A 57,671-nucleotide genomic window follows, 5' to 3' on the forward strand; every position below is an offset into this window, starting at 1 on the left:
TATTAATGTGGCATATTTCTAACGAGTACGGCGGTGAATGTCATTGTGAAAAGTGTCAGCATGCTTTTAGAAGCTGGCTTAAAGAAAAATACGATAACGATCTTAAAGCACTGAATGATGCTTGGTGGGGGCCGTTTTGGAGTCATACCTTTACGGATTGGTCACAAATTGAATCGCCATCACCAATCGGAGAAAATATGGTTCACGGCTTAAACCTTGATTGGCGCCGGTTTGTTACGGACCAAACGATTTCATTCTTTGAAAATGAGATTGTTCCGATAAAAGAATTGACACCAGATATTCCGATTACCACAAACTTTATGGCAGATACGCATGAACTTATTCCATTCCAGGCCTTGGACTATAGCAAGTTTGCGAAACATCTCGATGTGATTAGCTGGGATGCCTACCCTGCATGGCACAATGACTGGGAAAGCACCGCTGATTTAGCGATGAAGGTTGGCTTTATCGATGACCTATACCGCAGTTTAAAACAACAGCCATTTTTATTAATGGAATCTACCCCAAGCGCTGTCAATTGGCATACTGTCAATAAAGCAAAACGCCCGGGAATGCACCTGCTTGCGTCAATGCAAATGGTTGCCCATGGATCTGATAGCGTGATGTATTTCCAATGGCGGAAATCGCGCGGATCGTCGGAAAAGTTCCATGGTGCGGTTGTTGACCATGACAATAGTTCGGAAAACCGTGTGTTTAAAGAAGTAGCGCTGGTTGGTCAAACATTAGAAAAGCTGTCTGATGTGGTTGGAACCAATCGTCCGGCTGATGTGGCAATCCTGTATGATTGGGAAAGCAACTGGGCTTTAAATGATGCCCAAGGGTTTGGATTGGAGACCAAGCGTTATCCACAAACATTACAACAGCATTATAAGACCTTCTGGGAAAAAGATATCCCTGTTGATGTGATTACGAAAGAACAAGATTTTTCTTCCTATAAACTTTTGATTGTTCCGATGCTTTATTTAGTAAGTGAAGAAACCATTGCCCGATTAAAGACATTTGTTGCAAATGGCGGCAGATTAGTTATGACCTATATCAGTGGACTTGTTAATGAACATGATCTAACGTATTTGGGCGGCTGGCACAAAGATTTGCAAGAGATGTTTGGGATGAAGCCGGTTGAAACCGATACATTATATCCAAGCGATAAAAACTATGTAAGCTATCGCAATCAGTCATATGAACTGAAAGACTATGCTACTGTTATTGAGCTAGCTGCTGCAAAGACAGAGGGTCAATATGAACAAGACTTTTATGCCAATACTCCAGCGGTAACGAGCCATGAATATGAAAAAGGAAAAACCTACTATATTGGCGGTCGGTTAGAAGATGCCTTCCATCGTGAATTTTACCAGGAATTAATCAATGAATTAGCACTTCAGCCAGTTGTTTCTGTAAAACATGAAATGGGTGTTTCGGTGCAAGTTAGACAAGCGCCTGAACAAGATTATATCTTTATCATGAATTTTACCGAAGAAAAGCAGCCGATCGTCATTGAGGATCATCTAAAAGATTTAGTTACCAGTGCTGAGCTGACGGGTGAGTTTACATTGGAAAAATATGAGGTTCGTATTTTAGAAAAAGCTAGAAATCATACTAGGTGATGATGAGCCGGGTTCTTCCCGCTCAGATTTATCCTAACTGTAGAAAACATCCATTCTGATCGTGTGAGTGGATGTCTTTTCTGTAGTTTGATAGTTTTACAATCTATTGGAACCGCTTCCTTGATGATTTAGCAATAGTGTTGCTATTTTCATAAAAACAAATGAGAGGGTGGGAGAATTTGAGAAGAACAGTCAAACCGTTTGTGATTCTATTAACTGTTGTGATGGTGTTTAGTACACTTCTGTTCAATAGTCACATTAGTTTTGCGGCAGATTCACAGACTCCAAACGTAAAGAATGGAGGATTTGAAAGCGATTTTTGGAGTGATGGTTCATGGAATATTGACACAACCAATTGGGAGAATTTCGATATTAGCCAATTTGCTTATACAAATGACCCTTGGATGACGAAAGATGAAGGAGATCATGCATTTAAATATTGGATCAAAGATACTGCAACAGGGAATCCATCCTTTACTATACAACAAACGATTCCAAATCTTCCAGCCGGAAGCTATGAGTTATCGGTAAAATCGATGGGTGGAGCAGCTTCTGAAGCAGGAAGTATTAAACTTTTTGCAGGCACAAATTCGATCAATGCTGTTGCGACAACAGGTTACAATAATTGGGGAAAAATTACCTTGAGATTCAATTTAAACGAAGACACGTCTAATTTAAAAATTGGTGCAGTAGTTTCCGGAGCACCAAAGGCATGGGGATATTTAGATAGCTTTAATTTAACCTCTCTCAATAGTGGAAATGTTCCCCAACCTGTTAATGCTGATATTTTTGTAAAAAAAGTAGATGGAATCAATAAGGATTTCATTAAAGGTGTCGACGTCTCTAGTGTTATTTCTTTAGAAGACAGCGGAGTTAAATTTTATAATACGGACGGAGAAGTGCAGGACATTTTTAAAACCTTGCACGATGCTGGAGTTAATTACATTCGGGTCCGTGTCTGGAATAATCCTTACGATTCACAAGGAAATGGCTATGGCGGCGGAAATAACGATTTAGCTAAGGCAGTTGAAATTGGCAAACGAGCAACTGCTAACGGAATGAAGCTGTTAGTAGACTTCCATTATTCCGATTTCTGGGCAGACCCAGCTAAACAACAGGTACCAAAAGCATGGGCAAACTTAAGTTTTGATGATAAGAAAACAGCTTTATATAACTATACTAAAAAAAGCCTGGAGACCATGAAGGCTGCGGGAATAAATATTGGTATGGTTCAAGTTGGCAATGAAACGAATGGAGGAGTTGCCGGTGAAAAGGATTGGACGAAAATTAGTTCTTTATTTAATGAAGGAAGTAAAGCGGTAAGAGCAGTTGATCCGAATATCTTAGTGGCTGTTCATTTTACGAATCCTGAAACAGCGGGAAGGTATGCTTCCTATGCTGAAACACTTGCTAAAAATAACGTAGATTATGATGTATTTGCCAGCTCATATTATCCATTCTGGCATGGTACATTAAGTAATTTGACATCAGTTTTAAAAAATGTTGCTGACACGTATGGCAAAAAGGTGATGGTGGCTGAAACATCTTATGCTTATACCGCAGCAGATGGAGATGGACACGGAAATACGGCACCAAAGGATGCTGGTCAAACGTTAAATTATCCAATTACAGTCCAAGGCCAAGCCAATTCTGTGAGGGATGTCATTCAAGCGGTTGCTAATGTTGGTGAAGCTGGGATCGGTGTATTTTATTGGGAACCAGCGTGGATACCGGTCGGGACTCCACAAGAGTTAACGCGAAATAAACAGCTTTGGGAACAATATGGATCCGGTTGGGCGGCTAGTTATTCTAAGGAATACGATCCAGCCGATGCTGGTGTTTGGTACGGCGGCAGTGCTGTTGACAATCAGGCTATGTTTGATTTTACTGGACATCCGCTTGCTTCTTTAAATGTCTTTAACTATGTTGATACTGGTGCGGTTGCCCCGTTGGCTATTGACGAAATTAAGGATATTTCCGTTAGTGCTGTACAAGGCGACACAATCACTTTACCAAAAACCGTTGTGGTTACTTATAATGATGGAAGCACTGGGACGGTTTCAGTTACATGGGATCACGACGCACTTACCGCTGCTATCAAAAGTGGAACAGGTAATTATCTGATTAATGGTATTGTTGAAGGTGGAGCCACGGTTAAGGCACATCTTCAAATCAAAGCAGAAAACTTTGTATTGAACCCAAGTTTTGAAAATAGTAATCGAACGATGTGGAAAATTATTTATCAAAATGGAACTGCAGCACACACCGATTATCAGCAAAAAGCTTCAGATGCCAAAACAGGCAATTATTCGTTGCACTTTTACTCGGCTGCTGGAGTCGATTTTAGAGTAGAACAGACGATTTCAGGCTTAAGGCCGGGATACTATAATCTTTCTATGTTTCTACAAGGTGGGGACGCCGTAAATCCAGTAATGAATCTCTATGCCAAAACGGGCGATAAAGAAATAAAAGTCAATACAGGTGTAAATGGCTGGGTAAATTGGAGTAATCCTGAAATCCCAAATATTCTTGTTAAAGATGGAACCATAACAATTGGAGCAAGTATAAAAGCTAATGGCGGTGCATGGGGAAGTTTAGATGATTTCTATTTATATCGGTCAAATGATCAAGATACGCAGGCTCCTGTAACTAATGCGAATCTTTCAGGCCAAGCTGTTAATGGCTGGTATAATCAGAATGTGAATGTGAGTTTAAATGGTACTGATGATCAATCGGGACTGGCAGCAACAGAATATAAAGTTAATGATGGTAATTGGCAAACGTATAGCGGACCATTTGATGTGACAACAGAAGGGGGAAATATTATTCAATACCGAAGCACAGATCAAGTGGGGAATGTCGAAAAGGCACAATCTGTAACAGTGAAAATTGATAAAACCGCTCCGACATTGAATGTTTCTTTTAACCCTAGCATTCTATTCGACCGAAACCATACGATGATTCCCATTAAGGCATCGGTTGTTGGTGATGATGTTCAATCTGGGCTTAACAGGATTGAATTAGTATCGATTAAAAGTAATCAGTTAGATAATGGAATTGGCGATGGAAATACAGTCAATGATATTCAGGAAGTGGATTTTGGAACCTTTGATACTGATTTTCTGCTGAGAGCAGAGAGAAGTGGAAATGTTGACAGAGTATATACGGTAACCTATAAGGTTTGGGATAATGCTGGAAATTCCGCCGCTCAATCCAATCTGATTATGGTAAAACATGATAATTCGAAAAAATGAGGTATTCTTCCAGTTTAAACGGATCGTATGTGGTTAAGAAACAACTTAACAAGTGAATAAATAAAAAAACGGCGCATGAAGGTAACGGTTCATGCGCCGTTTTTTTATTTTTAGTAATATTTTAGTAAAAATTATTGATTTATTTTACTTTGGTAAGTAAAATAAAAGGTAAGAATCGTAGTAAGTTTTAAGGAAATGAAAAGGATTACATGGATGGAGGAAGATAAAATGACAATCTCAACACTTGATTCTATATTCCAAACTATTTTTAATAAGGCACCGGAAAAATCATTCTTTGCACCAGGGCGGATTAATTTGATTGGTGAACATACCGACTATAATGGCGGCCATGTTTTTCCATGTGCGATTACGTACGGGACCTATGCGGTTGCCAAAAGGCGGGATGACCAGCTTGTTCGTTTCTATTCAGTTAACTTTCCAGACAAAGGTGTCATTGAATTTACGTTAGAACAACTCGAATACAATAAAGATCACAATTGGGCTAACTATCCAAAGGGAATGCTTCGGTACATTTCAGAGGCGGGATATCAAATTCCAACTGGCTTTGAGTGTGTGATTGAAGGAAATATCCCGAATGGTGCTGGTTTATCATCATCTGCTTCAATTGAGTTGTTAACAGGAGTTCTTGTCGCAGGACTGTTTGGTTTAGAGATTCCTCGTCTTGATCTGATTAAAATTGGCAAGCAGGTTGAAAATCAGTTTATTGGTGTTAATAGTGGAATTATGGACCAGTTTGCAATTGGTATGGGCAAGAAGGATGCAGGGATTTTACTTGATTGCCAGACCCTGAAATACGAATACGCACCGATTCAGTTAGAAAATCACAAAATTATCATTATGAATACCAACAAGCGCCGGGAGTTAGCAGACTCAAAATACAATGAGCGCCGAGGCGAATGTGAAGAAGCGTTAAAACAGTTGCAGCAAAAGCTTCCAATTGAAGCGCTTGGACAGCTTTCCGAAGCGGAATTTGATGAAAATCAGTTTTTAATTACCAATGAAATTGTTCGGAAACGGGCAAAGCATGCGGTCTATGAAAATATTAGAACCTTGCGTGCGCTCGAAGAACTAAAGGCTGGAAACTTAGAGACTTTCGGTCAATTGATTAACCAATCACATATCTCGTTGAGAGACGATTATGAAGTAACAGGGATTGAACTTGACAGTTTAGTAGAAGCAGCTTGGAAACAACCGGGTGTCCTCGGGGCACGGATGACTGGAGCAGGCTTTGGCGGCTGTGCGATTGCCATTGTTGAAAATGAACAGGTAGAAAGCTTTATTGCAAATGTGGGAGCGGCATATGCTGACAAGATTGGATATGATGCAGATTTTTATGTAGCTAGCATTGGTGATGGAGCAAAAGAACTATAATAGTAAAGGCTTGGAACGAGCAGGAGCATCAACCAAAAGTTATCAAATTTAGGTGGGGATCAATTATGATTTTTCAATTAGTCCAGCAATTAGTTGAACAGGCGCTTGCTACTCAATTAATTGAGCGTGAAGACGAAATATATGCAAGAAACCAAGTACTCGCACTGCTGCAATTAGAGGAGTATAAGGAAGTTGAACTGGAGGAAAATATCCTAGAGATTCCTGACTTACTTGAAAAGATCGTTGATTATGCAGTGGAGCAGGGAATCGTTGAAGATATCTTTGATCGTAAGGATATTTTTTCAAGTAACATGATGAATTGCTTTATCGCCCGGCCATCGAGTGTGAACACTCAGTTTTATGAAAAGTATCTAGAAAATCCCAAGCAGGCGACGGAATACTTTTATAAGTTAAGTAAAAACAGTAATTACATTCAGATGAAGCGAATCCGCCAAAATATTGAATACAAGGCTAAGACAGAATATGGTGAGTTAGACATTACCATTAATCTATCAAAGCCGGAGAAGGATCCAAAAAGTATTGCAGCCGAGAAGCTGGCGAAAAAGTCCAGCTATCCTAAATGTTTGCTTTGTATCGAAAACGAAGGGTATGCTGGAAGAATCGGCCACCCTGCTCGTTCGAACCATCGGATGATTCGAGTGAATTTAACGGATGAGAATTGGTATTTACAATACTCGCCATACGTCTATTATAATGAACATTGCATTGTGTTAGCGGAAAACCATACGGACATGAAGATCAGTCCTCTCACGTTTAAACGGCTTTTGGAGTTTGTTGAGCAATTCCCTCATTATTTCTTAGGATCTAATGCGGATCTTCCGATTGTTGGGGGCTCTATTTTATCTCATGAGCATTATCAAGGCGGAAACTATCAATTTGCGATGGCCAAGGCAGGTGTTGATTGGAGATTTACCATCGACGGATTTCCGAATGTGGAAGGTTCAATTGTTAAATGGCCAATGTCGGTGATCCGTTTACGGTCAGCAGATACCCGTTCATTGGTGGAAGCTGGAGCCCATATTTTTGAAAAATGGAAAGGCTACAGTGATGAAGCTCTTGATATTTTAGCCTGGACGGATGAAACACCGCATAATACAATTACCCCGATTGCCCGTAAAAATGGTGAGTTGTTTGAGCTAGATTTGGTTCTTCGTAATAACCGGACGAATGAAGAACATCCACTAGGCATTTTCCACCCGCATGCAGATGTTCATCATATCAAGAAGGAAAACATTGGGCTGATTGAAGTAATGGGATTGGCTGTCCTCCCTGCGCGCCTTAAGGGAGAACTGGAAGAGGTAGAAAACTTCCTGCTTGGTAAAACGGATACGGTGGCTGACTATCATCATGATTGGGCAATTGAATTAAAGGACCGTTATGGAACGTCTGTTGACGAAACCAATGTGGAAACGCTGGTAAGAATAGAAACAGGCAAAAAGTTTTTACGAGTATTAGAAGATGCGGGTGTGTTTAAGCGGAATGAAAAGGGAGAGGCAGGATTCCGCCGCTTTATCGATACATTATAATTTTTTCTATATTGAAAAAAAGGAAGTGGAATAGCAATGAAAATGAGTGAGCAGCTTTTTGGCAATTATGCTGGAGCGGATGTGGTAGAGTACACGTTAAGCAATGATTCCGGCATGACCATCGCTTGTTTGAATTATGGCTGTGTGATTACGAAAGTCCTTGTTCCTGACCGGAATGGGAACGTAGAAAATGTAGTCCTAGGTTTTGATAACTTTGAAGATTATCCAAAATGGTCACCGTTTTTCGGTGCTGTTTGCGGACGTGTGGCGGGAAGAATTAAAGGTGCAAGCTTTGAACTGGATGGAAACGAATATACGCTTGAACAAAATGATGGTCTGAATCATCTTCATGGTGGTGTAAAAGGATTTGACTCAGTCATTTGGAAAACGGAAAAAATTGAGGCTGATGACGCTGTTGGTTTGGCATTCTTTTATACTAGTCCAGATGGGGAAGAAGGCTACCCAGGAAATCTAGAAACAAAAGTAACCTACTTGTTAACAAATGAGAATGAACTGAAAGTAAGTTATGAAGCAAGAACAGACAAAAAAACCTTAGTTAACTTAACGAATCATTCCTATTTTAACTTAAGCGGAAATAATAAGCGGAATTGTTCGGAACATGTACTCCAATTGGATAGTGACCGATACGTAGAATTGGCTTCGGATCTTATGCCCACAGGGGAGATGCCGGTGTCAGTGAATACACCGTTTGATTTTACTAACGGAAGAAAATTAAAGGATGGCATCGAGTCTTCCTTTCCGCAAAATGTCTTGGTTGGAAAAGGGTACGACCACCCGCTTGTTTTCTCAAAAGAAGGGGAAAATCAGATTGTCCTAAGTGAGGAAGAGAGCGGACGGGTTCTTGAGATTACGACCGACCAGCCTTGCGTTGTTCTGTATACGTCCAATATGTTAGATGGGGATTTTGAGATTTCGGGTGTAAAGGCTGGAAACTATCTAGGTGTCTGCTTAGAGACCCAAGGGCTGCCAGATGCCATCCATCATTCGAACTTTCCATCCGTCACTTTAAATCCAGAGGATGTATACCGTGCGGCGACCACGTATCGTTTCTTCAACAAGATGTTAGGTGATTGATTTATGGCTACGATAAAAGATATTGCCCAGTTAGCGGGTGTTTCGATCGCAACGGTATCACGTGTGCTGAATTATGATACGACACTTTCTGTCAGCGATGAAACAAAAAAGAAAATTTTTGAGGCGGCTGAGGAACTCTCTTATAAGAAGAAACCGGCTCGGAAACAAGATTCTGGTAAAATTGCTGTCCTGCAGTGGTATACCGAAAAGGAAGAACTAGAAGATCTTTATTATATGTCGATACGGTTAGGCGTTGAAAATCGCTGTCGTCATCATGGTCTCCAGCTTGTTAAGTATTTTCAGGATAACTATGAAGAATTAAAAGAAGATGATGGACTACAAGGGCTGATCGCGATTGGTAAGTTTAGCCGTAAACAGGTGAGCGAATTGCGTTTGATTACTAAGAATATTGTGTTTGTCGACACCTCACCGGATGAAGAGCAGTATGATTCGATTGTCATCGATTTTGAGAAGGCAACGAAGAAGGTGCTTGATTACTTTATCGAAAAGGGCCATACACAAATTGGCTATATTGGCGGAAAAGAGGAATTTAAAGACAAGACTTCCGCGATTGAAGATGCAAGAGAAGAAACCTTTAAACGTTATTTAATGGAAAAAGGGATTTTTGATAAGAGCGTGATGTATAATGGCAAATTTTCAGCGGAAGATGGCCATGCTTTGATGAAACAGGCCATTCAGGAGCATGGTGACAACTTACCGACTGCCTTCTTCGCGGGGAATGACTCGATAGCGGTTGGTGCCTTAAGGGCTTTGCTAGAGGAAGGCATTGCTGTGCCGGAACGGGTTAACCTTATTGGGGTTAATGACATCAGCATTTCAAAATATGTATTTCCAACTTTGAGTACGGTCAAAGTTTATACGGAGCTGATGGGTGAGACAGCGGTCGATACGCTGCTGGAACGGATTGAAGGCAGAAAGACTGCCAAAAAGATTTTCATCGCAACGAAACTCATTATTCGCAACAGCAGCTTCTAATGAAGAATAAAATAGGGGGAATTGTCCATCAAAGATGGACGATTCCCCCTATTTGTCTTTTAATGGTGCCTGTCACCATTTAAACTGTTTACTTGGTGTTTACGTTGCTTTGGTTAGCCAGCCATTCCATGATGGTGGTTGTTTTTCCGTTGATCATGTCTGTTGGTGCATTATTGTATACATAAATCCAAGACCAGTGTCCATTGTATTCGTAGGGGGTACCATCCGCTTTGGTATATAAACCGGAGGTATCTAGTACCCTATCAAATAATGATAAGTGGACATTTTTTGCACCTGCATCGACTAGGCGTTGATACGTAGGTTCCACATATTGGGATGTGATCACTACTGGGTCTGTTTTAGCGGCAATGAACCAGATTGGAAGGTCTTTCAATTTATTAATTTGTGTATCTGTTATTAGCGTATCCTTTAATGCTTCACAAGTTGGGAATGCAGCGGCAAAATAGTTGGTATAGTCGCGAGCCATGAGCATGGTCATATACCCGCCGTTCGAGTCACCGCCGATGTAAATTCTGCTGGTATCAACGTCTTTGTGATTAGCCACATAATCCTTAATTAAAGACATTAAAGCATTCTCATATTTGGAGGTTCCATCTCCCCTGCCGGTAAAACCGTCCATCCAAAAGGTTGGAGTTTGAGGGGCCAGAACGTAGGCACCATTAAAGAAGGATTGCATATCCTTTGAAGCAAAGTTGGCTGCTTTATTGGCGGAGATTGGAATCGTAGGGTCTGTACCGCCTTCACCAGCTCCATGCAGCCAGATAATTAATGGATTCTTATGATTGTCAGTGGCTGGGGAAAAGTCCGCATAAGTTAAACTAACATTGTCATAGGTTCCCTTTCCTGTTGAAAAATCATCTACTAGTTCTCTTGTCTCCCCTGCGAATTGATCCACGACTAATCCTGAAATCGTTCCTGCACTTGTTACAATATCTTTTTGCTGTGTAATGGTATATTTCATATCAATCCAATCATTAAATCCAGTAGTTGCCCAATCATAGTTAAGAGGTGAACCAAGAGATACATCAGGACCAATTTTCATTTCTAAGACTACATATTTTCCTGTTTGGACCACAGGGTTACCATCTTTATCTGCTACATATACTTTAGTGATTGTCCGGTCGCCCTCCTCAAGAAACGGTGTTTTTAACCGTTTATCGCTTCTCGCAACATGGACTTTAAAGGTATCTGCTGTGATAGAGTCTTTTGGGATCGGTTTCCCAACATTGACAATGACTTTCGTTGTTGCTGCGCCCCAATCTTCAATCTCTGTAACCGTTTGGTAAGATGTTGGCTGTGTATTGATTTGTTTCGCGAAAACGTTCGTATTAAATGATAATGTCATCACTGCCGCCATCGCGCCCAACATGGCTCTTTTTTTCATTTTTTTAAGCATTTTCCTTTACCCCCACCACGTTATTTTGGTTGTCAAAAATTCCTATTGATTGTATTTTGATAGTGTTGCTAATTGCACATCAGGCCCATTGTCATTGTCTACTTCGGCAATGATATCTTTGTCCACTTTAAAATCCAGTGTCCCCCTGATATCGGAAGAAGAAGCTCCGATCTTGAATTTATAGGTTCCTTTTTCAACAATCCAAGAGGAGGTAGATGCATCAAAAGAAGCAATGTCCTTTGGATCGATAAAGAAGTTGAATGTCTCTTTTTGACCAGGCTTTAGCTCACGGGTTTTTCCGAAGGCTTTAAGCTCAATGGCTGGTTTTTCTAATTTTCCATCAGGCGCGCTTACATAAACTTGGGGAGCATCCTTCCCCGCAAATGAACCAGTATTAGTAACCTTAAACGAGACTTTGATTTTATTAGATAAGCTGTCTTTGTTTAATCTAAAGTCACCATAATCAAAAGTGGTATAGGAGAGACCGTAGCCAAACTCGTAAGCAGGCTTAACATTGAAGGTAGAATAGTAACGGTAACCAACATAAATATCTTCTGTATATTTTACTAAGTTGGGATTGCCATCAGAGCTTGGGAAGTTCGCATAGCTTGGAGCATCCTCCAAACGAATTGGGAATGTCTCAGGAAGTTTACCAGATGGATAGGCTTTTCCAGAAAGAACATCTGTAAGGGCGTTTCCAGCTTCCATTCCTGGCTGCCAGGATAATAAGATGGAGTCTACGTCATTTCTCCAAGTTACCGTGTTAAATGGTGCACCAACATTTAAGACTACTACTACCTTTTTATTTACTGCATGGAAAGCAGTAGATACCTTTTTAATTAGTTCTAATTCTTTTGCAGTTGGTTCAAAGGTTGTAGCATTTCCATCTGCCCCCTCGCCAGAACCTCGAGCAATCACCACCACGCCAATATCTGAATTCTGAGCCATATAGGCTGCATCCTCAGTGGTAAGATTTTCATTAATTTCAGCATCACTAGCATTAGTAGTAATAGGTGTATATCCTGCGTTAGTTAGTCCATCTGGAAGCTGTACGGAATGTGTTGGAGTAACATAGGCACTGCCGGTACCCATTAGGAACATTTTTGTAGCGGCATTATCAGTTGTACAGGCAGATAAAGGAGTTCCAAAGCCGCAGCTAGGCATTGAATAGGAGTTACCTACTATACCAACCTTTTTCACTTTATTATCAAACGGAAGAGCTTTATTTTCATTTTTCAATAAGACCATTCCTTCTGGAGCGGCTTCTCGTGAGATCTGTGCATCAGAAGCAGCTAGATCGGGACTAACGCTTAGTTTCGAATTATCAACGGTACTTAACTTTTTGAAAGTAGGGGATTTAACCACTAAGGCAAGAATATTTTCGATGGCGGTATCAAGTTTTTCCTCTGATAATGAACCATCTAAAATCGCCGCTTTTACTGCCGCCTTACCCACAGCATTTAAACTTGGCATGGACAAGTCATTTCCACCGTTCAACATAGCAATACCATTATTTTTAGATCCGCCCCAGTCTGTCATGACCATGCCATTAAAGCCCCAGTCACTTCTTAATACATCATTTAAGAGCCAGGAATTATGGGCAGAGAAAGGTCCATTAATAGAGTTATAGGAACTCATTACAGTCCATGGTTGAGCTTCTTTAACCACCCGTTCGAAACCTGCTAGGTATATTTCTCTTAAGGCGCGTTCAGAAATAATTTCATTCACTGACTGTCTGTTGGTTTCCTGATTATTGGCGGCAAAATGCTTCATGCTGACACCAACGCCTTGATCCTGAACCCCTTTAGTAAACTGAGCTGCCATTTCACCGCTTAGAAGTGGATCCTCGGAGTAATATTCGAAGTTCCGTCCGCCGCGGGGATCCCTATGTATATTCAAGGCAGGTCCTAAAATCACATCCACACCATAATCAAGAGTTTCTTTTCCCATAGCTGCCGCCACATTATACATGAGGTCTTTATTGAAGCTTGAAGAGAGGGCTGTTGGAATAGGGAAACCTGTTGTAGATTTATTTACAGTCGATCCAAAGCGAAGCCCAGCTGGGCCGTCCGCAAAGTTGAGCTTCGGAATGCCAAGCCGTGGAATGGCAAAAGTACCGCCTGCAGCCCCTGAAATGGAAGCTCCTGCTCCGCCAATTAAATCAATTTTTTCATCCAGTGTCATAGCTCTAATAACGGCTGGAATGGAAGCTTGGTCAACTAAAATTGGCGTTTGTCCCTCGGTTGGCCCAGTTTGAACACTACTGTTATCTGATGAAATAGCTGTAGTATTTACCTGTTCAGCCGGCTGTTCCTCAGCAAACGCACTTGTATAACCTGATGATAATAACATAAGACTAAACATGGATGTACTTAGAACTTTGTAATAACCCTTCACACGTAACAACCCCTTTTTTATTTGAAAACCCTTACAATAAAAAGGGTAGCATGTAAATGATAATTCGATAATTACAAGAAGTAGCACTAACTTGCGATTTACTAGATTAATTTGTTATTATCTGAAAATTCAAATAAAAATAAAGAAAACAAGGGTATTTATTCATATTCCATAGACAATATCCGACATGACTTTAGTAACAGGAGTAGTAATCGCTAAAAGATTGGATGGAGTTTAGTACTTGTTGTTTTCTATTGTCTATCTATAAAAAAACAAAATAGTGAAGAATTTCGCAATATAATCCAGAATATTTTCAAAACTCGGAATATTTAATGCGGTTAGACTGATTTTGAAAGCGTTTTTAAGTGCGATATTCTAACCAAATGAAATGAAGGGGGTATTCAATTATGTTAAAAAAACTCAAGAAAAAGAAAAAATCAAATCTACTAACCATCACTCTTACATCATCGTTAATTCTCTCAGGAATCACCTTTGACATTGCGTCCGCTCAGAGTCCAGATTCATCAACCGTACAACAAAACCAAACTTCTATTGTACAAACAACACCATCATTCTTAACCGATGCTGCTTCTATTGAGAGTGTTATTCAAGCGATGAGCCTCGAGGAAAAGGCTAAATTCGTTGTAGGTGTAGGAATGCCTGGATTCGGGGGGACACCTCCATTTGAAGTAACTGGAGCTGTAGGCGGTACATTTGGAATTCCTCGCTTAGGTATCCCTGAACTGCGTTTAGCTGACGGGCCGGCAGGTCTTAGGATCAGACCGACAAGACCAGGTCAAACCCAAACTTATTATGCAACCGCTTTCCCAATTGCAACGGCTCTAGCCTCAACTTGGGATCCTGCAACAGCAGAAGCAGTAGGACAAGCTCAGGGAAATGAAGTGAAAGAATACGGTGTTGACCTTTTACTAGCACCGGCACTCAATATCCACCGTAATCCATTAAACGGACGAAACTTCGAATACTATTCAGAAGACCCTTTAATTGCAGGGAAAATGGCTGCGGCGATGGTAAATGGGGTACAATCCAATGGTGTTGGTGCAACAATCAAACACTTTGCTGCCAATAACCAGGAAACTAACAGGAATAGCATTGATACGATAGTTTCAGAACGTGCTTTAAGAGAAATTTATCTTAAAGGCTTCGAAATTGCTGTAAAAGAATCCCACCCTTGGTCGGTCATGAGTTCCTATAACAAACTTAATGGAACCTACACATCCCAAAATGCGGACTTGCTTACAACTATTTTACGTAAGGACTGGGGCTACACAGGCTTTGTAATGACAGACTGGTTTGGCGGGGATAATCCGGTAGAACAAATGAAAGCTGGCAATGACATGATTATGCCAGGTATGTCGTATCAATCCGAATTAATTAAGGCAGCTGTTGAAGGTGGGAATATGGATGAATCGGTCCTTGACCGTAATATTAAAAACATTCTCCAGATCGTCATCCAAACCCCTGAGTTTAAAAAGTATCAAAACACAGACAAGCCAGATTTGACGGCTCATGCTCAAACAGCTCGAAATGCAGCGGCAGAAGGGATGGTTCTATTAAAGAACGACAAGATGCCGCTTCCTATCAGCAAGGACCAGAAGATTGCTATATTTGGCAATACACAAATTGAAACAGTTAAAGGAGGTACAGGAAGCGGCGATGTCAATGCGGCTTACACTACTTCTATTGTTGATGGACTAAAGACTGGTGGATACCAAATAAATCAACGTCTACTTCAAGAATATAAGACATATATTGATACATTACGCTCGCAGGATCAGTATAAAATTAAACAAAGTCCATGGGGTGAGGATTTTGGCAAGTTAATCCCAGCCATTCCTGAAAAGCCTTTGGCAGATAGCGAAATTGCTTCTTCTTCCAAAGAATCGGATATCGGAATCATTGTAATTGGCCGTATTTCTGGAGAAGGTGCGGACCGTAAAGTTGTAAAAGGGGATTATTTGTTAAGCGATGCAGAACAAGAAATGATTTCGAAGGTATCAGCAGAGTACCATAAGCAAGGAAAAAAGGTGGCAGTTATTTTGAATATTGGCGGGCCCATCGAAGTGGCAAGTTGGCGGGATAAAGTCGACTCAATCCTATTAGCATGGCAGCCAGGTCAAGAAGCAGGTTATGCTGTTGCGGATGTTATTTCCGGTAAAGTCAATCCCTCTGGGAAACTAGCAACTACTTTCCCAGTAAAATACAGTGATGTGGCATCGGCGAATAGCTTTCCAGGTACACCTGTTGGTAACCCAAAACAGGTGGTCTATAACGAAGACATTTATGTTGGCTACCGCTACAATACCACGTTTAATGTAAAGCCTGCTTATGAATTCGGTTATGGATTGTCATATACTAGCTTTGATATTAATCATTTAAATATTAACGAGGGCAAGAAATTTAAAGACAAGCTTAAGGTATCTGCTATGGTTGAGAATACAGGTAACCTCTCTGGAAGAGAGGTTGTCCAAGTGTATGTTTCCGCACCAGATGGAAAACTTGAGAAACCTGCAGTTGAATTAAAAGCCTTTGGTAAAACAAAGGATCTTAAACCTCATCAGCGTGAGCTTCTTCAATTCGAGCTTAATGCCAAAGACCTTGCCTCCTACGATGAAGGGGAAAATGCATGGGTTCTTGAAAAGGGCACATATACCGTAAAAGTTGGGGCGTCCTCAGAAGATATTAAAGAGTCTGCTACATTTACAGTAGATCATGATATGGTCGTTGAAAAAGTTAACGAGGCATTGGCACCGAAAGTTGAATTTGAGAGACTTACTAAATAAAGAAAAAATGATCAAAGCCAGCCATCTCGTAGTCTCTGAAGGCTGGTTTTTTATAGTTTTACACAGAATTATTAAACGGTATAATTCTGACACATGCTGCATTTTAAATGAGATTGTCGACATTTGGAAATTTACGTATAATAGGTTTATCTATGCTGAGGGATCGGAGTTGTGATATGAGCAGATTATCCATCATCGCGTATTCTGTTGGAAGTTTGTTTTTCTTAATTAGTTGCTCATTTTCATTCTATTATGGCTACAAGGTAATCACGCATGATTTACCTAAGGAACAGAAAACAGTAGAAAAGTATAACTATCATTTTGTGCTAGTTCCAGAAGAGCTAGACAATGAATATTGGAAGCTTGTCGAAAAAGGAGCAGAAGATGCGGCCAATAAATATGGAGTGCTTCTGGAATATGCTGGTCCAAAGCAGGCAAACATTGATGATCATGTGAAGACGATTGAAATGTCAGCTGCCTCCAAGGTAGACGGAATCATGACTCAAGGATTAAGTGATGAGCAATTTACACCGCTGATCGACCGGGTCGTAGCCAGCGGGATTCCTGTTGTAACTGTTGATACCGATGCTGCTAACAGTAGAAGAATGGCCTATATTGGAACCGATAATTATTATGCGGGTTATTTGGCAGGAAAAGCTTTGATAGCGGATACATTCGGGAAGGTAAATGTTGCCATCATTACAGGCAGTTTTTACGCGAACCATATGCAGCAGCGGGTCAAGGGGTTTGAAGATGCCGTTAAACCGGAACCAAGAATTAACATCATTGCAGTGGAAGAATCCGAGATTAGCAGGGTAAAGGCAGCAGAAAAGGCCAATCAAATTTTGCAGGATCATCCGGAGGTTACAGCCTTTTTTGGTACAAGCGCCCTTGATGGAATTGAAATAGCCCATGTGGTAAAAAAATATCATAAACAAAAGCAGATCTATATCATTGGCTTTGACACGCTCCCTGAAACAATAGAGTTTATCCGTGAGGGCACCATCCATGCAACCGTTGTTCAGGAACCATATCAAATGGGGTATGGAGCCGTTAAAATGATGATTGATCTTATTCAAGGAAAAAAGGTTCCGCCAGTCGTCCATACCGATACTCGGATTTTAAGAAAAGCGGATCTGCCTGTGAGTAATCAGTTCCGAAGGGCGGTTGATCAATGATGCTATTTCGGATCCGTTCTAAACTATTACTTTATTTTATTGTCCTAGTCGTTTTACTAACCTCAGTCGGAATGTTCTTTTATGACAGAAGTGAAAAACTTGTTTCTGAATACGATGAAAGCTTTGAACGTTTTCTTTTACTGAATGATATCTCACAGAGAAGTAATCTCCTTACAGAAAAGCTGCATGGATATATCTTAGATAAGGAAAAATCATATCTTCATGAATATCGAAGCGAAAAGTTGAAGTTAATTAAGGACCAGAAGAGACTGATTAAAGTGATGAACAGCAATGATGTGACCCTTACAAATTACAAAAATATGATTGACAGCTTCCTAGATGAGGGAGATGCTACCATCGGCACATTTGAGCAGGATCAGATTAATCAATATTCAAACCACTTTAACGAAGTTTTGAAAATTAACTCGTTTCTTCAGGAAAGTACATTAGCTTTATTGAATAATAAATTAACAGACTATCAAAAATTTTATGACCAAATGGAGCAGCAAAATCATTTTTATAAGCTCCTGTCGATGTCCTTATTCGCGGCGGCCTTTTTCCTTAGCACTTTATTGGCATTATGGATTTCCGGCGGGATTACAAGGCCGATTAGTATGTTATCGAGTGCTGCTAAAGAGATAGCAACAGGTAATTTATCCGGTGATGATATTAAAATTACCACAAAGGATGAACTTAAGCTACTAACAGAAACCTTTAATCAAATGCGTACGAATTTAAAAGTACTGGTTACCGAGATTAAACAACAAGGTGAACTCGATAAGCTGTTAAAGGAATTAGAGTTGAGAAGTCTGCAAAACCAAATCAATCCGCACTTTTTATTCAATACCCTCAATACTGTTTCAAAGATGGCCTACCTTGAAGAAGCGGAGGAGACGTCAAGGTTGATCGAAGCAGTTGCTGCCTTATTACGATACAATCTAAGTGATTTCGATAAAGTCTCAACCTTAAGAGACGAAGTAAGTATTGTGAAAGAGTATTTCTTTATTCAAAAAACAAGATTCGGTGATCGAATTCAATTTATAACGGATATTCAAGAGGAATATTTGGATATGGAAATCCCGAGTTTGGTTCTCCAGCCATTAATTGAGAACGCCTTCATTCATGGGGTCGAAGAATATGAAGAAAATGGTGTGATCGAGCTCCATATTTACCGGCTGAATGACCGTATTAATGTAGAAGTCATTGATAACGGGGTAGGAATGGACGAGCGGACGAAAAAGAAACTAACTAATTACGTCCATCATTTCGAATCAGAGGAAACCGCTGAAAAGGCAAAGCCAAAAGGTCAATCCAATGGGATTGCAGTCAAAAATGTGATTAGAAGGCTGCAGCTCTTTTACCATAGAAAAGATATTGTTGAAATAGAATCAGAACTAAACAATGGAACCATTTTCCGACTGACGATTCCTGTCGCAGCCAAAGGAGGAACCGAACTTGTTGAAAATTCTTATAGCAGATGATGAGGTACTCGAACGAAAAGCAGTAGCAAAAATCATTCAAAGCTCTAAAGCGGATGTCATGGTGATTGGGGAAGCACAGAACGGAAGAATTGCGATTGAAATGGCCCAAGAACATCGGCCGGACATCATTTTTATGGATATTAAAATGCCTGGCATTGACGGCGTTCAAGCGGTGAAGGAAATTAAAAAGTTCGATCAGGGCATTCGTTTTATCATGGTTTCAGCATTTAATACGTTTGAATATGCAAAGGAGGTCATGCAGCAAGGGGTAAAGGAATACATTCTCAAGCCAAGCAGTAAAAAGGATCTTCTTGAAAGCATGCAGCGGGTCGCAGAGGAAATCCAGTCAGAACGAAAGCAAAAGGAAGAACAGCAAAGCTTAAGAGCAAATCTGGACCGGGCCGTGTCGATAGCTCAAAAAGAATGGGTTACCTCCTTACTAATGAACCAGGTGCAGGATATATCATTTGATGAATGGAGTCAGCTCCTTGGTGTAGAAATTACATCCGGATATATGATGTTATTTTCATTAAAATCATCCTCTCAGGCGGAATTGTCCCTGCCGGAAAAAGAGAAATGGTACAACTGGCTAAAGGATTCGCTCCAATCGAATGTCGTCAAACATGAAATTATGGTGGGAGCAATGATGGACTGCCAAGTTCCCGTTTTATTCTTGTGCAAAAAGTCGGCAGAGAAAAGTCATTTTAGGACTAATGCTGAAACCGTCATCGACACCCTTTATCGCTTATTCAAACAAGAACGCCTTGGGGCAGAAATGAAAATTGGCATTGGTCACCCCTATAACTATGCACATGAGCTTAATCGGTCTTACCATGAAGCGGTCTTGGCACTCGACGAGCTTTTAAAAATGCCGAACCGTAAATATTTATTCTCTAACAAGCAGGGACAAGCTTTTGAAGTTCCCACTGACTCAGAGGTGATTGAGGTAGAGAAAAAGCTGCTTGATAGTGTTAGACAAGGGGATGTCAACCAGGTGATGTTAATCTTTGATTCCTTTGTCGCAAAGATTAGCACCAATACGGTAACAGCATCTTTTGTTAAAAAATCGTTTGATGAGCTGTTTATTCTCATTTCCCGTATGCTGCATGATTTAGGGATTAACTATGAACGGATTCCCAACATCGATGAATCGGAGGATATCCGGATGGTTTTGGAAACGGGCAAGTCGCACTTACTTGCAGTTGTCCAGCATGTCCAGGTGTGGCGGAATAATCACGCTAAGGGGATGCTGCAAAAAGCAAAGGATTTTATAGAGACGCACTATGCGGATTCTATTACACTAGAATCTGTCGCTGAATACGTCGAATTAAGTCCGTTTTATTTTAGCAAGCTTTTTAAAGATCGATTTGGAATGACCTTTATAGATTACTTGACGGAGATTAGGATCAAGAAAGCTAAAGTGGAAATGCTGAACCCCGGAAAGAGTATGAAAGAAATCTGTTTTTCAGTCGGCTACCGGGATCCAAACTACTTCAGCAGGGTATTTAAGAAGCTGACAGGATTATCGCCAAGTGAGTTTCGAAAGGCAACGGTAAATTAGGAGAATATTGTTTAGGGCCAATTTCCTGTGAAATTGGTCCTTGTTTTTTTGTAAAATAAAGCTGTTTTATTACATAATTGTTTCAAAGATTGCAAAATAATCTAGGAAATCACAAATTAGTGCTATAGGTAGTACCTATTGTAACCGTTGTCACCATGATACGATATTTGCAAGGGCTTACATTAAGACTGAATTAAGCTCCAAGAAAACAGCTTAATAGGGTCTTTATAAAAAGAAAAAAGGGAGATTGATGAGAGTGAAGAAAAAAGGTTTGATTCTATCATTAACAGTCGCATCTAGTATTCTATTAGCAACAGGTTGCAGCAGCAGTTCGACAAGCGGCTCTGGGGATTCTGGAAAGAAGAGCAACGACCTTCCAGCTGTAGGAGCAACCATCTATAAGTTCGATGATAACTTCATGTCATACGTACGTCGCGCGATGGAAACGTCAGCAAAAGGAAACGTGAATTTAATGCTGAACGACTCACAAAATGACCAAGCCAAACAAATCGAGCAAGTGGATACGTTAATCGCTAAAGGTGCAAAATCACTGGCGATCAACCTAGTAGATCCAAAAGCAGCACAAACGATTGTAGACAAAGCGAAAGCTAAAAATATTCCTGTTATCTTCTTCAATAAAGAGCCAGATGAAAGCGTATTAAACGGCTATGATAAAGCTTACTATGTAGGAACCACTTCTTCAGAATCAGGCGTTCTGCAGGGTGAATTAATCGCAAAGGCTTGGGAAGCTAACAAAGATAAGTGGGATAAAAACCACGATGGCAAACTTCAATATGTGTTATTAAAAGGGGAGCCAGGACACCCAGATGCAGAAGCGCGTACAAAATATGTAATTGACACCGTAAAGTCTAAAGGAATCCAAGTAGAACAATTAGCAATGGATACAGCGATGTGGGATGCAACAAAAGCAACTGAAAAGATGGATGCTTGGGTTTCTAAGTACAACGATAAGATTGAATTTGTAATTGCCAACAACGATGGTATGGCATTAGGTGCGATTTCTTCACTTGAAAAAGCAGGCTACTTCACTGGCGATAAGTTTGTTCCAGTTGTAGGGGTTGATGCGATTCCGGAAGCACTTGAAATGATCGAAAAAGGCAAAATGGTTGGTACAGTCTTGAATGACGCGAAGAACCAAGGAAAAGCAACAATTGACCTTGCAGCAAATGCAGCAAAAGGAAAAGATGTTTTAGATGGAACTGAGTGGAAGCTTGATGACAAGAAAGCAGTTCGTGTTCCTTACGTTGAAATTACGAAGGACAACATCCAAGTTGGTAGGGATGCTTATAAATAAGAAAAGCGGAAGCGCCTTGAACAGGGGCGACAGGCATAAGACGAGCCGGCGAGAAGGCTGCTTTTTAGCCTTCTTGACGGATTGGCTTATGACCCCGAGCCCCTAGGCGCTGTAGCTAGACAAATAAGTAAATGTGAAAAGCGCCTGTTCGGGGGTAGGAGTCATCTTCCCCTCGGCGCTCTTCGAACAAAGGAAAAGATCATGCTTTTCCTTCGTTCGGAGACCTAAGCCTTCATCTTTGTGAAGCTGGATACCGAGCAAATATTAAATTCAACTACTTCTTATTAAATAGATATGAGCTGGACCTGGAAGGACCACTCATATTTTTTAAATGGTTAAGTTAGGAGGTTCACTTATGACAGGATCTAGTACTACCTATCTACTTGAAATGCAGAATATCACAAAAAGATTTCCTGGAGTACTTGCATTAGACAATCTTAGCTTGAAAGTGAGGCCGGGTTCGGTTCATGCCTTAATGGGAGAAAACGGTGCAGGAAAATCAACCTTAATGAAATGTTTATTCGGTATTTATTCGATGGACAATGGCAAAATCATCTTTAATGGAAGTGAAATTTCATTTGCCAATTCCAAGCAGGCATTAGAAAACGGCGTTTCCATGGTGCACCAAGAATTGAACCAAGTCCGCCAGCAAAATGTTATGGACAATATATGGCTGGGCCGTTACCCGAAAAAGGGTATTTTCGTAGATGAAAAGAAAATGTACGAGGACACCGCTGCGATATTCAAAGGTTTAGATATAAATATCGACCCCCGCAGTAAGGTAAGTTCATTATCTGTATCAGAGATGCAAATGGTTGAGATTGCAAAAGCTGTATCGTATCATTCAAAAATTATCGTAATGGATGAGCCAACCTCATCCCTTACAGAGACGGAAGTAAATCACTTATTTAGAATCATTAAGCGGCTTCAAAGTGAGAATGTGGCCATTATTTATATCTCGCACAAAATGGAAGAAATCTTAAAGATTTCAGACGAAGTAACGATCATGCGGGATGGCCAGTACATTGCGACTAGAAGTGCAAAAGACCTGACAACAGATGAAATCATTAAGCTAATGGTAGGCCGGGACTTATCACAGCGCTTTCCCGCTAAGGAAAACAAACCAGGAGATATTATTTTAAAGGTTTCTGATCTAACGGCAGAAACACAGCCGTCTTTTGAAAATGTAAGCTTTGAATTGAAAAAGGGTGAAATACTCGGAATTGCCGGCTTAGTAGGTTCTAAACGGACAGAAGTACTCGAAGCAATTTTTGGAATCAGGTCATTAAAATCTGGAAAAATTGAGCTGAACGGCAAGGCGGTTAAAAATCAATCGCCACAACATGCCATCAAAAACGGTTTTGCCCTTGTAACTGAAGAAAGAAGATCCACTGGTATATTTTCCGATTTAAGCATTAGCTTTAATTCAATCATTTCAAACATGAAGCAGTATAAAACAAAGAGTGGATTCCTTTCCAATAAGAAAGTAGCCGACGATACCCAATGGGTAATTGATTCGATGAAAGTGAAAACACCATCACAAAAAACTTCAATTGGCAGTTTATCCGGCGGAAACCAGCAAAAGGTTATTATCGGGCGCTGGCTATTGACTAAGCCTGATATATTATTGCTTGATGAACCGACACGAGGCATTGATGTTGGGGCAAAATTCGAGATTTACCAATTAATCAACAAATTAGCAGCAGACGGAAAGGGAATTATCATGATCTCTTCCGAAATGCCGGAGCTGTTGGGTACGACAGATAGAATTCTTGTAATGAGTAATGGAAAAGCAGCTGGGATCGTTGATACGAAGACGACTTCTCAAGAAGAAATCATGCGATTAGCCGCATTGTATTAGGAGGCGACAAAAATGAGTACAGAAGCATTAAAAAAATCGGGATCTAAGGTAGCGAAAAAATCGAAATCAGGTTTCTCAAAATGGATTGTTGATAATGTTATTTATCTAGTATTAATTCTACTAGTCGTTGGGATCGTTGTAGCATCTCCAGATTTCTTATCGATGACGAACTTAATTAATATTCTAAGTCAGGCGTCATCACGTGTTATTATTGCCCTTGGGGTAGCAGGTATTTTGATTCTGGCCGGTACTGACCTTTCAGCAGGCCGGATGGTCGGTTTGGCAGCAGTTGTTTCAGCTTCCATGCTTCAAGCCAGTGACTATGCTTATAAAATGTACCCGCATTTACATGAATTACCACTATTTGTTCCAATTATTATTGCGATGCTAGCAACTGGTTTCATTTCTGCCATCAGTGGTGTGATTGTAGCAAAATTTCATGTGCCGCCATTTATTGCCACATTAGGTATGATGATTGTGGTTTACGGTACATCTTCCATCTACTTTGACCGTCCTCCGTATGGTGCACAGCCGATTGGCGGTTTAAGCGAGAAGTTTACAACGTTTGCACAAAGAGGAATTAAGCTTGGTCAATATGAATTTCCATATCTAATCTTCTATGCCATTATTGTATCGCTTATTATCTGGGTTATTTGGAATAAAACACAGCTTGGTAAAAATATGTATGCAATTGGCGGAAATCCTGAAGCAGCAAAGGTTTCAGGGGTTAACGTAGCCAAGAATATCATCATCATCTATATGATCGCAGGTCTTCTTTACGGCTTCACCGGTGTTCTTGAAGCAGGTCGTGTAGGTAGTGCCACTAATAATACAGGTAACATGTACGAGATGGACGCGATTGCAGCCTGCGTAGTCGGCGGGGTATCATTGACTGGTGGTATTGGAACGGTACCAGGTATCGTAACGGGAGTTCTTATTTTCCAAGTTATCAACTACGGATTAGCTTTCCTTGGCGTAAGCCCGTATATCCAATTCATCGTAAAAGGCTTAATTATTATCGTCGCGGTAGCCTTCGATATGCGCAAACACGCAAAGAAAAAATAAACACAAAACAATAGGGCAGCCTCCAACATGGAGAGCTGCCTTTTTCTATTATAAAGAAAACGCAACCAATGATGTTATTTGAATCATTGATTGTTCGATATTATAGAATATCTTTGGAAATGGAAAAAATAAGATAGGAATAGAGATAAACAGTTTATAAGCAGAGTTTATTACAGGTGTAAGTTTGAAAAATAATATATTTCAGAAATATTTAAATAAATAAATAATATACTAGACGAATGAAATTAATTGTATTACAATACTAAATATCAATTAATTCAACGACTAAACATACCTATCCTATTAAGATACTAAATAATGGATGTTTTTGTCAGAAAAATCAAATAAATAGATAAAGGGGATGTCATGATGAAGAAGAATTTTGCAAAGATGTTTATGGCTTCAACATTATTGGCTGGCGTATTAGCCGGATGTTCGGGAGCAAAAGATAGTGCTGGAGGAGGAGGAGACACCGTTAAATTGGGTGTAAACCTAGAACTTTCCGGCGGAGTTGCTTCTTACGGGGAGTCGCTTGCTTCAGGTATCAATCTTGCGGTTGATGAAATTAACAAAAAGGGCGGAGTTGACGGCAAGAAGATCGAGCTTGTTAAAGTCGACAATAAATCAGATGCAGCGGAAGCTACTAACGGTGCTATTAAGTTAACCAGCCAAGATAAAGTAACAGCCATTATCGGTGCTGCTACAAGCGGTGACACCGTTGCCCAGGCGGAAATCGCTGATAGCAATAAAACTGTTTTATTAACTCCATCAGGAACAGCTCCAAACGTAACAGTTACAGATAAAGGAAAATTAAACGAATACGTATTCCGTACTTCTTTTATTGATCCATTCCAAGGAACAGTTGCAGCCAACTTTGCAGCTAACGAATTAAAGGTTAAAAACGTTGCGATCTTTGCTGATAGTGCAAGTGACTATGCAAAAGGTTTGGCAGCTTCATTTAAAGAAACGTTTGAAAAAGCAGGCGGTAAGGTTGTCTCTGAAGAGGCATATGTTGGAAAGGATACAGACTTCCGTGCAACATTAACTCGTATCAAGGCTAAAAATCCTGAATTTATCTTTATCCCTGGATATTACGAAGAAGTTGGTTTAATTGTAAAACAAGCTCGTGAAATGGGCATCACTGCTCCTCTAATGGGTGCAGATGGCTGGGATTCACCGAAATTAGTAGAATTAGCTGGTAAAGATGCGTTAAACAATACTTATATCACAAATCACTATTCTTCTGAAGACCCAGACAAAAAGATCCAAACGTTTGTATCTGCTTTTAAAGCAAAGAACAATGGAGAATCACCGAATGCGTTCAACGCTCTTGGCTATGATTCAGTTTATCTATTAGCAGATGCGATTAAGAGTGCAGGAAGCACTGACCCTAGCAAAATTAAGGCAGCTTTAGAAAAAACTAAAGATCTATCCCTTGTTACTGGTGTGGTTACGATTGACAAAAATCACAATCCGATTAAATCTGCAACAGTCTTAGAATATAAAGACGGCAAGCAAGTATTTAATACAAAGGTTGATCCTAAGTAATTCTCGAAATATAATTTTATAAAAAGACTTTTTCACTTCAATAGTGAAGGAGTCTTTTTTTTGCTTTGTAGGAAATTATAAATTTTTCTATGTGTAAGTATTACGAGTGATCTACGTCCAGCTCCAGCGCCCAGCGACTAGTGTACTTCGCCCATCTCCCTACGATAAGTCAACATCGAATCGCTTTCGCTCTTCGTGTTTCCTTTATCTCAGTCGATGTGCTCCAGTCCATACGTCGCTAAACGGGCGCTTCCGCATTTGTACTTGGCATAATTCTTGCATATTAATTGAGCGTAGCCATATTTACTTCGCTTTTTTAATTTACAGGAGGTGCTTTTGAAGTGAATAAAATAATTTCAAGGGAAGATGTTTCATCCCTTTTTACAGATGGAATGACAATAATGGCTGGGGGCTTTATGGGGGTGGGGACACCTCAGGAACTTGTTACGGCAATGCTTGAAGCGAATGTAAAGGAAATTACCTTAATCGCTAATGACACCGCTTTCGTAGAAACGGGTGTAGGACCTTTAATTGTAAATAAACGAGTGAAAAAAGTGATTGCCTCACATATTGGAACAAACCCAGAAACTGGCCGGCAAATGATTGCTGGCGAAATGGAAGTAGAACTAGTTCCACAAGGAACCTTGGCTGAACGTGTACGTGCCGGAGGTTCAGGATTAGGCGGAGTGTTAACTCCTACTGGAGTAGGAACTGTTGTCGAGGATGGGAAAGAAAAAATTACCGTCGACGGCCGGGAATATTTGCTTGAAAAGCCCCTTCGTGCTGAGGTTGCCTTGTTGAAAGCTTTTAAAGCGGATAAAGCAGGAAATTTAATTTATCACCGTTCTGCCAGGAACTTTAACCCATTAATGGCCTTGGCTGCTGACACTGTTATTGTCCAAGTGGAGCAGCTTGTAGAAGTGGGAGAAATCGACCCAGATGAAGTTATGACACCTGGAATCCTGGTCGATAAAATTTATGTCCAAGGAGGTCGTCAATCATGATGACTACACTCGTTAATCCAAAACAAATCATCGCTGCACGCGTGGCAAAGGAATTGAAGGATGGAGATGTGGTGAACTTGGGCATTGGGCTGCCAACCATGGTGCCAAACTACTTGCCTGATGGTGTGAACGTGATTTTACAATCAGAAAATGGCTATGTGGGTCTTGGACCTTTAGAGGGCGATATTGATCCAGATTTAGTTAATGCCGGTGGTCAGCCAGCTGGTATTATTCGCGGAGGTGCCTTCTTTGATAGTCTGTTTTCCTTCGAATTAATTCGCGGCGGACATGTCGATGTTACTGTTCTTGGCGGGCTAGAAGCAGATGCAAAAGGAAATCTTGCTAACTGGATGGTTCCAGGGAAAATGGTTCCTGGCATGGGCGGGGCAATGGACCTTGTGACAGGTGCAAAAAAGGTGATTGTTGCGATGGAACATACGGCCAAGAATGGTTCATCTAAAATTCTCGAACAATGCCGCCTGCCATTGACCGGTAAAGGGGTAGTTGATCTAATTGTAACCGAATTGGCTGTGTTTCGTGTAACAGCGGATGGATTGGTTTTGGAGGAACTTCAAGAGGGTGTCGACCTAGAGACAGTAACGGAAAAGACAGAAGCTGATTTTACTTTAGGCCTTGCAATAAAATAAAAGTGTTTGCTAGTGAAAGAGAATGGAGAGGGCTTTTCTTAAAATCGCTGATATATGTATAAAAATCGCCTATAAACTTTAAACCCACTTATAAAGAAAATAACTTTTCAGGAGGAACTATTTATGCGTGAAGTAATGATCGTTAGTGCTGTACGGACAGCAATTGGCAGTTTCATGGGGACATTAAGTAATACACCAGCAACGGAATTAGGGGCAATTGTCATTAAAGAAGCCGTAAACCGAGCCGGGATAAGCGGAGATCAAGTTGATGAAGTCATTATGGGAAACGTTCTGCAAGCAGGTCTTGGCCAGGGGCCTGCCCGTCAAGCTGCACTCAAAGCCGGTTTGCCAATTGAGGTATCCTCTATGGCGATCAACAAACTGTGCGGTTCAGGTTTAAAAGCAGTTCATTTGGCAGCCCAAGCGATCCAAACCGGTGAAGCAGAAATTGTCGTCGCAGGCGGTATGGAAAATATGAGTCTAGCACCATACTTGCTGATGGATGGACGAACAGGCTACCGCATGGGTGATGGCAAAATTTTCGATAGTTTGATTCAAGATGGACTGCAATGTGCGATTAACTCTTATCATATGGGGGTAACCGCCGAAAACATTGCCGAACAATATGATCTCAGCCGCGAAGAGCAAGATGAGTTTGCCGCTTGGAGCCAGCAAAAGGCAGAGGCAGCCATCCAAGAAAGCAAATTTAAGGATGAGATTGTCCCTGTTGTCCTTCCACAGCGTAAGGGCGAGCCTGTCGTTTTTGATACAGATGAATTCCCTCGCTCAGGGGTGACGGCTGAAAAACTAGCAAAATTAAAGCCCGCTTTTAAAAAGGACGGTACAGTAACAGCTGGCAATGCTTCTGGAATCAATGACGGTGCGGCGGCACTAGTACTCATGAGCAGAGAAAAGGCAGAGGAGCTGGGAATTAAACCAATGGCTGTCATCCGCGGCAATGGGACCTCAGGGGTGGATCCAAAAATAATGGGAATTGGCCCTGTGCCCGCATCTAAGAAAGCACTGGCAAAAGCGGGTCTTTCTATCAATGAGATGGATTTAGTGGAAGCGAATGAAGCGTTTGCTGCTCAATCCCTGGCTGTAGGAAGAGACCTGGAGATTCCAAAAGAAAAATTGAATGTTAACGGCGGTGCGGTTGCCTTAGGCCACCCGATTGGTGCCAGCGGTGCCCGCGTATTGGTCACCTTGCTCCACGAGATGAAACGAAGGGAATCTCGCTACGGACTTGCGACGCTATGTATTGGCGGAGGGCAAGGAATTGCTACAGTGGTAGAAATGGAGAAATAACGTTGTTTCCGCAAAAGCGGAAAATTCCGTTTTTGCGGAAACGCTTTCAATTAATTTTCCGGAATAACGGAATCATTCCAGATCCATTTAGTTCATTTATATAGAAATGAATTGGCATAATTCTTGCAAATAAAATAAATAGATGTAAGTTTTTAAATGGAAGCGCTTAACCTCAGGGGAGGTAAACGAGGAAGCTTACAAAAACATTTTAGGGGGATTTACATGGAATTATTTGTTATTTTACTGGCGCTCGGGCTGCTGATATTTGTAGCCTACCGTGGGTTTTCAGTTATTTTATTCGCGCCAATATGTGCACTCCTTGCTGTATTACTAATTGATCCAAGCCATGTTTTACCATTCTTTTCCGGGGTATTCATGGAGAAAATGGTTGGATTTATTAAATCCTATTTTGCCGTCTTCCTATTAGGGGCGATTTTTGGAAAAGTTGTTGAAATGTCAGGGATTGCAGAATCAATTGCCAAAACGATTGTCCGTTTACTTGGAGCAAAACGTGCGATGCTGTCGATTGTTTTATTAGGAGCTATTTTAACGTACAGCGGCGTAAGTTTATTCGTAGCCGTCTTTGCCATCTATCCATTTGCAGCACAAATGTTTAGACAAGCGAATATTCCTAAAAGGCTTATTCCAGGAACAATTGCTCTTGGTGCCTTTACCTTCACCATGGACGCACTTCCGGGAACACCGCAAATACAAAACGTCATCCCAATTAACTTTTTTAAAACAGATATTTATGCGGCACCGACGCTTGGAATCATTGGAGCCATTTTTGTTTTAGTTCTAGGACTCGTCTATCTTGAATCTAGAAGAAGAAAGGCAGAAAAAGCGGGTGAGGGTTATTACGGCTTTGGTGCGGAAAACGCGGCTGCCGCTGAAAAATTAGAGGCAAATGAAGTAGCCGCTCCGGATTTAACCTCGCAACAATCCGTTCTAAAACAAATTTTAGCTTTTGTTCCACTCATCCTTGTGGGAGTGACGAATAAATTATTTATAACGTATATTCCAAAATGGTATCCAAACGGCTTTGATTTTTCAGCGATTGGCTTGAAGGCCTACACGGTCGATGTTACAGCAATGGCTGCGATTTGGGCCATTATTATGGCATTAGTTGTTGGTATTATTTCTTCGCTTTTTTATGATTGGAAACGAGTCACGAAAAACTTTAAAGAGGGGCTTAACACAGCGATTGGCGGATCCCTGCTGGCAACGATGAACACAGGTGCTGAGTATGGTTTCGGCGGAATTATTGCTGCTCTGCCTGGTTTTGCAAAAATTAGTGATGGGATTTCCGGTACATTCACGAATCCGCTTGTAAACGGGGCTGTCACAACAAGTACACTTGCCGGTATGACAGGTTCAGCCTCCGGAGGAATGGGGATTGCCTTAGGAGCGATGGCCGATAAGTATAACCAGGCGATTGCCGCAGCCAATATTCCACCAGAAGTCATGCACCGTGTGGTCGCAATGGCATCAGGCGGTATGGATACATTGCCGCACAACGGAGCGGTTATTACGCTGCTTGCGGTAACAGGCCTAACACACAAACAATCCTATAAAGATATTTTCGCCGTAACGGTGATTAAAACATTAGCGGTATTCTTTGTGATTGCGCTTTATACCATCTTTGGCATCATCTAAAAATGAAGATTACTAGACAATTAGGAGGCTCGCATAAATGAGCAAGTTACTAGAAGGAAAGACAGCATTCATTACAGGGTCAGCGAGCGGAATTGGCTTAAGTATTGCTAAGACTTTCGCGCATGAAGGGGCAAAAGTAGTCATTTCCGATTTAAATGCCGAAAAAAGTGAACAGGAGGCGGCAGAATTAAGGGACCAGGGATTTGAAGCCATTGCTGCTCCATGTGATGTAACAAACGAGGAGGCATTTAAGAATAGTATCCAACAAGCCTATAAAACTTTTGGCCGACTCGATATTTTAGTTAATAATGCCGGCATGCAGTATGTTTCACCAATTGAGGAGTTCCCAACAGAAAAGTTTGAGCTCTTGATTAAAATTATGCTAACGGCACCATTCATTGGGATTAAAAACGTCTTCCCTATTATGAAGGAACAGGGTTTTGGACGGATAATTAATATGGCATCCATCAATGGAGTGATTGGCTTTGCTGGAAAGGCTGCTTATAATAGTGCGAAGCATGGCGTCATCGGATTAACAAAGGTTGCGGCGTTGGAGGGTGCAGAGAGCGGAATAACGGTCAATGCCCTTTGCCCAGGTTATGTTGATACACCACTGGTTAGAAATCAATTAGCAGACCTTGCATCAACAAGAAATGTCAGCTTAGACAGTGTAATTGACGAGGTGCTTTTACCGCTTGTACCACAAAAAAGACTCTTATCCGTAACAGAAATTGCCGATTATGCTGTGTTTTTAGCAAGTGATAAAGGGAGAGGAATTACCGGCCAGGCTGTGATTTTAGATGGCGGTTACACCGCACAATAATTAGTTTGAATCCTATTCGATAGCGGATAGGATTCTTTCTTGTGTGGGGAAAACTTCTAATCTAGTGAACATCCATCATCCTTTGTTATAATAAGAATATTCAGCATTGGGAAGGTGTGAATCTATGAACAGCAAAATGGAAGCGATTCCAGCTGATTGGCATGAAGAGATTATCAATCTATTAGCGGAAAGAATCGTTGTGACCGACCGAGAAGGCACGATTCTCTATATAAACAAAGCCTACTGTGAGTTTTTGGGAACAACGGTTGAAGAGGCGATCAACCGGCCTGTTCAGGATGTGATTGAAAACACAAGAATGCACATTGTCGCAGAGACCGGCAAAAAAGAGCTGGCCGCCCTGCATCCCATTAATGGCAGTGAAATGATCGCAAACCGGTACCCTCTGATTGTCGATGGGAAACTTGTCGGGGCCCTTGGGACCGTTATGTTTCGCAGTCCAGAAGAATGGCGGATGTATAAAACGAAGATTCAGCATTTAGTGGAAGAATTAAAATATTATAAAACAAAAATAGACAAAGAGTTAAAGAGTAAATACTATTTTCACGACTTAATTGGCAGCAGTCAGTCCTTTCTCGCGGCGAAAAAATTGGCAGAGCGGATTTCGGCCAGCAACTCCTCTGTTCTTTTAATAGGGGAATCCGGTACAGGAAAAGAATTGTTTGCCCATGCCATTCACAACCACAGCCTCCGTTCTTCACTGCCGTTTGTAGCAATCAACTGTGCTTCTATACCTGAACATCTTTTGGAATCGGAACTATTCGGCTATGAGGATGGCGCGTTTACGGGAGCGAAAAAGGGTGGAAAAAAGGGACAATTTGAACTTGCTCATAACGGAACCCTTTTTCTTGATGAAATCGGTGATATGCCGCTGTCGATGCAAAGTAAACTGTTAAGAGTTTTACAGGAAAAAGAAGTCCAGCGGGTCGGCGGACAAAAATCAATTCCCGTCGATGTCCGGATTATTGCCGCTACACACCGTGATCTTGAAAAAATGGTGGAGGAAGGGAAGTTCCGCCGTGACTTATATTACCGCTTAAATGTTATAAAAATTGAAATCCCCCCATTGAATAAAAGGAAAGAGGACATTAAGTTAATATCGGTAAGTTTGTTAAAAAAACTGGAGCGGAGATTTTTTCGTACAGGAATTGAAATTTCTAAAGAAGTGGAACAACGACTGATGGAGCACTCATGGCCTGGAAATATTCGTGAGCTGGAAAATGTATTGGAGCGAGCAATTAATGTCCTTGATGGACAAACGATTGAAGTGTTCCATCTTCCATTGTATTTACGAGAACTAGAGTTACAGAGTTCTACCCAGATGGTTAGTCCAGTAGGTAAAGAAAAAACTCCTGAAAGAATACTTCCGTTAAAGGAAAGGCTGGCTCAAGTGGAAAAAGAAGCGATTTTGAATGCCCTGACTATGACCAATGGGAATAAGCAGGAAGCGGCTAGATTGTTGGAAATTGGTAAAACAAGGTTTTACGAAAAATGTAATTTTTATGATATAAAATAACTTCTCCTCTCTTACTGATAAAAATTTTAGGATGAAAGTTCTGCAAATTGTCGTTTCTATATAGCAATAGGATTCACTCTGTTTTAAGATTAGAGAGATATTGTAAATTTGAAAAAGTTTGGGTGGAATTCGATGGTTCTTTTAGACTATATTATTAATCTCTCGATTTTTTCTCTATTGGTAAGTACACCATTGGTCATCGGTTCATTCATTCATCATAAACCCATCAAGAATTTCCGGTATTGGGTAGGGGTGTATGGGGGAATTGTTTCGGTTGTCTTGATCAAGTTATCCTTTCAACAGCAGGGCTATTCTTATGATATTCGCTATGCCCCGGTAATTTTGGCATTTGTCTACTTCGGTCCCTTGCCTGGAATCATTACGGGGATTTTTGCATTGGTGACGCGATTACTTGAAAGCGGCCAATGGACAACAGCTATAGTCGGCTGGATGGCTATTATGATTATTTTCTCTCTTATTCATTTTGTAACAAAACGGCATTCTCATGTGAAAAGAAGTGTTATATTTTTCGCAGCTTATGTGGCCATTTATATCATTATTGTCCCCATCATCTTTCATGCCTTTAGAGATAAACCCTTATTTCATTTGCAATATTTAATGTTTGTAACGCTGGGTGTGATTATGGGCGTATTATTGATCGAATCCTATGAGAAGCTGCTCCGGTTAAATCGAGGTTTGTCAGACATGTACAAGCTAGTGGAAGCAAGTGAGTCAAAATACCGATTGATTGCCGAAAATACGTCAGACCTAATTTTGTTGATGGATAAGGGACACGCTATTAGCTACCTTTCTCCTTCTCATGAGCATGTATTAGGCTTTCCGTGCTCTGAATTAGAGAAACATAAATGTTTCTGGTTAATACATCCTGATGATAAACCGATGTTTCTAGATGCGATTAAAAGAATGTATGAATATAATGAGTCCCAATCGATGGAAATTAGAATAACGCATAAAGATGGACACTGGATTGAATTTGAATCTAAGTGTATGCCTGTTAAGGGTGAAGGAGATACAGTTGAAAATATTGTCATCATCAGCAGGGATATATCAGAACGAAAAAAATCCGAGGAAATTCTTCTGCAGTCAGAAAAGCTGTCGATTGTCGGGGAGTTGGCTGCAGGGGTCGCTCATGAGATTCGGAACCCATTGACCACAATCAAAGGTTTTGTTCAGTTATATAAAGCTGAAAATAGTTCGATTGTTTATAATGATTTACTCCTAAGTGAGCTGGAGCGGATTGAGTCGATCACCAGTGAGCTTCTCTCACTGGGAAAACCGCAAGCCGTCCAGTTGGACCAAGTGAATGTAGGAGAGTTACTTGAAAACACAGTTGAGTTACTTTCTCCTCAGGCACATATGAATAATATTCAGTTTGACTTAAAGATTACTGGGGAGCCTTTTATTATGAAAGGGGAAAAGAATCAATTAAAACAGGTTTTCTTAAATGTCTTAAAGAATGCCATAGAAGCGATGCCTGTTGGCGGTGATATTCACATTAAAGTGAGAAAAAGTGAAGCAAATGATTGTATGATATCAGTCCAGGACCATGGCTTGGGCATCCCTGAGGAACTACTCCCGCGTTTAGGAGAGCCGTTTTACAGCTTAAAAGAAAAAGGGACAGGCCTTGGTGTTATGATTTGCCACAAAATCCTAAAACAACACAACGGAAGTATCACCTATACAAGCAAACTAAACAAAGGAACCAAAGTAGAAATCAAACTCCCACTAACAAGTTAAAAATAGTCATTTGGGTGACAGGCACTACCCGTGGACAATGTCCACGGGCGGTGCCTGTCACCTTTTCTTATATTTGCAAGTTAAGGTTGTGGCATATAATGACTAACTTGGCATATTTATTTACTATCAAACGTTTGATGAATGGTATTAGCAATTGTTAGGATGAATGTAATTCCGAGTTGACTGATAGGAGAGTTGGATTTTCTATAAGGAAACAGGGGAGGAATACGATGAATACGGTTCTGATCATTGTAAATGTCGCTGTTTTACTATTGCTTATGTTTGGGTTATTTATGATGCAAAAAAAGCATGTGTCGTTTTCAAAACGAGTCTTCACGGCTTTGGGTTTAGGAATTATTTTTGGTTATCTTATTCATTTGATTTATGGGACTACACATGAAGTGACCACCAAATCCATTGATTGGTTTAACATTGTGGGAATCGGATATATAAAACTACTCCAAATGGTTGTAATGCCGCTTGTCTTTATTTCAATTGTCGGGGCTTTCACAAAACTTAAATTGACGAAGAATATTGGGAAAATCAGTTTTCTGGTCATCGGCATCTTGCTCGGAACTACCGCTATTGCTGCCGCAATTGGGATTGGCTCGGCATTAGGCTTTGGCCTGGATGGCGTCCAGCTTACTCAAGGGGATGCTGAAAAGGCACGAAATGATCAATTAGCGGAAAGGGCCGCAGGAATTGAAAATATGACCCTGCCGCAGCAAATCATCGAATTAGTTCCGAGTAATCCATTTCAAGATTTAACAGGTGCGAGGGCTACCTCTACGATTGCGGTTGTGATCTTTGCAGCGTTCATTGGGATTGCTTACCTTGGGATTAAAAGGAAGGACCCGGGACCTGCTGAGTTTTTCGCGAAGATTATTGACACTCTCTATTCGGTTATCATGAGAGTTGTCACAATCATCTTGCGCCTGACACCTTATGGAATTCTAGCCATTATCACAAAGGTGACGGCAACAAGTGATTATCAGGCAATTGCAAAACTAGGGAAGTTTGTCATTGCCTCCTATGTCGCACTGATCATCATGTTTGTTGTGCATTTACTCTTCCTATCATTGGCGAAATTAAATCCATTCAGATATGTGAAGAAGGGACTTCCAACCTTAACCTTTGCCTTCACGTCCCGAACAAGCGCAGGGACATTGCCTATGACGATTAAAACACAAACCAAGGACCTTGGTGTTTCAGAAGGAATTGCCAATTTCGCCGGATCATTTGGCCTAACGATTGGTCAGAATGGCTGTGCGGGCATTTACCCAGCCATGTTAGCGGTAATGGTGGCGCCAAGTGCAGGGATTGATCCAACAAGCCTGTCCTTTATTGTGACACTTATTCTGGTTGTGGCCATTAGCTCATTTGGAGTGGCCGGCGTTGGCGGCGGCGCCACGTTTGCAGCCTTAATTGTCTTATCTGTCCTGAACCTTCCGATCGCAATCGTCGGTCTTCTCATTTCAGTAGAACCTATCATTGACATGGGGCGTACCGCACTGAACGTCAGTGGGGCGATGACAGCAGGTGTTCTCACAAGCAAAGCCACTGGAGAATTCAACGAGGAGACCTATTCACAGCCAAATATTGTTGAAGCCTAAAAACCAGGTGACAGGCGGTGCCTGTCACCATTTTTAATTTTTGCACTTAGTTAAGCGTATTTTTGCAGGTCACATTCTTGAATTACAGCGGTGTACTGGCGGATGAGGTTAGTCCATATCCGATCCCAGCTCTGGGTCAGAGCATAGTTCAAGATTGGGAAAACTATGCTGGCTTAGTAGTAGGAGTGATGTAGGGGAGGGGAAGAAACGGAAGGTTATAATACTGCAGATAATCATCAAAATTGGTATGATACGATCCAACAAGAGGTATAGTAAGATTTTTTGAAAAATAAACTCCACAAAGGCCAATGTTAAATGGGGTTGCTACATGAATTAAATCCGGTGCGAAGTTTTGTAGTTCTGATTTCAATTGATAAAGATTTGGAAAGGCTATTCGGCATTCAGGATACATGAAAAATGAAAGGCTCTTAGAGCGATGTATATGGCCAGCATCAGGCTCCTCTGCTGGAGAGGCTGGTACAAATAGTTTAAACGTAATGTTTTGGCTCTCAAGGAAGTCAGTCAACCTTTTCAACGTTCGAGCAACACCGTTTATGTCAGGATAAAAAGTATCAGTGAAAATGGCAATTCTCATGTCATCCCTCCTAACAAATATCTTACAAACATAACAAACAAAAGCACAATAACCCAGAAAGGGTACCAAGAACACCACCTGCAAGGATATCTGAAGGATAGTGAAGTCCTAAATAAATCCTGGATATCCCCACACACATTCCTAAAGGAATTAGAACGAGTCCAAGTTGTGGATAGGCTAAAATATAAGGAGTTATAACAGAAAAAATGGCCGTTGTATGCCCTGAAGGGAAGGAATGGTCCTGTAATGGATTAGCGGGAAACTTGGTACTTTCGATCATCAAGTAAGGTCTTTTTCGCGGAAACAGCTGTTTCATGACATGGACAGGGATATGGCTTGCCGATAATGCAAGAGCGCTGCTAATGGCGGTTAACCTAGGTTCACCTGAAGAGATTACAATAAGAAGGAAGACAGCCGCGATGGTGATGTCTGCTCCTCCAAACTGCGTAAGGATTCGAAAGAATAGATTTAACAGCTTTTTATCAAAATGGCGATTTACTCGTTGTAATAAGCGGCAATCAAATCCATAAACAGCATCGATTATTTTCATCATGGTCAGTCCCCTCCAACAGGTTACTTCGTTATGTCAGGTCTCCAAGCTTTGAGAAAGTGAGGGCCTATCTCTTTGTCCAGCCCGATTCCATATGCTACTTCCTCTAAATTAGCCCCGACATTATCACAAAAGCCCGCCATTTCATTCATAAAACGTATTTTGGTTGCTAAAAAGGCATTGAAAGCATATTTAATCATTTCGGCACTTCGGAGGTCCGTTTTGTATATCGGGATTTGCAGCGGTTGGTAAAAATTGCTCCATAACTGCTGCCGCATTGGGGTCTCTGGTACCGATTACAATACGGTCTCCATGAAAAAAGTCAATAATCGCTGTACCTTCACGAAGAAATTCAGGATTAGCAACTACTTCTGCTTGAAGGTTAGGAGGTTTTCTGCTGTCAATGATTTCTTGAATGAGTTCGTTCGTACCAACTGGAACAGCACCTCTAGTGCAAATTATTACGTCCCTCTCAATATAATGAGCGATCGTATGGGCAGCCACGTGGATGTACTTTAAATCTGCTGAACCGTCGTTTTTTTCTGGGGTACCTACAGCAATGAAGATAAGGTCAGCTTTTGAATAGGCATCATAAGGGTTAATCGTAAAATTCAGCTGCTTGTTATGTAAGTTCTTTTCCAATAGAGAATCTAACCCAGGCTCAATAATAGGGGAACGTCCGCTCTGCAGCATATCAATTTTCTCTTTTTGAACGTCAACACATGTCACCACATGTCCGAACTCCGCTAAACAAGCACTAGTAACCAATCCTACATAACCTGCTCCAGCAACTGTAACCTTCATCCAATCCCTCCAATAATTTGTTTACTTTATTGTATTAGCAAATGATGGATTTTTTCTAAACCTAGTGTAAAGAGAGTGTTAAGACTGTGTTAGTTTTAAAAAATGCATAATAATATATTTAATTCATAATACTTGAATTCAAGATAATTATAGGTTACACTTAAGATGTTCAAATGAATAATAAGTGTAATGGAATTAAACCATATTAGGCATAGAATGATTACTATTATTTTTGTATTGATAGGAAAAGGATGGGATCAACATGGAACAGTTTCATCAGGAACCAAACATTTATGTTGGTGAGGTTACGATAAAGGTAAAAAGTCTCGCTTATTCTGTTACGTTTTATCAAAATATTATCGGTCTTCAACTTTTGGAACAAAGTGAACGGAAAGCTGTTTTGACCGCTGATGGTCAAACCCCTCTGTTAACCTTGGAAGAACCAGCAGATGTCATTCCGAAACAGGAAGGCATGTCAGGATTGTATCATTTTGCGATATTACTGCCATCGCGGACCGACTTAGGGGACTTCTTACGGCACTTAATTTTAACAGGGTACCCGCTTGGGGCTGCCGATCATTATGTAAGTGAGGCTTTATATTTGAATGACCCTGATGGTAATGGGATTGAAGTTTATCGGGACCGGCCTTCTTCTGAATGGACCTGGAAAAATGGTTTAGTTGAAATGGCCACTGAACAGTTGGATGCAGAAGGAATTCTCGAAGAGAGTAACGATGAATGGAAAGGCCTTCCGTCTGGGACACTTATGGGGCACATCCATCTGCATGTAGGTGATTTGGAAAAAGCAAAAGAATTCTATACAAAAGGAATGGGCTTTGAGGTTGTAAGTTACTATCCGCAAGCAGTGTTTCTTTCGTCCGGCCGATATCACCATCATGTTGCCATCAATACTTGGCAGGGAGCAGGAGCTCCAACGCCGCCGAAAAATAGTGTTGGTTTAAATTGGTATTCGATTGTTTTCCCAAATCAGGAGGCAAGGGAAAAAGTCATGGAGCAACTAAAGCAAATAGGGGCTCCTTTAAGCAATGAAGGAAACTTTTATGTCACAAGCGATCCAGCAGGAAACCAAATTCATCTCGTCGTATAAAAGAAAAGATCCCTGCTTCGCTCGTCTAGTGCAATGAGCAGGCAGGGATCTTTCTTGCATTTAAGAGGTTTCTCTTATGAGAAAAACCCCAACGCATATTTAATGCCTTCTTCTACTTCAGTGGTTTCATAACCTTGTAAATCCTCATGAGTGATTTCTAATTTTGTTCTTGCTAAAGAATAGCCGCTGTCTAAATTTACATCCAATAGAACCTCATACCCAATCTCAGTTTGCGTAATTTGAATAATGTCATAATCGCGAATCGCCGTACCCGTATCGTACTCAAGCGGCTCTAATTCAGACATACTAAACCCTCCTCTTCATCCTTCAAACATGATTATTTTCCGCTAAACCCCAAAAATAATTCGGTGCATTCCCAATCGGTGCCTGTCACCATTACTAAGTCGAAGGAGTTAATAATGGTGACAGGCACCAAGTTAAAGGTTTTTGTTGGGAATGTGACGAATTATGAAGTGGGAAGGCTATTTTAGTAAAGTGTATTTTATATAAAGGTTGTGATGTTTGTGTGTTTGATTCTGTTTGCCTATCGTGTTCATAAGGAGTTTCCACTAATTGTTGCGGCAAATCGCGATGAATTTTATCGACGGCCAACCGCTCCTGCACACTTTTGGGAGGATCATCCTGAAATTCTGGCAGGAAGGGACCTAGAAAGAATGGGCACGTGGATGGGAGTGACCACTAGCGGGCGCTTTGCGGCCTTGACTAATTACCGCAATCCAAAGGAAGCAACGGAGGGAAAACGTTCACGCGGAGAATTAGTGGCGGATGCCTTGAAATATAAAGGAAATATAGAAGAATATATGCACCATCTTGCAGCACATAATCACTTGTATCCCGGTTATAACTTATTGGCAGGTGACGGGCACGATCTATATTATTATTCGAATGTCGGCCAAAAGCTGGAAAAATTAAAGCCTGGCATATATGGAGTGAGTAACCAGTTATTAAATAGCAGCTGGCCTAAGGTAGAAAAGGGGAAGTCTGGTTTAGCCCACATCATAAAGGAACACAACAATGGGATGACTGAAAAATTGTTTGCCTTGTTGCAAAGTGCGGATCCCGCCCCGGATGAAGCTCTTCCACGTACAGGTGTGACATTGGAATGGGAACGGCTGCTTTCGCCGTTGTTTATTGAGAGTGAGCACTATGGAACGCGAAGTTCAACAGTAATGTTCATGACAGGAACAAAGCTTCAATATATAGAAAGAGTCTATACGGAGAACGGCGAAAATATCCAACCATTTACGATTGAGCTGTTTGAAAAAGAAAACTAATCAAACGTTCAGTTAGGCAGGAAGATGAAAAGGTAGAGTACGAAAATTAAAAAACCTGAAGAAGGAGCACTTTTTTAAAAAGTGTTCCCTTTTCAGGTTTTTTTGGAGAGGGGTGAATATACTTATATTTACATTACACTTACACCCCAATTACTTTCAATGACTGGCGCAGCCCTTCTAGAGCAAACCCTGTTATATACCTAAAAACAAAAATAGCGACAATTGGTGAGATATCAATAGGTCCCAATGGAGGAATGAACCGTCTAAAAATGCTTAAATATGGTTCGACGAGCTTAGATATCCACATCCCAATCTTGGTGGATTGAAATTGTGGAAACCAGGAACCAAAAATTGATATTAAGATAAGCCAATAATAAAGTTCAAAAGCATATTGTCCAATTTGCAAAATGTATAATCCCAATTTATATCTCCCCGTCTTTTAGAGTTTTATTATAAGTACAAACTTCGTAAGATACATATATATACGACTAAGCCCACTAAAGGTTTCATAATTCTGATTGATGTCATAAAATGCTATTTATACTGAATCCCAGTTAGATAAAAATAAACAAACGGGAAAGATGTAGTGACAATGCCTTTAATGGGTTTATTATTCCATAAAGAACTTAACAAATCCTTAAATTCAATGGTTGGCGAATGAAAAATATTAATCAAACGTTTAATTAATTCAGCAACAAAACTAATCAAACGTTTGATTAGATCTTGGCCCACATTGATAAATCAACATTATTTGCCCATATAAGATAACTAATCAAACGTTTAGTTAAATGGATATGATAGGTAAGTTTTTAAATGACTAAAAAGGGAACTTATTTACTATGTGATATATACTATAAGTGAGAAAGGACGTGATTAGATTGAAAAAAGGTTGGTTAGTAATAGGAATTGTGGTCGCTGTCATTGTGATCTTCGGCCTCATGTTTATGTCCAGCTATAACAGCTTTGTCAATCTAGAAGAAGACGTGAATCAGTCGCATGCTCAAATCGAAAATCAACTCCAGAGAAGGCTCGATTTAATACCAAACTTAGTCAATACCGTAAAAGGCTATGCAGCACATGAAAAAGAAGTCATTGCCTCGATCTCAGATGCACGTGCAAAGCTTGCCGGAGCAAAAACACCCGAGGAAGAAGCGACCGCTAACGATCAATTATCCGGTGCATTAAGCCGCTTGCTTGTTGTCGTTGAAAATTATCCAAACCTTAAAGCGGACCAGCAATTTACCCAGTTGATGGATGAACTGGCTGGAACCGAAAACAGAATAGCAGTTGCGCGTAAGGATTATAATGAGCAAGTTGCTAAATTTAATAAAAAAGTAAAAAGATTCCCAGGCTCGATCATTGCAGGAATCGGCGGGTTTGATCAAAAAGAATATTTTAAAGCAGCCCCCCAAGCTCAAGAAGCCCCAAAAGTTGATTTTGGAGGCAATGGGTAATGAAAGCAAAACGGATCTTCAGCTTCTTATTGGTTTTTACCACGTTATTTCTGTGTACAGCCCGTGCACTTGCTGAGGATGTCCAAATACCTGCTCCCGTCGGAGATATTTATGTACAAGATTTTGCCCATGTCCTAAATGAAACAGAAAAAGCTGAATTAATCAACATAGGCAGAAAAATTGAAGATCAGACAACTGCACAGGTCGCTGTGTTAACTGTTGAAACCATTGGCAATAAAACCATTGAAGAATATGCAAATGAGGCGTTTCGTCAATATGGAATCGGCAGCAAAAAAGAGGACAATGGGGTCCTGCTTGTTTTATCAATGAAGGAACACAAAATTCGGATTGAGGTCGGCTACGGCCTTGAAGGAAGAATTCCCGATGCGAAAGCCGGCCGAATTTTAGATCAATATGCGATTCCTTATTTAAAAAATAACCAGCCGAACCAGGCTGTAATGGAAACTTACCAAGCGCTCGCCAAAGAGGCTCTTGCGGAATATAACGGCGAGAACGGACAAAAAACGGTGCCAAAGGATGAAGGGATCGGAATCCCATCCTGGCTGATCGTCATCATTGTTCTGGTCGTTGTCTTCCTTGATTTTAAATTTTTCGGAGGCACACTTACCTATTTACTCCTCTCCATATTATCCCGCGGCGGCGGAAGAGGAGGCGGTGGCGGCGGGCCCCGAGGAGGCGGCGGCGGTTCCTCTGGCGGCGGAGGAGCAAGCCGGGGCTGGTGAGGATAGCAAAAAAAGATGCTCTCTAGTTGAGGGCATCTTTTTCTAACTTCATTCCTTTTCTTTTCTTCAGATAGGAATAGGAAAGGAGGATTCCTACTAGGAAAAAAACAATGATATAGATACTATATCTTGAAAAATAGGTTCCTACATAGACCCAATTTTCACCAAGTATTCTGCCAAGAGAAATAAAGGCAAAGCACCATAGCAATGCTCCTAAATAAGCATACAAGGCGAACTTTTTATAAGAGAAATGGTTAATTCCTGCGAGATAGGCAGTAATATGCCTCACTCCTGGAATGAAAAAGCCTATAACAAGAAGGAATGGACCAAATTTATTGAATAACTTCTTCGTTCGTTCAATTTTTGCCTCACTGATATGGAGCTTTGGACCAAACTTATGTAAAAATGGCGCTCCTAACACAATCCCTAATATAAAGCTAAGCGTAATGCCGGTGCTCGCCCCAAAATAGGCACATAGGAGTGAAGGAAGATACGCTAGTTTACCCTCGAAAATATTATAGCCAACATAAGTAAGAAGAACCTCATCGGGAATCGGCAGTCCAATAATGCCGCCAATCAAAGCAAAAATAATCCCAAGATAGCCAAAGTGTTCAATAAGATGATTTAAGTAATCCATCGTTACACTTCCTATATTCCATTCTAAAATTTAGCTAATATCTATTATCTGCAAAAATTCTCACTTTTATGTATGCCTTGACACCATTTTCCACTTCAGCCGTGAATATAGTGAAGTAAATGTCTTTTTTAGGAGTGGTCTGATGCCGATTGAATGGAATGAAGATGAGCAGCTATTTCATTTGTATAATGGCAAAATCAGTTACATGGTTCAACTTGTCCATGGAAAATATTTAGCGCATGTATATTGGGGGAGTAGGGTACAAATACTTCAGCCCTCAGCGATCCTTCCATTTAAAGGAAGAGCCTTTTCACCAATGACTGAACCGGCTGACCCCCGTTTTTCACTTGATACTCTGCCACAGGAATATCCTGCCTTTGGAAATGGCGACTTCCGAACGCCGGCCTATCAGCTTCGTGCTCCTGACGGGTCAACGGTTACTGAATTTGTATATGATTCCTATGAAATTCTTAAAGGAAAGCCTCGCTTGAATGGATTGCCAATGGCCTATGTGGAAGAGGAGGAGGAGGCAGACACGCTGGTGATCACATTGGTAGATTCCACGCTTGGTGTTGGACTAAACTTGCACTATACAATTTACCGTGATTTTGAAGTGATAACGAGATCGGTCTCCTTTGAAAACTTAGGCAGCCGTGAGGTGAAGATAGAGAAATGTATGAGCATGTCTGTTGATTTCCATGACTCGAATTGGGACTGGCTTCATCTTCAGGGAACGTGGGCAAGAGAACGGCAGATAGAACGCCGCCCGATGACCCACGGTGTTCAATCCATTTCTTCCACAAGGGGTGCGAGCAGTCATCAACAGAATCCTTTTCTGGCGTTATTATCAAAAGATGCCACGGAAGACCATGGCAAGGTATATGGAATGAGTCTGGTCTATAGCGGGAATTTTCAGGCTTCCATTGAGGTCGATCCCTATGAGATCACCCGAATCAGCATGGGAATTAATCCATTTAATTTTTCTTGGGTCCTAACGCCAGGTGAAATTTTTCAAACACCAGAGGTGATGATGGTCTATTCCTCAGAGGGTTTGGGCGGAATGTCGAGAACTTTTCATAAAATCATTCGGAGCCGGATTTGCCGGGGGGTTTATCGGGACAGGGCACGGCCTATCCTCATTAATAATTGGGAGGCTACCTACTTTCAATTCACTGAAAAAAAATTAAAGGAAATTGCTGATGCTGCAAAGGGACTTGGCATTGAGCTGTTTGTTTTAGATGATGGCTGGTTTGGCCGGCGTGATAATGCGAAGAGTTCACTCGGTGATTGGGAGGTTAATCGAAAAAAACTGCCCAATGGATTAAACGGATTAGCCCGTTATCTCAATGGGAAAGGGATGCAATTCGGATTGTGGGTCGAGCCGGAAATGGTTTCGCCAGATAGTGATTTGTACCGCAGGCATCCGGACTGGTGTCTGCATGCACCGGGGAGGAATCGAACTCTTTCGAGAAATCAGCTTGTTCTAGATTTAAGCCAGAATGATGTACGCGAATGGCTGATTGAAACGCTCACGACACTTTTTCAAAGTGCCCCGATTTCCTACGTAAAATGGGACATGAACCGAAATATGACAGAAGTGGGGTCAGCCGCATTGCCCTCGGAAAGGCAGAAGGAAACGGCCCATCGCTATATGCTCGGGTTGTATCGGATAATAGAGGAATTAACGTCACGATTTCCAGAGATTTTGTTTGAAAGCTGTTCGGGCGGGGGCGGCCGCTTTGACCTAGGGATGCTTTATTACATGCCTCAAACCTGGACGAGTGATGATACGGATGCCGTCGAAAGGCTGAAAATTCAATATGGAACAAGTATCGTTTATCCAGCCATCACGATGGGTGCCCATGTATCAGATGTCCCGAATCATCAGGTTGGCAGGGTGACGCCATTAAGGATGAGATGTCATGTCGCCATGGCCGCCAATCTTGGGCTTGAATTAAATGTTGATAAACTTAGCAGGGAAGATCGAGAGTTAGTTAAGAAGGAGATCCAACTTTATCATCAAATAAAAGATATTGTCCTTTTTGGTGATTTGTATCGGCTGTGGAGTCCTTTTGAGGGGATGGATACCGCTTGGATGTATGTAGGAAACGGTCAAAAGCAAGCTGTGGTGTTTTATTATAAAACGCTGGCAACGCCAAATCCACCTTTTTTACGCTTGAGATTACAGGGGCTGAATCCACAGCTTAAATACAAAATAAATAACGGGGACAGAGTTTTCTATGGGGATGAACTGCTGAAGATTGGGTTTACCTTACCGTTGATAAAGGAAGACTTTTTCTCTGAAATTTATTGTTTAACGAGCTGTGAACGGAAATAAAAGAGTGAATATTTTTAATATTACCTATAAATTAACTTCTTTGAGGATTAAAATGGTGATAAAGATAGATTACTAGCTTCAATGTGATGGAGGAGAACAAAATGAATCTTTATGATGAATTGCTAGCGATGCTCGGGGATAGTGAGCGGGTTTCAATCAATGAAACCCTTTTAGAACAGCATAGTAAAGGGGAGGCATACCATCCGCCATTCAGCCCGGATGCCGTCGTGTTTCCTAAGACAAAAGAGGAGGTAAGCCGGATTGTTCAATTCGCGGGTGAACATTCTATTCCCCTTGTTCCCTACGGGGCGGGGACAAGCTTGGAAGGGCAAATTATTCCGGTTCAGGGGGGCATCAGTCTTAATTTCAGTCTAATGAATCAAATCGTCTCGATCCGGCCTGATGACTTCCAGGTCAGCGTCCAGCCAGGGGTGACTAGAAATCAGCTCAATCAAGTCTTGAAAAAGCATGGGCTGTTTTTTCCAACGGATCCAGGGGCAGATGCATCGATTGGCGGAATGGCTGCGACGAATGCAAGTGGTACCAACAGCGTAAAATACGGGGTGATGCGTGATCAAGTCCTCGGGTTAGAGGTGGTTTTAGCCGATGGGTCAATCATTCGAACAGGTGGACATTCTTTTAAATCTTCAGCAGGCTACAATTTAACAGGCTTGTTTGTCGGATCAGAAGGGACACTGGGTATTTTTACAGAGTTAACGTTAAAGCTTCGCGGGATTCCAGAGGCCATATCTGCTGTGAAAGCCACGTTCCCTTCGATTGAAGCTGCAGGAAATGCGGCTGCCATTCTTTTAAAAGCAGGTCTTGCGATTGGGAGAATCGAGCTGGTTGACGAAAAAACGATTCGAGCAGTAAATCATTTTAAAAGTACTGAATTCAGGGAAGAACCAACCCTTTTCTTAGAGTTCAGCGGCAATGAACCGGAAGTTACATATAGCGTAGAAGTCATGCAAGAGATTCTAAAGGATGAGCAATGTGTTTCTTTTGAATTTGAGAATGACTCGTTAAGAAGGGCCCAATTATGGGAGGCAAGGCATCATGCGGCCTTTGCTATACAGGCCGCTAATCCTGGCAAAGTCTTAATGTTTACCGATGTCTGCGTTCCGTTATCGGAACTCGCTGGGGCCTTAAAGCAGACGAGGGGTGTCATTGAGAAATTTGGCTTAGAGGGGGCTGTTTTGGGTCATGTCGGTGATGGGAACTACCATGCCTGCCTGCCGATTGACCCGAACAGCGAAGAAGAACTGGAAGTGGTCGAAGGAGTTCATCATCAGATTGTCTCCTATGCCTTATCCAAAGGGGGAACCTGCACCGGGGAACACGGCATCGGACTCGGCAAAAAAGCGTTCTTGCAGGAAGAACACGGAGACCTAATCCCCATCATGAAAACAATCAAAAACAACCTCGACCCCAAAAACATCCTAAACCCAGGGAAAATATTCTAAAGGGTGACGGTGACAGTGACAGGCACCGATAAATAGTTAAACAAGGTGGTAGGGATGCAAACGGTGACAGGCACCAATAAGTAGATTCACACAATAACAGGATTGGTAATGGTGAAAAGGCATCATCATTACCAACCCTTTGTATTGTTTAGAAATCGAAGTTGTCTGGGTCTGGACCGACGCGATGATTTTGGTTTAAACCATCAATTTGTTCCATTTCTGCTTTCGTTAGTTCGAAGTCAAATATGGACGAATTCTCGACAATTCGATGTTCTTTTGTTGATTTTGGAATCGTGATAACCTCGTTTTGGAGATCCCAACGCAAGATCACTTGGGCGGCAGATTTGTTATATTTTTCTGCAATTGCCTGGATCATGGGCTGGTCTAGTAACTGTCCTTGCATTAATGGTGACCAGGCCTCCAATTGAATCCCATGTTTCTGGCAATAAGCTTGAATTTCTTTTTGTGTTAACCGTGGATGGTATTCCACCTGATTGATCATTGGCTTAATCTCGGCATCTTTCATTAAATCTTCAAGATGGTGAACATGGAAATTACTTACACCAATCGCCTTTACTCTGCCTTCTTTATAAAGAGTTTCCAAGGCCCGCCATGCATCTTTAAATTTTCCGGCAACTGGCCAGTGAATTAAATATAAATCTAAATAGTCTAACCCCAATTTCTTTAAACTTGTTTCATAGGCAGCTAGAGTTGATTCGTAGCCTAAGTCACTATTCCAAACTTTCGATGTGACAAAAAGTTCTTCTCTTGAAATACCCGCCTCTTCAAGTCCTTCACGGATTGCCTGCCCTACTCCTTCTTCGTTTCCGTAAATAGCAGCCGTATCAATACTGCGGTATCCATGCTTAATGGCAAATTTAACGGCATTAACAAGTTCAGGTCCTTCTTCTACTTTAAATACTCCAAGCCCAAACCAAGGCATTTTTACTCCATTGCTAAGTGTGGTTGTATCTTGTAAGTTAGTAATCATCCTATTCATCCTCCAAATTAATTTTTTATATGAGGAAGGGGCGCTGTACCAGCTATCACCCCAATCCTATCGTCAAAATAGATTCAAAAACTATTAGTTGCAGCTAAATTACTTTTAAAGCCTTATTACCCGGTTCCTCACGGTCTTTCTTTTCAAGGCCTCGGCTCCAGCCCGTAAGAATGACCGCACCTAAGACCATTAATGCTCCAATCCAAGAGGTGTGAATTAATCCAATGGAGTCGGTAATAACACCGCCAAAGAAGGACCCCATGGCAATTCCAGCGTTAAAGGCAGCAATATTAATTGCCGATGCAACATCAACTGCAGTCGGCACAAACCGTTCTGCTAACATAACCACGTAAACTTGTAATCCAGGCACATTCATAAAAGCCAATAAGCCCATGAAGAAAATCGTAATTAAACCTGCAATCTTAAAAGGTGCCGTAAATAGTAAAATAAATAAGACAACAGCCTGGACAATAAACATATAAAATAACGCCTTAATGGGATTTTGGTTAGACAGCTTGCCGCCAACCATATTTCCGATGGCAATAGCGACCCCATAAACAAGCAAAATCACAGCAACAGTACTTTCCTTAAAGCCTGTTATCTCTTGCAAAATAGGCGATAGGTACGTAAAGACTACAAAAGTTCCGCCATATCCTAATGCAGTTATACTAAATAGCAGTAAAAGCCGACCGTTGGTTATCACTTTGAATTGGTCGCGGAACGTTGTTTGGACCGCTTTTCGTAAATCAGACGGAACAAGGATACTGTTGGCAAAGAAGGCAATTACGCCGACTGCGACGATAATAACAAACGCCATTCTCCAGCCGAATTGCTGGCCAATGAAGGTTCCAAATGGGACACCAGTAACGGTTGCCACCGTAAGGCCTGAAAACATAATCGATATTGCACTAGCTCTTCGATTCTCCGGGACCAAATCTGCAGCGATGGTGGAACCAATCGACATAAAGACACCATGTGAAAAGGCCGATATCACTCGGGCAGCCAATAAAATCCCAATGTTTGTTGCGCTTGCTGCCAACCCATTGCCGATAATAAAAACAACCATGATCCAAAGTAACAAGGATTTACGTGACATCCTTGAAGTGAGCGATGTAAGGATAGGAGCCCCGAACATTACTCCTAAGGCATATAAAGAAACAGTTAAGCCGGCAGTTGTAACGGATATTTGTAAATCTTTTGCTATGAGCGGCAGAAGGCCTACACTGATAAACTCCGTTGTACCAATGGCAAAGGCACTTACCGCTAATGCTAATAGAGCGAATGTACTTCTTTTTTTCTCTAACGTCATTTCTATTTCTCCTCCTAAAATGGTTTTATTGCATGAATGATTGGCTAAAAGCAAATCTATAAAAAAGAATCAAAATGTGATATTTCAACCGGCAAATGTTATTATGGGACATAGGAGTATAAAGGAAAAGTACGCACTTTAAAGTGATATAGACACCAAAAAGTGCGGTAGGCACTTATTGGTGCCTATAAAAACGGAGGACTAGATGATGAAAAAACAGAAGTACAATATATCCGTTGAGGCGACACTAGAGGTCATCGGGGGAAAGTGGAAATGCGTCATTCTTTGCCATTTAACACATGGAAAGAAACGAACAAGTGAATTAAAACGCCTGATGCCGGATATTACCCAAAAGATGTTAACGCAGCAGTTACGAGAATTAGAGGAAGACGGCGTTATCAACCGGATTGTCTATAATCAAGTACCGCCCAAGGTGGAATATGAACTTAGTGAATATGGCCAGAGCTTGGAAGGAATCTTGGATTCCCTTTGTGCCTGGGGAGCAAACCATATCACCAGAGTGCATGGTGATTTGTCAGTATTAGAAGAGAATGTGTTAAACGATCATTTAAAGTAGGAACTTGCTTCTCCAAAGGTGAATTGAATCGTTAGAATTGGTTTACCTAAATTTTCTGTTTGACGTTTTTCAGCCCATTCTCTATTATATAGAGATGAGAATACCCGTACTTGAACGGGAGAGGTTCATAGCTGATACCCTCTATAAAAAACTATGGATACATGACTTCCTGCCATGTCCATATCGGACGTGGCTTTTTGTTTTTTATCCCATTAGTTAAAGGATCATTCAGCTGAAACTCTCTTATAAAGCGTGGGGACACATTTTTATAGGGGGTTTTTTTATGTCTGGCCGCAGCCACGAAGAAGGATTAAAGGATTTAACACTATTAGGTAATCAAGGAACTACTTATTCATTTGAATATGCACCCGAGGTTTTGGAGGCGGTTGATAATCTCCATCCGGAACGAGATTATTTCGTTAAATTTAATTGTCCAGAGTTTACGAGCTTGTGTCCGCTGACACGTCAGCCGGATTTTGCAACAATGTATATTTCTTATGTTCCAGATAAAAAGATTGTGGAGAGCAAGTCGTTGAAGCTATACCTTTTCAGTTTTAGGAACCATGGAGATTTCCATGAGGACTGTGTAAATATCATCATGAATGATCTAATTAAACTGCTTGACCCGCGCTATATTGAAGTATGGGGCAAATTTACGCCGCGTGGCGGAATTTCCATTGACCCATGGTGCAACTACGGAAAACCAGGCACCAAATACGAAGAAATGGCCACCTATCGCTTAATGAACCATGACCTCTATCCAGAAAAAGTAGATAATCGATAAAAAGAAATGGTGACAGGCACCAATAAGTGACTTCTGACGTTGTAAATATTGCAAATGGTGACAGGCACCACAAACAAAGCAGCCGTGGAACACGGCTGCTTTGTTTTAAATTATTTCCGCACTTCTTTTTATAATGCGGCTTTAATGACTTTTTTGTAATAAAGTACGGATAGAAAACCGAAGATGGAGTAGAGGCTGGTATAAAGGACCATCACTAGAATCATGGGGGTCCAAACTTCGCTACCGAAAAGAAACCAGCCGGATTGGACGGCAAAATAACTATGCAGCAGTCCAACCACTAACGGAATTCCAAAGTTAAATAGCTGCTTAGCTTGAATTCCCTTCAATAAATCTCCTTCTGTGAAACCAAGCTTCCGCAGGATCGTATAATGCGGCTTTTCCTCTTCACTCTCACCCATCTGTTTAAAATACAGAATACAGCCTGACGTGATCAGAAACGTTAATCCTAAAAAGCCAACAATAAACATAATCAATCCCATATTTTTTTTCTGAGTATTACTGATCTCCAAACGAGACGAATAAAGGTCATTCTCGTTTAAGGATAAATCTTGATAGACTTGATTGGCTTTTTGGAGCTGACTCTCATCCTTCAACGTAAACCCAACAAAAAGAGAAGTCTTCTTTTGAATTGAAGGATTTAGATCCTTTTTCAATCGTTCAAATACAGATTCGTCTACAATCGCAATCGGCTGACCGCCGTTTGTAAAATATCCGGAAATCACAAAATCCTTCTTTAAACCTAAGTAGCGAAGCGGAATCGTTTCCGTTTGCCCCTTTAATTCGATCCGGCCGCTATCTTTTAAACTCATAAACTTCTGGAGCAAATCATTATAACCGGTAAAAATAGTCTCACCCGTGGCCACATCGATATTTTTCAAAGCCCGTTCACTTATCATCGGAAGGGGCAGCTCACTAGGGTCCACCATCATTCCTTCAAGGTTAGTATCCATTATGTTCTCAAGATTAGCGGACACTTGGAGTACTTCAATCCTTTTTTCATCAAAACCGATTTCCTTCGCGGCCAACGCCTCTTTAAATTTAGCAGCATCTTCTGCATTGGTTATGGCGAAATCACCCGCTGTATCGTTTTCAGCCATCTTTTCGGCAGAAAAATAGGAGATATAACTCAACGACAATAGCCCAATCGCAAGAGCGGATATTGTTGTGATAACCGTTAGTAACAGGGCATTTGATTTCATCCGAAACATAATTGATGACAAGGATAATACCTGATTAATGGTTAAATAGCCATCCTTCTTTTTTCGAGCGATATTAAAAATAAAACTAACCGACCCTTTATAAAACAGGTAAGTGCCGATAATGACGCTAGCCAAAATATAAATCATCGCCAAAAATAATTCTGTCATCGTGGTATAATCGCCAGTAAATAGCTTGGATGAAATATAGTAGCCGGAAATAATCGCAAGCAATCCGAAAATCCCCATGAGAATTTCCCAAATAGACATTTTTTTCACTTTTTCTTCCGTAGAGGAAACAACCCGAAAGAGAGATAGAATGCTCTGTCTCTTAATAAAAAGATAATTCATCAGCATAATTAGGAGATAGATGACACTGAATACAATGATACTCTGGACCAACGCTTGCGACGAAAAATGCAAGCGGGCAATTGCATTCACCTTGGTAATTTTAAATAAAATCATAATAATTAACCGAGATATAGAAAAACCGATAAAGATCCCAGCCACCATTGAACCAAAATAGAGAATAAAGTTCTCGGCGCTTAGGAGGTTAAAAATCCGAGTTTTTGTCATCCCAATCAATTGAAATAATCCGATTTCTTTGCTTCGCCTCTTAATAAAAATGTTATTGGCATACAGTAAAAAGATCGAGACAATGACTACCAAGAGAATACTGGCTGTCCGGATGGCGGCCGCCCCTTTAATGGAATCCTTTGTTTCATCCATGGCCGGGTCATATTGCAGCGTGACAAATGAAAAATAAAGGGCAACGCTAAAGATGAGTGCAAACACATAAAGATAGTAGTTTTTTAGATTTTTTTTCAAGTTTCGAAAGATAAGCTGATTAACGCTCATATGGCACACCGCCTAGCACGCCTTGGGTTTTCATGATATCCTTAAAAAAGTCCTGCCGGGATTGGTCCCCTTTATTTAATTGGGTATAAATCTGCCCGTCTTTTATAAAAATCACTTTGCCGCTGAAGCTGGCCGCAACGGGATCATGTGTAACCATCACAATCGTGGCCGTCCGGTTTTGATTTAATTCACTAAGTTTGTTTAACAGATCAGATGCAGATTTCGAGTCGAGCGCTCCTGTTGGCTCATCCGCGAAAATAATGCTTGGTTCGTGGATGAATGCACGGGCCGCCGACGTTCGCTGTTTTTGTCCGCCGGAGATCTCATTTGGGTATTTATCTTTAATCTCCATGATTCCTAACTCCGTTGCAACCTGATTGAATCGCTCATCCGCCTCTCTTTTAGAAACCTTCGTTATTGATAATGGCAAAAGAATATTTTCTTTAACTGTTAACGTATCTAATAGATTATAATCTTGAAAAATAAACCCAAGGTGCTGCTTGCGGAACTCAGCAAGCTGCTTTTCCTTCATAGCCGTCATTTCTTTACCTTCAATTGTAATCGTACCGCCGCTGACCTTATCAATTGAGGACAATACATTGAGAAGTGTGGTTTTCCCGGACCCGGAGGCCCCCATGATACTCACGAATTCCCCTTTTTCAACGTTAATATCAATCCCTTTTAAAACCTCTTGTTTATTCAGCTTATTACCATAGCTCTTATGGATTTTATTTGCTGTTAAAATACTCATAACAACACGCTCCTTTATTTCTATAATCCAATTATAAAATCTGCCGGTTCACTTCTCCTTCGAATATCCGAACAAAACAGCAAAGCATGTGACATTTTTGTCACATGCCTAATATCGCACCGAATTCATTTTTTCTTGGGAAGGTTAACGTGAAGGTGGTTCCAGTGCCAGGTGTGGAGAAGACATCGATATGAATCAGTAATGACTCGGAAACTTTCTTGGTTAAATATAAGCCCATGCCGGTAGAGGCATTGTCATGGTGAGCGGTTGTTGAGGTAAAGCCCTTATCAAAAATCCGCGGCAGATCTTTTGGATCAATGCCGCGCCCAACATCCTGAACCAGCAGCTTAGTTCGGTCATCCTCCATAAAACTTCGTATGAGAATATCCGATGCCTCGCTATATTTCACTGCGTTTGTCAACAGCTGGCGGATCATAAAGGCCAGCCACTTGGCATCCGTTAAGACAGACGCGGCTTCAACCTCCACTTCAAAACCAATCCCTTTTTGCATACACCAAGTTTGCAGTGTTTTAATTTCTTTAAAAAGTAAGCTTTTCAAGTCAGTCTCTTCTATATATAAATCATTCTCCATAAAAGGCAGGCGCTTTTGATGAAGCTGTGAATCAAGCAGCAGATGGATTCGCAGCCATTCTAGAGCTAGCTGTGCTTTTAATGGACTTTCTTCTAAACGGTCCATCATTAAATGCATGGCTGTCAAAGGTGTTTTGACTTCATGAATCCAAGCTAAAAGCTCATCTTTTTCCTGCTCTACAGACACTAAATTATTGGAAACGGTTTGTTTCAGCAGTTCCGTTTGGTTCACAATACTTTCCTCAACAATCCTTTCAAACGGGCTTTCCGCCTCGGCTATATTGGTTATATCAAGATTGTTCTCCCATTCCGCTAAGGAAGCATAAAATTTCGTTTCCTTATGGAAGCGAAAGCACAAAAAGATCACAAAAATAAGCGTGGATAAAAAAACAATATAGAGAAGGGGCATAAAGTGTATAGCGGAATCAATATAGCCTGAAAAGAGAACTAAAAGCTGTAAACTTACAAAAAGAACAATCCAGCTCCGTCTTTCCTTTAAAAAGTTTTTAATCATCATATTTACGCCTCTTCACTTGCCATGTAACCTTGGCCAACCTTTGTTTCAATAAATTTTCCGAGATTAAGCTCGTCCAGCCTTTTCCGCAGCCGGTTAACATTGACCGTTAACGTATTATCACTGACAAAACGCTCATCATCCCACAAGCTTTTGATTAATTCTTCACGGCTGACAATTTTATTCTTTTGTTCAATCAGCTTTTTTAATATAAACATCTCGTTTTTTGTGAGTTCAACCGTACCAGCCTTGCTGCTGACTGTGTTCTTTTCAACATCGATTTGAGCATCCTGCCAAGTTCGCAGCGTTATTTGCTCATGGTTGTAATTATAGACGCGCCTGAGGATTGCTTGAATTTTGGCAATCAGCACATCAAAATGAAATGGCTTTTGAACGAAATCATCTGCTCCAAGCTGCATGGACATCACCATGTCTGCAGGATGGTCGCGCGACGAGAGGAATAAAATTGGAACATTCGAATGGGAGCGAATCATCCGGCACCAATGAAAGCCGTCAAATTTCGGAAGCTGAATATCAATAATAACTAAATCGGGTTTAACTAACGAAAACTCCTGCATCACCAGGTTGAAATCACTTATCCCATACACATCATAAGACCAGCCCATAAGCCGGTCCTTTATTTCATTAAAAAGCGCCTGATCATCTTCGATTAATAATAACTTAAACAATAAATTCACCGCCGTACTCTAACATTTCTTACACCAATTGTATAATATATCCTTTTTTCGTGCTATAAGTTGGTGCCTGACACCATTAGCGACATTAACACAATCCTAAACCATTTATTGGTGTCAGGCACTTTTTTTAAGATTAAGAAAGTATAAAATTCACTTTGAAAATTGTCCAGCTCCAGCGCCCTAGCGGCTAGTGTCCTTCGCGCTCCGCCCTACGATAAGTCAACATCGAATCGCTGTCGCTCTTCGTGTTGTCTAGCTCCAGCGCCTAGGGGCTCGGGGTCATAAGCCAATCCGTCAAGAAGGCTAAAGAGCAGCCTTCTCGCCGGCTCGTCTTATGCCTGTCGCCCCTGATCAAGGCGCCTCCGCTTTTCGACTTTCCTTTATCTCAGTTGGAGCACTCCATAAGGAACGCTTCGGCAGCATAAGCATCGCACGAAGGAAAAGCGATAGCTTTTCCGAGGAGGCCATACGCCGCTGACCAGGGCGCTTGCGCTTTTCTTATTTTAATTAAGGATAAGTTAAGGGAGGCACTTGATAATAGGCTCATGAATTAAAAAATGTTTGGAGCGGGTCCCGGACTGTTCCATGATTAAAGGAGTCTAGATAAATGAAAAAGTGGATTTGGATACTGATTAGTGTACTAGTTGTTGGGTATGTCGGCTATCAATGGTTTCACTCCAGAAGCAGTGCTAGTACAAGCACTGCTTCACAGGTTCGAACAGCTGCTGTTCAAAAAGGGAAGTTAGAAGTGACGATTAGCGGTTCGGGAACAGTTGAACCAGTAACCACAGAAGATATTAAAGCAACAGCTGATAATAACGAAATCGATGAAGTATTAGTTTCTGCTGGAGATACCGTGAGTGCAGGAGAAACATTAGTAACCTTTACGGATGACAGCGATCCAATTACAGCGCCAACTGCGGGAACGATTACTACGGTGTCGGTTGCCTCAGGAGACCGGATCAACAAAGGGATGGTAGTCGCACACCTAACCAATTACAACGATTTGCAAACAGTCGTTCAAGTCGATGAATTAGACATTCCTAAGGTAAAAGTGGGTCAAACGGTAACATTATCAGTTAGTGCTTACCCTGATGCAACATATACAGGGAAAGTTACTGCCGTTGCGGAAGAAGGAACGTCAACAAATGGTTCATCAACCTTTGCTGTCACCATTCATATTGAAAAACCAACCAACCTAAAAGTTGGAATGAGTACAGAAGCAACTATATTAACAGCTAGTAAGACAGATGCATTATATGTACCGGCCGATGCTATCTACACAAACAATAATGAAAAATACGTAATTGTCGATTCGACAGGTACAAGCACTGATAGCTCCACTACTGCGTCAGGTCAACAAAAAACTGTTAAAACCGGAATTTCTACCGACGAATATGTTGAAATCACTGAAGGTGTAACAGAAGGTGAAACGGTCGAATTGCCACAGCTGTCTTCAAGCAGTTCATCAACGAACCAACAAGGCGGAATGATGCAAGGTATGGG

Annotated in this window: 46 protein-coding genes and 1 riboswitch (2 of these 47 running past the window's edge); of the genes, 31 read left to right on the forward strand and 15 right to left on the reverse strand. The window is 41.1% G+C overall.

The features are described from left to right. From L1999_RS02640 to L1999_RS02665, 6 genes are all read left to right on the forward strand, one after another. Positions 1-1,625, forward strand: partial view of a beta-galactosidase GanA gene (locus L1999_RS02640; RefSeq protein ID WP_235744224.1) — the 3' portion only. 451 nt of this gene lie to the left of the window's left edge; 1,625 of the gene's 2,076 nt are visible here — the last part of the coding sequence; its start codon lies beyond the left edge, outside the window; it ends in the stop codon at positions 1,623-1,625. A 161-nt stretch (positions 1,626-1,786) separates the two neighbouring features. Next, positions 1,787-4,879: a glycosyl hydrolase 53 family protein gene (locus L1999_RS02645; protein WP_430539999.1), complete on the forward strand. Its 3,093-nt coding sequence runs from the start codon at positions 1,787-1,789 to the stop codon at positions 4,877-4,879. Between the two features lie 228 nt (positions 4,880-5,107). Continuing rightward, positions 5,108-6,271 carry a galactokinase gene (locus L1999_RS02650; protein ID WP_235742109.1) on the forward strand — a complete coding sequence of 388 codons (1,164 nt, stop codon included), beginning with the start codon at positions 5,108-5,110 and terminating at the stop codon, positions 6,269-6,271. Positions 6,272-6,336: 65 nt separating this feature from the next. Further along, the gene (gene galT / locus L1999_RS02655) at positions 6,337-7,818 is read left to right on the forward strand and encodes a UDP-glucose--hexose-1-phosphate uridylyltransferase (protein ID WP_235742110.1); all 1,482 of its coding nucleotides are present in this window, start codon (positions 6,337-6,339) and stop codon (positions 7,816-7,818) included. 36 nt (positions 7,819-7,854) lie between these two features. After that, entirely contained in the window at positions 7,855-8,913 is a 1,059-nt protein-coding gene (locus L1999_RS02660; RefSeq protein ID WP_235742111.1) for an aldose epimerase family protein, read from the forward strand. A gap of 3 nt (positions 8,914-8,916) precedes the next feature. Then, the gene (locus tag L1999_RS02665) at positions 8,917-9,909 is read left to right on the forward strand and encodes a LacI family DNA-binding transcriptional regulator (protein ID WP_235742112.1); all 993 of its coding nucleotides are present in this window, start codon (positions 8,917-8,919) and stop codon (positions 9,907-9,909) included. A gap of 88 nt (positions 9,910-9,997) precedes the next feature. Here L1999_RS02665 and L1999_RS02670 read toward each other — a convergent pair whose 3' ends face one another. Both L1999_RS02670 and L1999_RS02675 read right to left on the reverse strand, forming a co-directional pair. Then, the gene (locus L1999_RS02670) at positions 9,998-11,326 is read right to left on the reverse strand and encodes a prolyl oligopeptidase family serine peptidase (protein WP_235742113.1); all 1,329 of its coding nucleotides are present in this window, start codon (positions 11,324-11,326) and stop codon (positions 9,998-10,000) included. Between the two features lie 42 nt (positions 11,327-11,368). Beyond that, positions 11,369-13,723: a glycoside hydrolase family 3 C-terminal domain-containing protein gene (locus L1999_RS02675; protein WP_235742114.1), complete on the reverse strand. Its 2,355-nt coding sequence runs from the start codon at positions 13,721-13,723 to the stop codon at positions 11,369-11,371. A gap of 407 nt (positions 13,724-14,130) precedes the next feature. Here L1999_RS02675 and L1999_RS02680 point away from each other — a divergent pair, with 407 nt between their 5' ends. From L1999_RS02680 to L1999_RS02755, 16 genes are all read left to right on the forward strand, one after another. Continuing rightward, the gene (locus L1999_RS02680) at positions 14,131-16,527 is read left to right on the forward strand and encodes a beta-glucosidase (RefSeq protein WP_235742115.1); all 2,397 of its coding nucleotides are present in this window, start codon (positions 14,131-14,133) and stop codon (positions 16,525-16,527) included. Positions 16,528-16,703: 176 nt separating this feature from the next. Next, a complete protein-coding gene (locus L1999_RS02685; protein ID WP_235742116.1) occupies positions 16,704-17,705 on the forward strand; it encodes a sugar-binding protein in 1,002 nt (333 codons plus the stop codon). After that, the gene (locus L1999_RS02690; RefSeq protein WP_345790873.1) at positions 17,702-19,186 is read left to right on the forward strand and encodes a sensor histidine kinase; all 1,485 of its coding nucleotides are present in this window, start codon (positions 17,702-17,704) and stop codon (positions 19,184-19,186) included. The genes L1999_RS02685 and L1999_RS02690 overlap by 4 nt, the downstream gene beginning before the upstream one ends. Further along, complete coding sequence (locus tag L1999_RS02695) at positions 19,161-20,747, forward strand: response regulator transcription factor (protein ID WP_235742117.1); 1,587 nt, start codon at positions 19,161-19,163, stop codon at positions 20,745-20,747. Before L1999_RS02690 ends, L1999_RS02695 begins: the two co-directional genes overlap by 26 nt. Positions 20,748-20,997: 250 nt before the next feature. Continuing rightward, positions 20,998-22,062: a galactose/glucose ABC transporter substrate-binding protein MglB gene (gene mglB, locus L1999_RS02700; RefSeq protein WP_235742118.1), complete on the forward strand. Its 1,065-nt coding sequence runs from the start codon at positions 20,998-21,000 to the stop codon at positions 22,060-22,062. A 355-nt stretch (positions 22,063-22,417) separates the two neighbouring features. Beyond that, positions 22,418-23,923, forward strand: a complete 1,506-nt coding sequence (mglA, locus tag L1999_RS02705) for a galactose/methyl galactoside ABC transporter ATP-binding protein MglA (protein WP_235742119.1) — start codon at positions 22,418-22,420, stop codon at positions 23,921-23,923. Between the two features lie 12 nt (positions 23,924-23,935). Next, the gene (gene mglC / locus L1999_RS02710; protein WP_235742120.1) at positions 23,936-24,988 is read left to right on the forward strand and encodes a galactose/methyl galactoside ABC transporter permease MglC; all 1,053 of its coding nucleotides are present in this window, start codon (positions 23,936-23,938) and stop codon (positions 24,986-24,988) included. 369 nt (positions 24,989-25,357) lie between these two features. Beyond that, on the forward strand, positions 25,358-26,536 hold the full coding sequence (locus L1999_RS02715; protein WP_215045298.1) for an ABC transporter substrate-binding protein: 1,179 nt from the start codon (positions 25,358-25,360) through the stop codon (positions 26,534-26,536). Positions 26,537-26,877: 341 nt separating this feature from the next. Further along, entirely contained in the window at positions 26,878-27,540 is a 663-nt protein-coding gene (gene atoD, locus L1999_RS02720; RefSeq protein WP_275677361.1) for an acetate CoA-transferase subunit alpha, read from the forward strand. Next, entirely contained in the window at positions 27,537-28,187 is a 651-nt protein-coding gene (locus tag L1999_RS02725; RefSeq protein WP_215045299.1) for a 3-oxoacid CoA-transferase subunit B, read from the forward strand. Before atoD ends, L1999_RS02725 begins: the two co-directional genes overlap by 4 nt. A gap of 123 nt (positions 28,188-28,310) precedes the next feature. Further along, entirely contained in the window at positions 28,311-29,495 is a 1,185-nt protein-coding gene (locus tag L1999_RS02730; RefSeq protein ID WP_235742121.1) for an acetyl-CoA C-acetyltransferase, read from the forward strand. 222 nt (positions 29,496-29,717) lie between these two features. Further along, positions 29,718-31,151: a GntP family permease gene (locus L1999_RS02735; protein WP_235742122.1), complete on the forward strand. Its 1,434-nt coding sequence runs from the start codon at positions 29,718-29,720 to the stop codon at positions 31,149-31,151. 37 nt (positions 31,152-31,188) lie between these two features. After that, on the forward strand, positions 31,189-31,974 hold the full coding sequence (locus L1999_RS02740) for a 3-hydroxybutyrate dehydrogenase (RefSeq protein WP_235742123.1): 786 nt from the start codon (positions 31,189-31,191) through the stop codon (positions 31,972-31,974). Positions 31,975-32,098: 124 nt separating this feature from the next. Then, on the forward strand, positions 32,099-33,508 hold the full coding sequence (locus tag L1999_RS02745; RefSeq protein WP_235742124.1) for a sigma-54 interaction domain-containing protein: 1,410 nt from the start codon (positions 32,099-32,101) through the stop codon (positions 33,506-33,508). 132 nt (positions 33,509-33,640) lie between these two features. Then, positions 33,641-35,266 carry an ATP-binding protein gene (locus L1999_RS02750; protein ID WP_235742125.1) on the forward strand — a complete coding sequence of 542 codons (1,626 nt, stop codon included), beginning with the start codon at positions 33,641-33,643 and terminating at the stop codon, positions 35,264-35,266. Between the two features lie 230 nt (positions 35,267-35,496). Next, positions 35,497-36,879, forward strand: coding sequence for an L-cystine transporter (locus L1999_RS02755; protein WP_235742126.1), 1,383 nt, complete (start codon positions 35,497-35,499; stop codon positions 36,877-36,879). 163 nt (positions 36,880-37,042) lie between these two features. Here L1999_RS02755 and L1999_RS02760 read toward each other — a convergent pair whose 3' ends face one another. From L1999_RS02760 to L1999_RS02775, 4 genes are read right to left on the reverse strand one after another with little or no spacing between them, the layout of a single operon-like run. Next, a complete protein-coding gene (locus tag L1999_RS02760; RefSeq protein ID WP_345790874.1) occupies positions 37,043-37,474 on the reverse strand; it encodes a glycosyltransferase in 432 nt (143 codons plus the stop codon). Between the two features lie 22 nt (positions 37,475-37,496). Next, positions 37,497-38,027, reverse strand: a complete 531-nt coding sequence (locus L1999_RS02765; protein ID WP_430540000.1) for a phosphatase PAP2 family protein — start codon at positions 38,025-38,027, stop codon at positions 37,497-37,499. Between the two features lie 20 nt (positions 38,028-38,047). Then, entirely contained in the window at positions 38,048-38,302 is a 255-nt protein-coding gene (locus L1999_RS29740; protein ID WP_345790875.1) for a hypothetical protein, read from the reverse strand. Next, positions 38,217-38,828 carry a nucleotide sugar dehydrogenase gene (locus tag L1999_RS02775; protein WP_235742127.1) on the reverse strand — a complete coding sequence of 204 codons (612 nt, stop codon included), beginning with the start codon at positions 38,826-38,828 and terminating at the stop codon, positions 38,217-38,219. Before L1999_RS02775 ends, L1999_RS29740 begins: the two co-directional genes overlap by 86 nt. A gap of 262 nt (positions 38,829-39,090) precedes the next feature. Here L1999_RS02775 and L1999_RS02780 point away from each other — a divergent pair, with 262 nt between their 5' ends. Further along, positions 39,091-39,936, forward strand: coding sequence for a VOC family protein (locus L1999_RS02780; RefSeq protein ID WP_235742128.1), 846 nt, complete (start codon positions 39,091-39,093; stop codon positions 39,934-39,936). Positions 39,937-40,010: 74 nt separating this feature from the next. Here L1999_RS02780 and L1999_RS02785 read toward each other — a convergent pair whose 3' ends face one another. Then, positions 40,011-40,241, reverse strand: coding sequence for a hypothetical protein (locus tag L1999_RS02785; RefSeq protein ID WP_215045309.1), 231 nt, complete (start codon positions 40,239-40,241; stop codon positions 40,011-40,013). Between the two features lie 213 nt (positions 40,242-40,454). Between L1999_RS02785 and L1999_RS02790 the strand changes: the two genes are divergently transcribed. Continuing rightward, positions 40,455-41,231: an NRDE family protein gene (locus L1999_RS02790; RefSeq protein WP_430540001.1), complete on the forward strand. Its 777-nt coding sequence runs from the start codon at positions 40,455-40,457 to the stop codon at positions 41,229-41,231. A 139-nt stretch (positions 41,232-41,370) separates the two neighbouring features. On the opposite strand, the gene L1999_RS02795 is transcribed toward L1999_RS02790, so the two are convergent. Further along, positions 41,371-41,652, reverse strand: a complete 282-nt coding sequence (locus L1999_RS02795) for a YggT family protein (protein ID WP_235742130.1) — start codon at positions 41,650-41,652, stop codon at positions 41,371-41,373. 457 nt (positions 41,653-42,109) lie between these two features. On the opposite strand from L1999_RS02795, the gene L1999_RS02800 reads away from it, so the two are divergent. Together L1999_RS02800 and L1999_RS02805 are read left to right on the forward strand one after the other, a co-directional pair. Further along, on the forward strand, positions 42,110-42,685 hold the full coding sequence (locus tag L1999_RS02800; RefSeq protein WP_235742131.1) for a LemA family protein: 576 nt from the start codon (positions 42,110-42,112) through the stop codon (positions 42,683-42,685). Beyond that, a complete protein-coding gene (locus L1999_RS02805; RefSeq protein WP_235742132.1) occupies positions 42,685-43,428 on the forward strand; it encodes a TPM domain-containing protein in 744 nt (247 codons plus the stop codon). Before L1999_RS02800 ends, L1999_RS02805 begins: the two co-directional genes overlap by 1 nt. A gap of 22 nt (positions 43,429-43,450) precedes the next feature. On the opposite strand, the gene L1999_RS02810 is transcribed toward L1999_RS02805, so the two are convergent. Continuing rightward, positions 43,451-44,065: a DedA family protein gene (locus L1999_RS02810; RefSeq protein WP_235742133.1), complete on the reverse strand. Its 615-nt coding sequence runs from the start codon at positions 44,063-44,065 to the stop codon at positions 43,451-43,453. 142 nt (positions 44,066-44,207) lie between these two features. Between L1999_RS02810 and L1999_RS02815 the strand changes: the two genes are divergently transcribed. Continuing rightward, entirely contained in the window at positions 44,208-46,403 is a 2,196-nt protein-coding gene (locus L1999_RS02815; protein WP_235742134.1) for an alpha-galactosidase, read from the forward strand. Between the two features lie 101 nt (positions 46,404-46,504). Beyond that, complete coding sequence (locus tag L1999_RS02820) at positions 46,505-47,866, forward strand: FAD-binding oxidoreductase (protein WP_235742135.1); 1,362 nt, start codon at positions 46,505-46,507, stop codon at positions 47,864-47,866. A gap of 148 nt (positions 47,867-48,014) precedes the next feature. On the opposite strand, the gene L1999_RS02825 is transcribed toward L1999_RS02820, so the two are convergent. Continuing rightward, positions 48,015-48,857, reverse strand: a complete 843-nt coding sequence (locus L1999_RS02825; RefSeq protein ID WP_235742136.1) for an aldo/keto reductase — start codon at positions 48,855-48,857, stop codon at positions 48,015-48,017. 103 nt (positions 48,858-48,960) lie between these two features. Beyond that, positions 48,961-50,175 (reverse strand): MFS transporter, encoded by a 1,215-nt coding sequence (locus tag L1999_RS02830; protein ID WP_235742137.1) that lies wholly within the window; start codon positions 50,173-50,175, stop codon positions 48,961-48,963. Positions 50,176-50,383: 208 nt separating this feature from the next. On the opposite strand from L1999_RS02830, the gene L1999_RS02835 reads away from it, so the two are divergent. Beyond that, positions 50,384-50,752, forward strand: coding sequence for a winged helix-turn-helix transcriptional regulator (locus L1999_RS02835; RefSeq protein ID WP_235744230.1), 369 nt, complete (start codon positions 50,384-50,386; stop codon positions 50,750-50,752). Between the two features lie 114 nt (positions 50,753-50,866). Then, positions 50,867-50,913, forward strand: a riboswitch (PreQ1 riboswitch). Between the two features lie 122 nt (positions 50,914-51,035). Further along, positions 51,036-51,536, forward strand: a complete 501-nt coding sequence (gene queF, locus L1999_RS02840) for a preQ(1) synthase (protein ID WP_215045317.1) — start codon at positions 51,036-51,038, stop codon at positions 51,534-51,536. Positions 51,537-51,664: 128 nt separating this feature from the next. Here queF and L1999_RS02845 read toward each other — a convergent pair whose 3' ends face one another. The 4 genes from L1999_RS02845 to L1999_RS02860 all read right to left on the reverse strand — a co-directional run bounded on the left by L1999_RS02845 (position 51,665) and on the right by L1999_RS02860 (position 56,156). Continuing rightward, entirely contained in the window at positions 51,665-53,611 is a 1,947-nt protein-coding gene (locus tag L1999_RS02845; protein ID WP_235742138.1) for an ABC transporter permease, read from the reverse strand. Continuing rightward, positions 53,601-54,362, reverse strand: coding sequence for an ABC transporter ATP-binding protein (locus L1999_RS02850; protein WP_235742139.1), 762 nt, complete (start codon positions 54,360-54,362; stop codon positions 53,601-53,603). The genes L1999_RS02845 and L1999_RS02850 overlap by 11 nt, the downstream gene beginning before the upstream one ends. A gap of 100 nt (positions 54,363-54,462) precedes the next feature. Further along, the gene (locus tag L1999_RS02855) at positions 54,463-55,467 is read right to left on the reverse strand and encodes a sensor histidine kinase (protein WP_235744231.1); all 1,005 of its coding nucleotides are present in this window, start codon (positions 55,465-55,467) and stop codon (positions 54,463-54,465) included. A 5-nt stretch (positions 55,468-55,472) separates the two neighbouring features. Beyond that, positions 55,473-56,156 (reverse strand): response regulator transcription factor, encoded by a 684-nt coding sequence (locus L1999_RS02860; protein ID WP_235742140.1) that lies wholly within the window; start codon positions 56,154-56,156, stop codon positions 55,473-55,475. A 616-nt stretch (positions 56,157-56,772) separates the two neighbouring features. On the opposite strand from L1999_RS02860, the gene L1999_RS02865 reads away from it, so the two are divergent. Beyond that, on the forward strand, positions 56,773-57,671 hold the 5' portion of the coding sequence (locus L1999_RS02865; RefSeq protein WP_235742141.1) for an efflux RND transporter periplasmic adaptor subunit. It continues 88 nt past the right edge of the window; the window shows 899 of its 987 coding nt (coding positions 1-899); the start codon lies at positions 56,773-56,775; the stop codon falls past the right edge of the window.

This window comes from Neobacillus drentensis, from assembly GCF_021560175.1.
Lineage (GTDB): Bacteria > Bacillota > Bacilli > Bacillales > Cytobacillaceae > Neobacillus > Neobacillus drentensis_A.

Coding starts and splice junctions, on each gene's coding strand:
- L1999_RS02645 (WP_430539999.1), top strand. CDS start 1,787: ATGAGAGGGTGGGAGAATTTGAGAAGAACAGTCAAACCGTTTGTGATT.
- L1999_RS02650 (WP_235742109.1), top strand. CDS start 5,108: ATGACAATCTCAACACTTGATTCTATATTCCAAACTATTTTTAATAAG.
- galT (WP_235742110.1), top strand. CDS start 6,337: ATGATTTTTCAATTAGTCCAGCAATTAGTTGAACAGGCGCTTGCTACT.
- L1999_RS02660 (WP_235742111.1), top strand. CDS start 7,855: ATGAAAATGAGTGAGCAGCTTTTTGGCAATTATGCTGGAGCGGATGTG.
- L1999_RS02665 (WP_235742112.1), top strand. CDS start 8,917: ATGGCTACGATAAAAGATATTGCCCAGTTAGCGGGTGTTTCGATCGCA.
- L1999_RS02670 (WP_235742113.1), bottom strand. CDS start 11,326: ATGCTTAAAAAAATGAAAAAAAGAGCCATGTTGGGCGCGATGGCGGCA.
- L1999_RS02680 (WP_235742115.1), top strand. CDS start 14,131: ATGTTAAAAAAACTCAAGAAAAAGAAAAAATCAAATCTACTAACCATC.
- L1999_RS02685 (WP_235742116.1), top strand. CDS start 16,704: ATGAGCAGATTATCCATCATCGCGTATTCTGTTGGAAGTTTGTTTTTC.
- L1999_RS02690 (WP_345790873.1), top strand. CDS start 17,702: ATGATGCTATTTCGGATCCGTTCTAAACTATTACTTTATTTTATTGTC.
- mglB (WP_235742118.1), top strand. CDS start 20,998: ATGAGAGTGAAGAAAAAAGGTTTGATTCTATCATTAACAGTCGCATCT.
- mglA (WP_235742119.1), top strand. CDS start 22,418: ATGACAGGATCTAGTACTACCTATCTACTTGAAATGCAGAATATCACA.
- mglC (WP_235742120.1), top strand. CDS start 23,936: ATGAGTACAGAAGCATTAAAAAAATCGGGATCTAAGGTAGCGAAAAAA.
- L1999_RS02715 (WP_215045298.1), top strand. CDS start 25,358: ATGAAGAAGAATTTTGCAAAGATGTTTATGGCTTCAACATTATTGGCT.
- L1999_RS02725 (WP_215045299.1), top strand. CDS start 27,537: ATGATGACTACACTCGTTAATCCAAAACAAATCATCGCTGCACGCGTG.
- L1999_RS02730 (WP_235742121.1), top strand. CDS start 28,311: ATGCGTGAAGTAATGATCGTTAGTGCTGTACGGACAGCAATTGGCAGT.
- L1999_RS02735 (WP_235742122.1), top strand. CDS start 29,718: ATGGAATTATTTGTTATTTTACTGGCGCTCGGGCTGCTGATATTTGTA.
- L1999_RS02740 (WP_235742123.1), top strand. CDS start 31,189: ATGAGCAAGTTACTAGAAGGAAAGACAGCATTCATTACAGGGTCAGCG.
- L1999_RS02745 (WP_235742124.1), top strand. CDS start 32,099: ATGAACAGCAAAATGGAAGCGATTCCAGCTGATTGGCATGAAGAGATT.
- L1999_RS02750 (WP_235742125.1), top strand. CDS start 33,641: ATGGTTCTTTTAGACTATATTATTAATCTCTCGATTTTTTCTCTATTG.
- L1999_RS02755 (WP_235742126.1), top strand. CDS start 35,497: ATGAATACGGTTCTGATCATTGTAAATGTCGCTGTTTTACTATTGCTT.
- L1999_RS02760 (WP_345790874.1), bottom strand. CDS start 37,474: ATGAGAATTGCCATTTTCACTGATACTTTTTATCCTGACATAAACGGT.
- L1999_RS02765 (WP_430540000.1), bottom strand. CDS start 38,027: ATGATGAAAATAATCGATGCTGTTTATGGATTTGATTGCCGCTTATTA.
- L1999_RS29740 (WP_345790875.1), bottom strand. CDS start 38,302: ATGCGGCAGCAGTTATGGAGCAATTTTTACCAACCGCTGCAAATCCCG.
- L1999_RS02775 (WP_235742127.1), bottom strand. CDS start 38,828: ATGAAGGTTACAGTTGCTGGAGCAGGTTATGTAGGATTGGTTACTAGT.
- L1999_RS02780 (WP_235742128.1), top strand. CDS start 39,091: ATGGAACAGTTTCATCAGGAACCAAACATTTATGTTGGTGAGGTTACG.
- L1999_RS02785 (WP_215045309.1), bottom strand. CDS start 40,241: ATGTCTGAATTAGAGCCGCTTGAGTACGATACGGGTACGGCGATTCGC.
- L1999_RS02790 (WP_430540001.1), top strand. CDS start 40,455: ATGTTTGTGTGTTTGATTCTGTTTGCCTATCGTGTTCATAAGGAGTTT.
- L1999_RS02805 (WP_235742132.1), top strand. CDS start 42,685: ATGAAAGCAAAACGGATCTTCAGCTTCTTATTGGTTTTTACCACGTTA.
- L1999_RS02810 (WP_235742133.1), bottom strand. CDS start 44,065: ATGGATTACTTAAATCATCTTATTGAACACTTTGGCTATCTTGGGATT.
- L1999_RS02815 (WP_235742134.1), top strand. CDS start 44,208: ATGCCGATTGAATGGAATGAAGATGAGCAGCTATTTCATTTGTATAAT.
- L1999_RS02820 (WP_235742135.1), top strand. CDS start 46,505: ATGAATCTTTATGATGAATTGCTAGCGATGCTCGGGGATAGTGAGCGG.
- L1999_RS02825 (WP_235742136.1), bottom strand. CDS start 48,857: ATGATTACTAACTTACAAGATACAACCACACTTAGCAATGGAGTAAAA.
- L1999_RS02830 (WP_235742137.1), bottom strand. CDS start 50,175: ATGACGTTAGAGAAAAAAAGAAGTACATTCGCTCTATTAGCATTAGCG.
- L1999_RS02835 (WP_235744230.1), top strand. CDS start 50,384: ATGAAAAAACAGAAGTACAATATATCCGTTGAGGCGACACTAGAGGTC.
- queF (WP_215045317.1), top strand. CDS start 51,036: ATGTCTGGCCGCAGCCACGAAGAAGGATTAAAGGATTTAACACTATTA.
- L1999_RS02845 (WP_235742138.1), bottom strand. CDS start 53,611: ATGAGCGTTAATCAGCTTATCTTTCGAAACTTGAAAAAAAATCTAAAA.
- L1999_RS02850 (WP_235742139.1), bottom strand. CDS start 54,362: ATGAGTATTTTAACAGCAAATAAAATCCATAAGAGCTATGGTAATAAG.
- L1999_RS02855 (WP_235744231.1), bottom strand. CDS start 55,467: ATGATTAAAAACTTTTTAAAGGAAAGACGGAGCTGGATTGTTCTTTTT.